Below are 57,671 nucleotides of genomic sequence, written 5' to 3' on the forward strand. Positions count from 1 at the left end.
TTAGGTTTAGCGTTTAGCGCGCAAGCACAAGACATTTCAAAAAACGCTTTAGGTTTGCGTTTGGGTGATAATGACGGATTTGGTGGAGAGATTTCTTATCAAAGAGGATTATCTAAGAAAAATCGTTTGGAGTTGGATTTAGGATGGAGAACCAGCAATCACGTTGACGCTATCAAATTAGCAGGTTTATACCAATGGGTTTGGAACATCGAAGGAGGTTTCAATTGGTACGCAGGTGTTGGTGGTGGTTTAACAAGCTGGAGCTATGACTACCAAGGATATGACGATAGCGGTGTAGGTCTTTTTGCTGCAGGTGATATCGGTATCGAGTATAACTTCGATGTGCCTATCCAATTATCATTAGACTTCAGACCTGAATTATATTTTGATTCTGACGATTTCAGAGAAGATAATTTCGGTCCGGATATCGCTTTAGGTATCAGATATAGATTCTAATAAGATTCTGAAATATAAAAAAAGCCTTCTAAATGAAGGCTTTTTTTATACTCTCTATTGCTTGCTTGTAAACTTCTTCGTATTTCGGAACAATTTTATCGATTTGAAATTGCTTCGCTGTTTCCAGTGCATTTATTTTGAATTCATTTAAAATCTTTTGATCTTTTAAAATTTTCAACGCATTAACAGCCATATCATCCACATCGCCAACATTACTCAAATATCCTGAAACTCCAGGTACATTTACTTCGGGTAAACCTCCGGTGTTACTTGAAATAACCGGTACACTGCAAGCCATTGCTTCCAAAGCTGCCAATCCAAAACTTTCTGTTTCCGAAGGCAGTAAAAATAAATCCGAATAACTTAAAATCTGATTGATTTCATTGCTGTTCCCAAAGAAAATCACTTTATCCTGAATCCCAAGTTTTTCACATAATTCTTCTGCAACCCTTTTCTCTGGACCATCACCAACCATCATCAATTTCGCCGGAATTTTTTCTTGAATTTTATAAAAAACCTTAACCACATCCGGTATGTTTTTTACTTTCCTGAAATTACTGATATGTGTAATGATACGTTCTTCGGGTTTAGCCATTACAGAACGCTTACAGGTTATATTAACTTTTTCCGATTCATCAATTTCAATAAAATTTGGAATAACTGCAATTTCATTCTTAATATCAAACAAACGGAGCGTATCATCTTTTAAGCTCTGTGAAACCGAAGTAACCACATCCGATTTATTAATACTAAAGGTAACAGCCGGTTTGTAAAAAGGATGATTACCAACCAAAGTGATGTCGGTACCATGTAAAGTAGTCACGATCGGGATTTTAATTCCTTCTTCTTTGAGCATTTGTTTTGCCATGTAACCGGCATATGCGTGAGGTATGGCATAATGCACATGAAGTAAATCAATTTTGTACAACTTCACCATGTCGACTAATTTACTGGACAATGCCAATTCATAAGGCTGGTAATGGAAAAGTGGATATTCCGGTACGTTTACTTCATGGTAATGGACATTAGGGTTCAACAATGCCAGACGTACGGGTTGGCGGTAAGTTATAAAATGGATTTCATGTCCACGGCGTGCAAGCTCTAAACCTAATTCAGTAGCGACAACACCACTTCCGCCAAATGTTGGATAACAAACTATTGCGATTTTCATGTTACGAATTTAATCAATAAATGAAAAATCGTATTTAATTTTTGGTTAAAATTAACTATTAATTGATGATGGAATCGTAAATAATCTGTTGGATTTTTTCCCTGATATTTTCTTTGGAAAGTTTGTTAACCGCATTACTGTCAGGGAAAGTACGGTTTGATAAAAACACGTATATAATTTCCTTATCCGGATCAGCCCAAGCAATACCGCCGGTAAATCCGGTATGTCCGAAACTTGATAGAGAAGTACAGCCACATGTTGGGCTTTCACCTTTTAATTGTGGCTTATCAAACCCCAAACCTCTACGGTTTCCATCCGGACAATAATAACAGGTATTAAAATCTTTAAATGTTTGTTCAGAGAAATATTGGATTCCGCCATAGTTTCCTTTCTGTAAAAACAACTGCATCATTTTGGCAATATCCATGGTGTTTGAAAACAAACCGGCATGACCGGCAACACCACCTTGCATTGCAGCTGCCATATCATGAACATATCCCTGGATCACATCATTTCTGTAATATGTATCTTTTTCTGTAGGCGGAATGACATCCATGTCCATTTTTTGCAGCGGATTATACATAGTGCTACTCATCCCCAGCTTAGAAAAGAAATTCTCTTCGGCAATTTTATCCAATGATTTATGATGATGCTGTTCCAAATATTCCTTTAACAGGATAAATGTAAAATCACTGTATTTGTATTCTTTTTTGGGTAACAGTTTGCTTTTCAAAATTTTGGTTACAATAGAATCTTTATAAGTATTCGTCAGAAATAAGTTTTCCGAAACCTGTGTTTCAAAACCTTTTGAAGAGGTACTTCTGTAAAACTTCTTCATCGGTTTTTTAGTTACCGAGTCAATGGTTGATTTATAAAAAGGTTCCCAAGCCTGTAGACGGGCATAGTGCGTCATCAAATCCTTAAAAACAATTGAATCTTTATCGGTTCCTTTCGCCTTCCCGATCATTTCCCCAAGTGTTGAGTTCAAATGGATTCTCTTACCATCATAATCCATCATAACATTAGGAAGTGTACCGATTATTTTGGAAAGCGATGCAATGTCGTAGATATCCGAATTTTTAACTTTAATATCTTTTGCATAAGTATGGTATCCGAAAGATTTCTGGTAAACGATTTTACCTTTGCGTGCAACCAAAACCTGAGCTCCGGGGGTTATTTTATCAGCAATTGCTTTATTGACAATTTGATCTATTTCTTTTAATTTATCCGAATTCAAACCAACCGTTTCAGGATTTGTAAAACCTAAAATATTGGTTTTAACCGTTGCCAATCCATGTCCGACTTTGTATTCATCATTAATTGAAACCGGTAACTTCCCTTTTGCTTCAAGTGCACCGAATAAAATTTCTGCAGAAACTTCCTGTGCCACTTCCCCATTTTGGTATGAAACCACAATACTTTCAATCTGCTGTATATTTTTCAACGGCATTAACACATAAGGCTTCGAGAATACATCCAGAATTACATTATTGTTTAAGGCAATTTTATCAATAAGCTCAATTTCCCTTGCTGTAAATTCATGCTTTTTCCACCAGGTTTTATCCGAAACATGATATCCGATAATTACTTTATCATATTCTTTCAACATCAGACTTAAAGTATCAATATTTTGATGTGAAACTTCAGTAATGTTGGCATACTTTCGTAAGGTCGTTAAGAACTTACTTCCTGAATCATCACCAATTTTAACATAAGCTAATTTATTTTTGGCCAAATTTTTAATTGGTAGAATCTCATTCTCATTTTTTACAACGGTAACAGCATTTTCATACAATCGGTAAAGCAGGCTGTTGCTGTAAGGTGTATTGATCTCGTTTGTAATATTAGCCACTTCAATTGGCTTATACTTATTCAATCCCGCTTTATACTTGTATTTTAAGATTTTTTTTACAGAGTGTTCGATACGTTCATCGGTAATCAAAGTATCTTTATAAGCCTGAGTAAATTTTTCAATGGCAGTGGGCACATCTTCTGCAAAAAGCATAATATCATTTCCCGCCTGAAAAGCTGCCAAATCAATTTCTCCCGGTTTTTTAAAATTACTAGCTCCCTTCATATTCAAAGCATCTGTAAAAATCAGTCCTTTGAATTTAAGTTGGTCTTTTAAAATATCATTCACAACATGATATGAAATTGACGTAGGGTAATTTTCGCGCGGTTCCAGACTTGGCACATTCAAATGCGCCACCATAACTGATGCCAGACCCAAATGGAACATTTTTTTATACGGATATAATTCAACTTCATTAATTCTTTCCTCTGTAAAATTAACCATCGGAAGTGTGTGATGTGAGTCGGTTTCAGTGTCACCGTGTCCCGGGAAGTGTTTCCCGGTTGCAAAAACGCCGTTATTCTGAATACCTTTCATCAAAGCAACAGCTCGTTTTGTCACTTCCTCTTTATTTTCACCAAAAGAGCGGTTACCGATAATAGGATTATTCGGGTTTGTATTGATATCCAGTACCGGAGCAAAATTAAACTGAAGTCCGAGACGTTTAGCTTCTTTAGCCATTTGTCCTCCCAATTCCTCAATTAATTTCATATCCTGAATGGCACCCAATGTCATATTCCAAGGATATTTATACGTTGAATCCAAACGCATACTTAATCCCCATTCGGCATCATTTCCAATAAATAAAGGCACTTTGGAAGAAGCCTGAAAACGGTTGGTCAATTTAGCCTGACGAACCGGCCCGCCCTGGAAGAAGATTAAACCACCGATTTTATAGTTCTTAACTAATTTTTCGATGTTATTAAAGTGTACGGTATCTTTATTGGAATAGGCAGCCACCATAAAAAGCTGACCTAATTTCTCTTCAAAAGAAAGAGAATTATAAATGCTGTCCACCCATTTTTTTTCTCCTGGTGTGTCTTCAAAAAGAGTAAACCCCTCCAACGAAGGATCTTTAAATTCTTCCGTTAAAGTATTTTCAGGTTTCGTTTCTGCAATTGTTTTAAAACTGCGTTTTTTATTTACTGCACAATTTGCAATAAACAAAGCAGTTGTAAAAATAAAAAGCAACCTGAAGCCGATATTTTTCATTACCATATATTAAAAGAAACGACTGTGCCAGCTATCTTCAGCGGCAATTTCCCAAGCGTCGTTAAATTCCTGGATTGTATTAACTAAATTATTGAAGACAATTGTTGAACCTGTAACAGCTTTATCTTTTGCCATTTTTTTGAACTCCAACAAAGTTTTATGGGCAATAAATTCACCATTTTTGAAGGTAACGTTCATTTTATCCAATAAATCAACCTGGTATTTAGCCTCAAGATTCTGGATAAACTGAACAGAACTGTCAATCGAGCAACCAGTGGCAGCCTGAACTTCCTGATTAACAGCAAAAATTATAAAACGGTTGTATTTGATTAAATAAGAAGCTTCCAGACTGGTTCCGTGGGCTGACCAATTTGTTATAAAATCCTTTATGGCAGGCTCAATTTCGGCAATTTCATCATCTGAAAATTTTCTATTGGACTGATAGATCCAGATTCGGGATTCTAAAGGTAAAGTATCAAAGTTTACTAACATATTTTCTAACTAAACTACAAAAATAGCCTTTTAGAATCACATAGTAGTAATCTTAGTTTTTTTTTAGCATAAAAAATAAGCCATTATGCGGGAGATATAATGGCTTATCTATTTACAAACAACTAAAAAACCTAGAATTTTTATTTCAAAATTAATCCCGGATTGCAATTACAATCCATTTTTTCATGATTGATACATCAATTCAGTTATCATTATACAATCTAATGGATTATCTTTAAAGAATATAAATACCACATATTACATTCAAAAGATAATTTCAATCACAATATCAAATTAATCATACCTAAAGTTACACACATACAAATTAAAAACCGTAAATACCCGATGAAAAACCGTAAAAATTGTTAAAAAACACTTAAATCGGCAAACAACCAATAACATCGACGAAAAATCGTACTAAAAACAAAAAAACCGGAATAAATTCCGGTTTTAAACTATTGTAATTCAAATTTTTACAAATCCTGTGCATTTGCGATCAGTTCAGCAACATCCAAAACCTTCACATCGTGTTCACGAAGTTTAGCTTTGGTACCGTCTGTTAACATTGTATTACAGAAAGGACATCCGGCAGCAATAATTTGTGCGTTAGTCTCTAATGCATCCTCGGTACGTTCCACATTGATATCTTTATCTCCTTCTTCCGGCTCTTTAAACATTTGGGCACCTCCGGCACCACAACATAAACCGTTTGCTTTTGAACGCTTCATTTCTACCAGCTCAGCATCTAATTTTTGAATTAAATCACGTGGTGCTTCATATACTTTATTAGCACGTCCTAAATAACAAGGATCATGGAATGTAATTTTCTTACCTTTAAACTGTCCTCCTTCAATGGTTAATCTTCCGGCATCCAGTAATTCCTTCAAATATTCTGTATGGTGTAATACTTCGTATTTCCCTCCCAGTTCCGGATACTCGTTCTTCAATGTATTAAAACAATGCGGGCAAGCCGTAACTATTTTCTTAGCTTCATATGCATTTAAAACTTCAATATTCATAAAAGCTTGCATTTGAAACAAAAATTCATTTCCTGCACGTTTTGCCGGATCACCGGTACATCCTTCTTCAGTTCCCAAAACAGCAAACTCAACATTGGCACGGTTTAAAATACGTACAAATGCTTTGGTTATCTTTTTGGCCCTGTCATCAAAACTTCCTGCACAACCAACCCAAAATAACACTTCCGGCTGTTTTCCCTGAGCTAACATTTCGGCCATTGTAGGCACAACTAAATTTTCTGACATACAAATATGTTTATTGTGGTTGGTTTAAATTATATCTTTTTCGTCATCAAAGACTTCGATAGTTACTTGTTTTTCAATCAAATCAGTGAATTTTCCTCTGTAACGGGTTGCTTTCACCAAATGATTATCAATCCAATGGTAATTTCCACCACGTGGTTTACCCATAATCATTCCGTGGTATTTGAAACCATGTTCTTTTAACCATGTTTCTGTATAATCACGGTGCGCTTCTGTTCTTGAAGTGAAGAAAAAGATAATATGTCCTTCGTCATACCATTTATTCAATGTTGCCAAAGCATCAGGATAAACTGCTGCAGTCAGCATTCTTTCCGGTTCTTCATTTGGAATATCATCACAGATAGTTCCGTCAATATCAATCAAATAATTCTTTATACCTTCCGGTAATATTGGACTAATTGCATGGCCATCCTCAGATGCAGCAACTAATTTTTTATCTAAATCCTGTGTGTTCATTATTGTTCGTCTTTCCAATTTAATCTGTCCATTTGGCTATACTGCCATGGCGCACTGTTATTTTCAATATTTGTCATCATTGCATTCAAAGACATTGGCGCAGCACTTTGCTCCATAACCAGGTAACGTCTCATATCCATAATGATCGATAACGGACTGATATTAACAGGGCATTCTTCCACACAAGCGTTACAAGAGGTACATGCCCAAAGTTCTTCCTGTGTAATATAATCGTTCAATAATGATTTTCCATCTGATACAAATACACCATTATTTTTATCCATGTTGTCCCCTACTTCGACCATACGGTCACGGGTATCCATCATGATTTTACGTGGTGATAATTTCTTTCCGGTTTGATTAGCCGGACAGGACGATGTACAACGTCCACATTCGGTACAAGTGTATGCATTCAATAATTGTACCCAGTTCAAATCCTGTACATCCGAAGCTCCGAATTTACTTGGAGCAGCATCTGCATCAGCCGGAGCAGCAGCAAAAGGATCTGCATTCGGATCCAACATTAATTTTACTTCATTCGTAACACTTTCCAGGTTATCAAATTTTCCAAGCGGATTTAAATCGGCAAAATAAGTATTTGGGAACGCCAAAATAATATGTAAGTGTTTCGAATAGTACAAATAATTAAGGAAAGCCATTACCATCATAAAGTGTCCCCACCATCCTATTCTTTCCAAAATCTGAAGGGTTCCTTCACTTAATGAACCAAATAAAGCCGGTCCTAAATGTTGGGAAACAGCAAAACTGAACGATCCCTGACCTTCAAAATGTGATTTACCCATTCCGTAAAGCACTTCATCGGTACCATTCATGGTAAAAATACAGCAAACCAAAATGATCTCCATGATTAGAATCAAGTTGGCATCTTTCATTGGCCATCCTAATAATTCCGACTTATTCAAACGAGGTAATTTCAATAAATTTCTTCGGGACAAAAAGGCAACTGTAGCAATTAAAGCCAGCAAAGACAATACTTCAATAAAACTGATTAAAAAAGTATAAAATCCTCCCAGAGCCGGTTTAAAAAAACGGTGTGTCCCAAATATTCCGTCAACCAAAATTTCCAGTAATTCAATTTGAGTAATCACAAACGCTGCATATAATGCAAAGTGAAGAACTGCCGGAACCGGGCGTGTAAACATCTTCTTTTGCCCAAGAGCCACTAAAGCCATGTTTTTCCATCTTTCCGAAGGATTATCAGAGCGGTTAACCGCTTTTCCCAATTTAATGTTTCGGATAATCTTTTTTACATTTTTAGCAAAAAATCCACCTCCTACGGATAGAATGACTAAAAATACGATACTGCTTAGATAACTCATGGTTGTTTATTGGTTTTGTATAATCTGTTATTTATTTGGCTGCTCTTCAGGAGCTTTGTATGGTTTTTCTTTTTTTCCGAAAAAGGAAACATTCACATATCGTGTTGGATGCAAACGGACATCCTGTAGTAATAATTCCAATTCTTTTGATGTTTTCGACAAATTATTATACAATCCGTCATCTTTCATCAATTTACCCATTGTTCCTTTACCTGATTGCATATCAGCCAACATCTTGTTAACGTTACCTAAAGTTGTTTCAAGATTATTAACCGTTTCAGATAATTTGGCTTTTTCAAGATCAGAGGTAATTTTAGCCATACTTCCCGATGCTTTTTCGGCATTCGACAATGTATTGCTAATCTTTTGATTATTGGCAGCCATCAAAGCATTTACCTGTGTAGCAGCTTTATTCATTTCTGCCAGCGTTTTACTCAATTGGGCAACACTTGTTTTGATATTATTCTTGGTTTGTTCATCTAAAACACTGTTCAAATTAACCATTAACTTATCGGCATCAGTAACCAATCCGTCGATTTTTTGTTGGGTTGGTGCTAATTTATTTCCCAAAGTTGCCGTCAAACCTTGTTTGATGTCAGCTTGAAGTCTGTCTCCCGAAACTGCCAAAGTCTTATCTTCAAAATTAGGCACGATTGCAATTTGTTTTCCTCCAATAAATCCAGGCTCATATATTTGTGCTACACTGGATTTAGAAATTGGAAAATCTTCCTCGTTAATCTGCATTTCAACAATCAGTTTCCCATTAGGATTTAAAGTTATCGAATTTACCTTTCCTATAATTTTACCGCTGATAGTCACAGGAGCTGCAGGTGCAAGTCCTTCCACATTATCATATTCAACAAATAGTTTTTTATGATTATTAAACAGATTGCTTCCTTTTAAGAAGCTGTATCCCCATATAAATAATAATAAAGACGCAATTACTAATATTGCGGTTTTAATTTCTCTCGTTAATTTCAAAATCGTCTTGTTTTTAGCAAAATTAATAATTTATAGCCAGAATTACTTATTCTTTACGGCTTCGTTCAACGAAATTTTAATTCCTCCTTTAAAAGGTACAATGAATGCCGAGTCATATCCTTTGGCTTTAGCTTCAGCCAAAAGTTTTTTAGAAACCTCATAATCATTGGTTTCTCCGTATAGGTATTTATAAAAATCACCTTCCAGCACCATTGAAATTTTATCCAATCCGTTGAAATTTTCAGACTTCAGTTCAATAAGACTTTTACTGGCTTTTATCTGAATTTTGAATACCGGTTTGTTTTTATCCAAAGCTGCCGATTTGTTTTCTACTGCTTTTATAGCATCCCTTGTAGTCTGGTTAACCGAAAGTGTTTCTTTTACCGGTTTGTTTTCGGTTACTTTTTTAATCGTATCCTTTTTAATTGGTTTTTCCGATTTCTGGATATCCAAAACAGGCACACTACCTCCGAAATGATCTGCCTTCAATCTGAAAATTGCATCCGCAATTGATTTTGCCACGTTCAGCTGACCTTCTTCTGAATTCAGGTATGCTCCTTCTTCTTTATTGGAAATGAAACCCATTTCAATCAAAACCCTTGGCATAAAAGCTTTATGCAATACCATAAAAGGAGCTTGTTTTACACCACGTACTTTTCTGTTTAATTTAATATCAAAATTATCCTGTACTTTATGTGCAAAATCAATACTTTGATCCATATACTCTTCCTGAGCCACTGTTGCGCTGATAATGGATTCCGGCGAATTAGGATTATATCCGGCATATTTTTGCTTATAGTTTTCCTCCAATGTAATTACGGCATTCTCTTTTTTAGCCACCTCCAAACTCGAAGCACTTTTCGAAAGTCCCATTACATAGGTTTCCGTACCATAAGCTTCCTGATTTTTATTGGCATTACAGTGAATCGACACAAATAAATTAGCATCGGCCCTGTTTGCAATATTGGCTCTTTCCACTAAGTCCACAAAAACATCGGACTTACGTGTGTAATTCACCTGTATTGAAGGATCCTGTTCCAATATCTTACCTACTTTAAGTACCACCCCCAAAGCAATATTTTTTTCTACATATCCATGATATACAGCTCCAAAATCATGATCTCCGTGCCCCGCATCAAGTGTTACCTTAAATTTAGTTGTTTGTGCAAAAGCCGATGAAACTAAAATCAACGATACTAACGATAGCGCCTTTTTAACTTTTGTCATTTTCATATTCATATCTTTTATATAGACCTAAAGGTTATAATTTTATTAAATGCTTAATTATTTTTAAAAATAGATGTAAGTTTGTCACTTCAAAAATTAAGCCATATTTTTACAAAAATAGCATTTATAGCTTTGCGTACAAACTTATTTCATATCGTTTTATTACCAATTTTATTAACTCTTTGCAGTTTAAAATCCCATTCGCAGGAATTGCCGAAAACAACTTCTTCGTTACCTATTGAAAAACAAAAAGATAGCCTGAATATCGGAATCAAAAACATCGCAAAAAGCCAAGATACCATCAAGAAAGATTCTGTAAGAAAAAAGAAACCTTTACTGGACGGAAAAATTAGATATAAAGCAAAGAAGTACGCTAAAATAAATCAAAAAAAGAAAGAGATCACGCTATTTGATGAAGCAGAAGTCTACTATAAAGACATTGAATTAAAATCCGGAATTATTGTCATTAACTACGAAAAGAATGAAGTTTATGCCGGAAAAATAAACGATTCGACCGGTGCACCCATCCAATATCCTTATTTTAAACAAGGACAAAATGTCGTTGAACCTGATTCTATCCGTTTTAATTTCAAAACCAAAAAGGCCTTAATCTGGAATTCAAGAACCGACCAGGGAGAGTTTAAAGTGAAAGGTGAAATTACAAAAAGAGAGAACGATTCAGTGTACTTCATCAAAAATGCCCGTTTTACTACTTCTAAAAATCTGGATGATCCTGAGTATTATTTTATATCCAACAAAATAAAATTTGTTCCGAAGAAAAAAGTGGTTGCTGGCGTAACCTTTTTAACTATTGCAGATGTTCCAACCCCAATTGGTGTTCCATTTGCGTTTTTCCCGATGACCGAAGAAAGTACTTCCGGAATCATAATTCCAACCTTCGGGCAAACCAATCAACAAGGCTATTTTTTACAAAACGGTGGTTATTATTTTGCGATCAGTAAAAAACTGGATTTAGCCTTATTGGGAGATTATTACACCAACGGTAGTTATGCTTTCAGAGCTGAAAGTAACTACGCTAAAAGATACCGTTACAGAGGAAATTTCAATTTTAGATTTGAAAACCAGATAACCGGGGAAAGAGGTTTACCTGGATATGTAAAAACAAATCTTTACAACCTTCAGTGGAGTCACTCTCCCGATGCAAAAGCAACACCTAATTCGAGGTTTTCTGCATCTGTCAATTTAGGTAGCCAGAAGTATTACCAAACTTCATTCAACCAAGTCAATAATGCGAATTTCCTGAATAACACATTAAGTTCTTCCGTTTCATATTCGAAAACTTTTAATGTGATACCACAGGTTAATGTATCATTGACAGCAACACATTCACAAAATACTAATACAGGTGTCATTAATATGACATTGCCAACATTTCAGGCGAATGTTGACCGTGTCTTTCCTTTTGCCGGTAAATCGCAATCAAAAAAGGGAATCATCAAAAACTTCAACTTCAACTATAGCGTGAGAGGTGAAAACAGAATTACAACTGTCGATTCATTGTTTTTCAAATCAGAAATGTTCAGAGATGCCAAAAACGGTTTACAGCACACTATTCCTTTAAGTACAAATTTTAAAGTTTTTAAATACATCAATGTATCTGCCAGTTCAAGTTACCTGGAAACCTGGTATACCAAAACAATTGAAAAAAAATTCAACACTACCGAAAACGAAGTTGAAGACATTGAAAAAAAGGGATTTGCAGCTTTTAGAACCTACAACTTCTCAACAAGTTTAGGTACAACAATTTACGGAACATTTAAATTTAATGAAAAAAGAAAATTACAAGCTATAAGACACACAATCAGTCCGAACATATCCTACAGTTATACACCTTCCTTTGACCGTTACTATGACAATTATATTGTTGACGCAGCAGGAAACATCAAACGCTATAATAAATTTGAAAACGGAATTTTCGGCGGACCGTCTAATAGTATGAGTAATGTAATTGGTATCTCGGTTAACAATACTTTTGAGGCTAAAGTAAGAGATAAAGATTCAACCAAAGTTGAACCTAAAAAAATATACTTACTCAAAAATTTAAATTTTGATGTGAATTATGATATAAATGCCGCTAAAAACAAATGGTCAGACCTTAATGTAAAAAGCGGAATCGATTTATTTGAAAATAAAATGAATATGAATTTTGGCGCTTCGTTTAATCCGTATGCCATCAATTCGAATGGTGACCTGACAGATATTTTCAATATTGACAACAATGGTAGTTTGTTTCGTATGACGAGAGCCTATTTCAATATGAATTACTCGCTGACCAACAGAAACCAGAAAGTAAAAGACAACAACTTTAACAACCAAGGCTTAAGGAATGGCGGACGTGCCGATAATTTATTTGGAACCACAACCGATTTCAGTGACCGCAGGGACAGTCAATTCGATGATGAAGAAAAAGAAGATAAATTTGATGGCTTTTACAATGCCAAATTGCCATGGGATTTACGTTTAGCCTATTCCCTGACTTATTCCAACGGTAAACGTGAAAATAAAATTACCCAGAGCTCATTAATGTTTTCCGGTGATATTGATATTACTCCGAAATGGAAAGCAGGCGTTTCATCGGGTTATGATTTTGTTCAAAAAGGAGTTACTTACACACAATTGCGATTTGAAAGAGATTTATTGAGCTGGCGTATGGATTTTAACTGGAATCCTTTCGGCGAAAGAGCTTCATGGTATTTCTTCATCGGAATCAGTTCTTCTGTATTAAGTGATATCAAATGGGATAAACGTAGCTTACCGGACAGAAGACTTAATTAATATACAAAACACAACTTAAAATTAAAATTCAATACTAATGAGCAAAAAAATAATCTTCACAGAAAAAGCACCAGCACCAATTGGCCCATATAATCAAGCTGTTTTAGCCAATAATACACTTTATATATCAGGACAAGTTGCTTTTGTACCCGGAACCGATAAATTGATATTAGATTCTATTGAAGAAGAAACAGAACAAGTAATGCAGAATTTAAAAGCCGTTTTAGAAGCTGCTGATATGACTTTTGAAAATGTAGTAAAATCGACAATCTTCATTATGAATATGGGTGATTTTGCAAGAATCAATGCTGTTTACGGAAAATATTTTGATGAATCAACTGCTCCGGCACGCGAAACAGTTCAGGTAGCTACATTGCCAAAAAATGTAAACATTGAAATTTCAATGATTGCAATTAAATAGTTTAAAAAAAACATCCTAAATAACCATTTTCGATTATTTAGGATGTTTAAAATTAAGAATTACTCAAAACAAGCAATTAGTATATTGGTTCGATTTCAAATCTGAACTCTACTCTACTGGCATCATGTCTACATACTAGGCTTATCTCTTCATTACCTGACAATTCACTCACCTTTTTAGACCAAAAGTTTTCTGCAAAAAGATCATCTGCACTGGTGCTGTCATACTCTCTGACATCCACGCGGATTGCAATTTTTGCATCAGGGTCATCTGCAGGAATATCAAAATCAACAGACCTATTTACATTCCATGATTCGCTTTGACTCAATTCAAGTGGGTTGTCTTCATTACCTACTGTAAACGTCCACGGTGCAGGGGTAATTTTCTGAATACTGTCCGGAAGTGCATCCCAATTTGCCAATCCCTTATTTTTCTTATCCACATCCAAAATTGATTTTCCATTTCCAAAAGCTCTTATCCTTGCCACAGCTTTAATTTCAGATGCATTTCCTGAATCATCATTCACTGCATTTCTGACGTTTTTCCAAATAACTCTATATCGTGTAGCTCTTGGTGAACATTCTCTTGAAGTATAGTTTGTTATAACTCTTGTCCCAACAATCGCCTGATCTAATGTCGCAAGTGTGTATCCAATTTTAACTTCATCATTTTTATCACTCAAGAGATCATCAACCCTTTTTTGGAATGTTTTAAATGAACTGGCATTTAATAGCGGAGCAACTTTTTCTGTCTTTCCACCGGCACATGCAATACTTACACTGGCTCTTTTCATTATTTCTTTTTGGTTCTCGTTCAAGTCTAATTCACCATTAACAAATCCGAATTTAGCATACATATTAACATCAATTCCGTGCTCTTCAAAAGAATAATCTGATTCGTATATTATATACAAAATACGGCCATAAGATACGCTGTCAACATACACCCAGTTTGGATCAACATCTTTGTCATCAATAGCCTGAGAGTTATTTGATTCGCTTTTCAGATGAAAAAAGTGATTAGGCTCATTCACATCGCTATCCACATGGATAGTGTAATAAATCTGATACACTTCGACTACATACTTATTGGATTTTTCATTGCTCTTATAAGTAAAATCATGACTTCCGCCAAAACCCAAATAATTACCGCTTCCGGATGTACGTACAAAAAGCTCTTGTTCGGAATTCATTTTGAATTTTGCGCCATTAGTTATTCCGCCTGCATGCACTCCTGAAGAACGAAGTTTATGAACAGCTTCTTCTATGTTGCTGGACGAAGGAGAATTAACCATTACCTTTGTCAAATTTGTCCCTTCGCTGGAAATAGTGAGTGCTTTTCTCGCAAAAGGAACTGTGTTGTACTGACCGTTAGCGATATTTTTAATATCATAAACACCTCCCACAAATATTTTATGGAACTGCGGGTTTAACAAAAGTCCATTAAAGTTTACATCTGCAGCTTTTACTTCCTTAACACTGCAAGTCCAGTTTCCTTGATTATCATCTTTTGAGGTTACTGATTGCGATGTTGGCAATTTTTCCAAATCTGCCCTTCTGCCAAAATCCAAATCAACTTTTCCGGATTTCAAATTATGTGTAGCACTATAAATTGAACTTTTTTTACCGATTTTAAAATTGAATTTTGCCGGTTTATGGGTCAGTCTTCTAATTCCAAGCCTGGTCATTATCCCAGGTTTCAGTTCAAATGAATTTTTCGGGTCGGTTTCACTTCCGGATTCATTTTTTTTAAGCTTTAGTTTAGGCTTATCCGTCTCTTTTATTGTTGCTGGTTTCTTAGCTACAACTTTTAATAATTTTCCCATAATCTTCTTTTTTTAGTTAATAATTAATTTGATTATGTTCAAAATTATTCCATATAACTAAATGATTATCAAGGGATTTAATGGTATTTCAATAAGTATTTTCCCTATTAAAAAAAAAGATTTAAGCGGCAATAAAAAAGGGTTGCCTAATTAAGACAACCCTTATATAAAAATAGTAAACTATTATTTTACTTCTTCAAACTCTACATCCTGAACGTTATCACCTTCATTTTGAGCTTGTGGCTCACCCTGAGGTTGTCCTTGAGCATCAGCTTGTGCTTTATACATTTCTTCAGAAGCATTTTTCCAAGCTTCATTGATTTTATCCAAAGCCGGTGTAATTGCAGAAATTTCTTTCGTTTCGTAAGCTGCTTTCAATTCGTTCAAAGCTGCTTCGATTGCTGATTTATTACCTTCTGATAATTTATCACCAAACTCATTCAATTGCTTTTCAGTTTGGAAAATCATTCCGTCAGCTTCATTTAATTTGTCTGCTTTCTCTTTAGCGATTTTATCCGCTTCAGCATTCAATTCAGCTTCTTTTTTCATTTTTTCGATTTCTTCCGGAGTCAATCCTGAAGAAGCTTCGATACGGATATCATGTGATTTACCGGTTCCTTTATCTACAGCAGTTACATGGATCAATCCGTTAGCATCGATATCAAAAATAACTTCGATTTGAGGAACTCCTCTTGGTGCTGGCGGAATTCCGTCTAAGTGGAAACGACCGATTGTTTTATTGTCACCTGCCATTGGACGCTCACCTTGTAATACGTGAATTTCCACTGATGGCTGGTTATCTACTGCTGTAGAGAAAACCTGTGATTTTTTTGTTGGGATAGTCGTGTTAGACTCGATTAATTTAGTCATTACACTTCCCATAGTTTCAATACCTAATGAAAGTGGTGTAACATCTAATAACAATACGTCTTTCACATCTCCTGTTAAAACTCCTCCTTGAATTGCAGCTCCAATTGCCACTACTTCATCAGGATTAACTCCTTTTGATGGTTTTTTACCAAAGAATTTTTCAACTTGCTCCTGGATTACAGGAATACGTGTAGAACCTCCAACAAGGATTACTTCATCAATTTCAGAAGTTGACAAACCTGCATCTTTTAATGCTTTTGCAACCGGTTCCATTGAACGTTTTACTAATGTATCTGCTAATTGCTCAAATTTAGCACGTGTTAACGTTTGTACCAAGTGTTTTGGTCCTGAAGCTGTAGCTGTAACGTATGGTAAATTGATTTCTGTTTGTGCAGAAGCCGATAACTCAATTTTAGCTTTTTCAGCAGCTTCTTTCAAACGTTGTAATGCCATTGGATCCTGGCGTAAATCAACACCTTCGGCAGCTTTAAAATCATCAGCTAACCAATCAATGATTACTTGGTCAAAATCGTCACCACCTAAGTGAGTATCACCGTTTGTTGACAATACTTCGAATACACCGTCACCTAATTCCAAGATTGAGATATCGAAAGTACCACCTCCTAAATCGTAAACTGCAATTTTCTTGTCATGTGCCGCTTTATCTAATCCGTAAGCCAATGCAGCTGCAGTAGGCTCGTTGATGATACGCATAACTTTTAAACCTGCAATTTCACCAGCTTCTTTAGTAGCCTGACGTTGCGCATCGTTAAAATATGCAGGAACAGTAATAACTGCTTCCGTTACGGCATGCCCAAGATAATCCTCAGCCGTTTTCTTCATTTTTTGAAGTGTCATTGCTGATAATTCCTGCGGCGTGTACAATCTTCCGTCGATATCAACACGTGGTGTATCGTTGTCACCTTTAACAACTTTGTAAGCCACTGTTGAAGCTTCTTTTGCGCTTTCTGTGTATTTGTTACCCATAAAACGTTTGATAGAAGCAATAGTTTTAGTAGGGTTAGTTACTGCCTGACGTTTAGCCGGGTCACCTACTTTAATTTCACCACCTTCAACAAATGCGATAACGGATGGTGTGGTTCTTTTTCCTTCTGCATTAGCGATTACTACAGGCTCTCCACCTTCCATAACCGAAACACAAGAGTTGGTCGTACCTAAATCGATTCCAATAATTTTGCTCATAATATAATTCTCCTTTATTTTAATTCTGTTTGATTGCTCCTCTATGAGTGAGCAGTGTTCTTCACACGGATTGCAAAAAAGCAAGGATTGTGCCAACTCTAAATTTTATCAAAATTGTCAGTTTATGACAAAAACAATATGACAAAATGACAACCTTCTGTTTTATCAATTAAATTTAACTTTGTAAAAACCAAAATTGTCATGAAAAAGATTTTACTCTTATTTATTTTCTTTTGCTTTTTATCTGTACACAGCCAACAAAATGAACTGGCAATTCAAAAATTATTATCCGAAGAAATAAAAGGTCTTATCGGGGATGAACACGGTGTTCATTATATGTACAGAAATAAAATGGTTCCAGAAGAAAAAGTAAAACAAGAACTAGAGCATATCAAAAGTATTAGCCTTTTGGATTTAAAAAAATATAAAGTTGATACCATACAAAAAGGTAACCATATTGTAAAAATCATTAAAGCTATAGGTAAAAACACTAATGTAGAAAAGTTAATCGAAATAAAATCAGTTTATACCACTTTCAATAATAAATCGCAATTTTATAATTTTAACTATTACATTGTTTCAAAAAGTAAACCAAGCCACATTAGTCTTTCATTTAATGAAAATGGTATCTATTCTTATACAGTAAACGGAAAAGAAATTTCAACATCCAGAGAAATGATAATTGTCTATGACGATAATATATCAGAAATAGATACATCCGAAAAGAAAATGATTTACAGCGAAGCAAACAAAACTCATGATGTGTTTTTATCTGAAATCGAAGCCCTGACCCAACAATACTTTCGGTGATAAATAAAAAAAGCTGCCTAAAAAGACAGCCTTTAAATTCAAAGAAAAAATTACAATTTACTGTAAGTTGAAGTATTCCTCATCTGACATTTGACCAGATTGGATTCTTCTCAATTCATCCATGTGTAACATGATATATTCGTGTGTTTCTTCAGAAATATCAGCTGGTTTAGACAATCTGTAAGTTCCGTTCAATACACCTGTATAGTAGTAGAAGAAATTGTAATCAAACTGCGTTGCTGATAATTTAGCATTTGCAGGATCAGCCAATAAGAATCCTAAACGAACAGCTGAACGACGCTGAGGAGGTGTTCCGTGGTGACCTGAACTTGTAGTTTGGTAATCCCCGATAGCATACGCAAACTCATAACCAGTTGCAATAGAAGCGAAAGTAGATTTTCCGTATCCTCTTCTTAAATAGTAACCTGCCATACCGTCTGCTTCAAGTTCATTAGGTCTTGCAGTACTTTCAGTTCTTGAAGGCAATCCGTAAGCATACTGTAACTGGTGTCCGTACTCATGTGCAAGGATCATAACGTTAATAAGGTTTGAAGCATCTTTTGATTTAGCATCTCTAAAAATACCTTCACCATAATAAATTTTTCCGGTACTGTACGAAATAGCATTGTAAGTCGAGCTCCAGTTAGTCCCGTTTTGAACGAAACGGAAAGTTGGTGCTGCAACTGAGCTTCCTCTCCAGAATGTTTTAATAGCTGTGTTCTGGTTAGTCATCAAAGTCACATCAGAAGATGTACCTGCTCCTGCAGAAAGCGTTGTAGACAAAACTGCAGAAGATGGCCAATACGCATCAACATAGCTACATTCGTTTTCAATTCCTTTTGGTTGGTCAATAATTGTTGGTGTTAAAGATTGCTCATCCTGAGCTGCGTCATCTTTAGTACACGCAAAAAAAGTGGTTAGTGCAGCTGCACTGAAAAACAATAAAGTTTTTTGGTTGGTTTTCATAATTATTTGGTTTTTAATTCATTGGAAGCAAATATATAAACTCAAGCCAATAAATTTTAACAAAATTTAACTTACCAAAGCCAAAAAATCACAAAAGTGTATTTTGTCGATAATTTCAAACATTTCATCGATTAAAATTTTCAACAAAAAACATTTTTTAACAAAAAAATAATGAAAAAATAAAATTATAACATCTATTTTAAAATATTCTCATTTTTCCTCTTAAACAATACACTTTCATTGAAAACCACAATTGAAAGTAATATAAGAGAGTATGCAATCATTTGAGAAGTATTGATTTCTTCCTTGAAATAATAAATTGCCAAGATGAAATTTATTAACGGATTCGTATACATTAAAATTCCTACTGTTGAAGAATTCATCCCTTTTAAGGCATATAAATTAAGGAAGAGTGGAATTATAGTGAATAAAATAACAATCAAGGTCATGAGAATATAAAACAATGAAGCTGTTGGCGTAACTCCTTTGTATGTTGGAAAAAACGGCAATAAAACAGAAGAAGCGATAACCATTTGAACAGTAAGAACAACAAAACGGTCAAACTGATTATTCTTACGCTGACTGATAAGGTACAATGCAAAAGTTGAAGCAATAATAAGACTGTAAGCCAGATCTTCTATATGGCCATACGACAAAATACCGCAACTCACGATACACAATAGTACCGAAAACCATTGCCACTTACTTAAGGTTTCCTTTAGTATAAAAAATGCCAGAATAGTTGTTATGATAGGACAAATTAAATATGCAAATGAAGCCGATTGCAGGCTGACATGATTCACCGCGTACATAAACAGAAACCAATTGAATGTCAACAAGAATCCTCCTAAAACGGTTAAAACAAGTGTTTTTCGTTTTTCTTTTGCTTCAAAAGATTTAAAAACCTGAAAGTCTTTTTTTAATTTATCTCTTCTGAAAAACAAATTGATGATCAACAATAATGTTGTAGCATAAAAAACCCTGTAAAACAAAATATCCAGTGAAGGATAATCATGAAGTGGTTTTAGGGCAAGACTAAAAAAACCCCAGATAAAAAAAGCAGTTAAGGCTGAGAAAAAATATTTATTAAGTTGCATTTTAAGGTAATTGATTTGAATATAAAGCAGGAAATTCTATTATCGTTTCATTAAGGTCGCCGTTTTTATCATAGGCAGTCCAAGGCGCATTCGAGAAAAAATACAGTTTGCTTCCTGAAATGGTTCCCAAGGCTGGTTCGTTAAATTCGGGGCGGTTATGATCAAGAATTACCGAATCTGAAATTTCGTTTTTATCATTTAACGAATATTTCATAATCCGGATTGGTTTCACACCATTATGAATGGCTATCAATGATTTTTTATAACATAATAATCCATCAATGCCTTTAACAGTACTATTTTCTGGAAATTTAAGCCAATGACGCTGTTGCGGATTTTTTACATTAATCTTCAAAATTCCTTTTAAATAATCGGCAATAAATAATTCTGATCCGTCATCATTAAAGGTCAGTCCCTGCAAATTATAAGCTTCCTTCTTTAAATCAATCCAGATATTCAATTTATCATTTGCTATTTTAAAAATAACTGCTTCACCACTGTCTGAAACATAAACGTTCCCTTTATTATCAACAACTAAATCGCCTAAAACATGATTCCCATCCAATGGGAACCTCTTAAGTAATTTTCGTGTTTTAATATCGATTTTAAGAATTTCGGATTTTCCTTCCAAAGACTTTGCAAATCCTTTCATTTCTGGCATTACTGATGAAGTAACCCAAAGTATTTTTTCTTTTTCATCAGCCTTTAATGCCATAACTGAATACAACCCTGAATCAGTAAACCAATCGGAACACTTGCCGGAGGATTTTTCAAAACTGACAATTTTTCTGTTTCTGACACTTGCCACCAGCCATAGTTTTGTTTTTTGAAGATATAACAAACCTTCCGGATGCAAATCTTTTTCAGACAAGACTGTTTCCTTAACCGAAGTCATTACCGGATTTCCTAAAGTTGATTTCAAATCGATTAATGATTGGTATTGGTCTGTATTTTTGATATTAGTCAAATCGTTTTCCGCTTCAAAAGACACCGTATTGTTCATCAACAGGCATTTTTTCAAGCCCAAAACAGCCTCGTCTGTTTTACCGTTAAGTGCAAATGCACAGGCAAGATTATAGGAATAGGTTGGATGTGAAGGACGGAGACTGTCCAATTGCCTTGAATACTGCAAAAAATCTGCATAATTTTTATCCTGATAAGCCAAAACACTTTTGTTGTATAATTCTTTGAGCGATTGCGAAAATCCGGTCAGACCGAAAAGAAAAAACACCGGAAGAAAATAAAATTGCTTCATTTGGATGAAAATAAAAATCGGAATAAAAGTACTCAATTCCTTTACTCCGATTTATATAATTAATATTTCTTTAAGATTTAATGTGCCGTATCAACTTCAATTTCATCTACATCTATATTTTGCTTTTTCAGGATATTTTTGGCTAAAATTGCAAACAAAATTAAATACGCAAAACAAAATACATCCACAATATACGATTGGTGAATACCAATAATATCAGACAATTTACCCTGAATTGGCGGTATAATTCCTCCTCCCAAAATCATCATAATCAAAAATGCCGAACCTTGTGATGTATATTTTCCCAATCCAAGAATCGACAAATTAAAAATTGCAGGCCACATGATACTACAAGCTAATCCTCCGGCTAAAAACGCATAGATAGCTACGGTTCCTGATGCCATCAACCCAATTATCATAGCACCTAATCCAAATAATCCGAAAATCATCAATGTTCTTGCCGGTTTATCTTTACTGATAAAAGTAGCGACAATTTGTAAAGTAACACATACAACATACCAATACAATGGCTTCATATCTTTCCCCGAAATAATATTAACACCCAAAACAACCAAAAATGCGACTATTGGAACAATAATCAATGCCAGCGTTTTTTTTGTTCCTTTTAAATTAAAAACACTGATAGCACCAGCCCAACGTCCAATCATCAAACTTCCCCAATACATTGATACATAAGGCGCAATATCTGAAGACTGTAAACTTCCGAATTCTTTCAATTTCAATAATTCCCCCAAGTTACTTCCAATAGCAACCTCTACTCCTACATATGTAAAAATAGCCAGCATACCCAATACTAATTGCGGATATTGCATGGCTCCCCAACCTTCTGAATTCTTTTTTGCTGAAGAATACGAAAATAAAATTCCTCCAATCACAACTAACAATGCAACACTTAACCAGATAGCTCTTTTTTTATCCAGTTCTTTTTTTACTTCAACATCATTATTAAGACTCTCCTGAATTGACTTGATTTTATTATCATACTCTTTTAACGTTGTTTCTAATGCTTCTTTAGTTACTTCTGTATGAGGTAAACTGGTTAAAAGTTCTTCTCTTTGCTTTTCTATAAGTTCGATTTCATGATTCTTTAATGGCTTATAACTATTAAAAATTGGTGTGAAACAAGCTGCCAGCAAAATAGTCATTACAACCAAAGTCCTTAATGCTTTATTTGCTTTCTCCATTGGTTCATCAGAAATTCCAGATGGTACTTTTTTTGAAAAATAAAACATTGCAGCAGAACCAATGAACAATAGCCCAACACATACGTAAAGGAATATTACCTTTCCTAATTCCAAATGTTTAATTTGATTATCAGATACCGAAGCTGTAGTTCCAAATAATGCTAAAGCAACTATAATTGGCCCAATTGTGGTTCCGAATGAATTGATTCCCCCTCCAAGATTTACACGACTGGCTCCTGTCTTTGGGTCTCCAAGTAAAATTGCAAAAGGGTTTGCTGCAGTTTGCTGTAAAGAAAAACCTAAGGCAACAATAAATAATCCGAGAAGCATTCCTGCATATACATTAGCTTCCACAGCAATAATCATTGCACCTGCACCCAAAGCAGAAAATAAAAGTCCGGACACAATACTTTTTTTATAGCCCCAACTTCCAACTATATCCTTCCCTGATCCATTACCAAAAGCAAAAAGTAAAAGTGCCCCAATATAATATGCCGTATAGAATGCAAAATCAATTAACTGGGACTGAAACTGATCCAATGAAAAATAATGTTTACAAAAAGGAATGAAAATACTGTTTCCTGCAGCAATAAATCCCCAAAAAAAGAAGACTGTGATTAGTGTATAAAGCGCAGGAAAATTAGTTTTTTGCGTTTCGGAAGTCATATAAGTTGGTATTTAGTTTTTGATTAGTAGCCAAATATAAGTAATTTGTTTAAATTCTCTTAAAATCACAACCAAAGCTTTCATTAGAATTTAAAAGTAGTATTTTTGTTAAAAAATAGATTCTGATGAAATACGTTTGGGCTTTATTCGTAAGTGTTTTATTGCTAAGTGGTTGTGATGACGGAGATATAATTGTTGAAAATTTTAACTTCGGAAGTCAATCTGTACAGAAATGTTCCGACTCCAATACGCTTTATAAAACAAATGATAAAGAGGCTCTGATTTTTGTGACACCTGAAGAAAAATTTTCCAATGAAACACAAACCCAAACTTATGTTGTTGATACCGAAACAAGTATCACTTACCGTAAATATTCAGAAGATGTAATTACTTCAAGTATTTGTGGGACTCCAACACAAACCATAACTGAAGAATGGAGCTGTCTTGCTGGCGGTACTGTTGAAATAAAGTCAACTCCAATTTACGATACAAATGACCCAACTAAAATAATTGCATACAATCATGCCATTACTTTCAAAAACGTGGTCTTCCAGGCTCCTGACAAGCAAGTAGTTTTTGAAAATTATGTTTTCGGGAATTACAGAACGGATGTAATTGATCTGGCTTTTGATTTCAATCCAACCGGAACAGTTAAAAGTTGTACAACTAAAAATCTGATTTTCAAATATAATTCGACAAAAGCTTTGTTGCTTGATGTAGATAAAACCCAATTATTCGTAAATACTGTAACTGCTCCGGGAAGTCCAAGAACTGCTTTAATTAACGGTACAAACTTCAAAGTGGTTTACAGAGTATACAGTGGCAATTTAAATGACGACTTCTTCTGTTCATCCATAACACCGTCAAATCCAACATTGACAGAGGAATGGACAGCAAATGAAGGGGAAAATAATGTATCGGGAATAATCCGTGTAGTTACAGAAGATGTTGGAGGCAACACTTTTAAACACACTATATCTTTATATAAGACAACATTCAAGAAAGGCGTAAAGTATTACAGTCCCAATCCTGATGGTGACTATGTGTTTGGTGTATACTACACTACATCATAAATTTTTCTTCTGGATAAAATAAACTTCGGTGGCACCTAAACCGTATTTCTGGTAATTAGCATCCTGAAACGTCAGGTTATCATATCTTCCCAGAAGGAAATCAAGTTCAGCTTTTAAAATACCTTCTCCCACACCGTGGATAAAAACGACTTTGGGAATCCGGTTTTTCATGGCAAATTCAAGTTGGCGTCTGGCTGTATCCATTTGCAGTGTCAAAATATCATAGTTACTCATTCCTCTTTTATTAGGCACAAGCTTTTCAATATGCAAATCAATTTCAAGTACAAACTCGTCTTTTTTTGATTTCTTTTCTTTTACAAAACTTCTTGGTTTTGGAATCTCTTTTTCCTTCTTTACGGAAGAAAAATTAGTCGTGGCAATATTATTCATCAATTCCCCTGAAGCTGCAATTAAAATCAATTCCCCCTGATGGAAAGTCAATTCAAATCCTTCATCGGTTTCAATGGTTACATCCTTTTCTTTAACCTTAACAACAATTCCGTTGATGTTATCATCCAGAACCGAAACTTTATCTCCTTTTATAAACATTATTCTTTCTCATCTTGGTTTTTACTCGGCACTTTTCTGCTCAAACGCATCATTCCATAGAACAACAATATAAATCCCATGATTTGAACCCAGGTATTGGGAACAGCCAGGCTTTGCTGCCAGATTAAAACTCCAATAACAAGCGCAACCAATATAATAATGACAACTTTTCTCATGATCAATAATTTCCCCAAAAATACAATTTAACCGCAAAGGTTTTTTATTTCACCTTATATTTTGTAAAATTGACCAAAATTTGAAAAATGAATATTGAAGAATACATGATTCCATGCATCAGCAAAGCATTATTTGGTGTCGATTGCTTAGGTTGTGGTTTACAACGTTCTTTATTTCTTCTTCTGCAGGGTAAGTTTTCCGAAGCTTTCCACATGTATCCTCCTATTTATACCGTTTTAATTTTTTTTACGGTATTGGGATTACGCTTTTTTGACAAATCAAGAAACTACAACAGACTTGCCGTAGTCTTACTCTTTCTGAATCTTGTAATAATGGTAATTTCTTATATCTATAAACATTATTAAAAAAACCCGGCATTAACCGGGTTTTTAATTTTTATCTTTTCAAGATTCAATTTACTTTTCAAATGATTTTAAAGTTGAAATGATAATGGAAATACAATCATTCAACTGCTCATCATTCATCACTAATGGCGGTGCAAAACGGATGATATTACCATGCGTGGGTTTTGCCAGCAAACCATTTTCAGCTAATTTCATACAAATATTCCAAGCTGTGTCACTTTCTTCCGTATCATTAATAACAATAGCATTCAACAATCCTTTACCACGAACCAAAGTCGCAATGGATGAAGTTTCAATATACTTCCCTATTTCACTTCTGAAGATCTTTCCTAAACGTTCTGCATTTTCTGCCAAATTCTCATCAGTAACTACATTTAAAGCTGCAATTGCCACAGCTGCCGCAACAGGATTACCTCCAAAAGTAGAACCATGCTGGCCCGGTTTGATTACATTCATAACCGGATCGTTTGCCAAAACTGCCGAAACCGGATAAGCACCACCTGACAATGCTTTTCCTAAAATTAAAATATCCGGTTGTACATTTTCGTGTTGTACTGCCAATAATTTTCCCGTACGGGCAATTCCTGTCTGAACTTCGTCGGCTATAAAAAGTACGTTATGTTTTTCACACAATGCTTTTGCTTTTGCCAAATAGCCTTCAGATGGAACATAAACTCCCGCTTCACCTTGAATTGGCTCCACAAGGAAACCGGCAATATTAGGAGATGACGTAATTACTTTTTCAAGAGCTTCTAAATCATCATAAGCTATTTTGATGAATCCTGCTGTGTATGGACCGAAGTTTTTACGTGCGTTTTCATCATTGGAGAACGAAATAATTGTAGTTGTTCTTCCGTGGAAATTATTTTCACAAACAATGATTTGTGCTTCGTTTTCATTAATTCCTTTTTTCTCGTACGCCCATTTTCTACATAGTTTCAAAGCTGTTTCAACTGCTTCGGCACCGGTATTCATCGGTAATACTTTATCAAAACCAAAATAATTGGTTACAAATTGTTCGTATACTCCTAATTTGTCATTGTAAAAAGCTCTGGAAGTCAGTGTTAATGTTTGAGCCTGTTCCATCATTGCTCCTACAATTTTAGGATGACAATGTCCTTGGTTTACTGCCGAATAAGCCGACAGGAAATCGTAATATTTTTTTCCTTCTACATCCCACACGTAAACACCTTCCCCTTTGTTTAATACCACCGGCAACGGATGGTAATTGTGTGCTCCGTGTTTGTCTTCTAATGCAATGGCTTCTGCTGAACTTAATTTTTCTAAAACTGCCATGATAATAATTTGTTATTGATTGGTAAAATCGCAATTCCTTCTTTATGGAGAGAAATCATCCGCTTATGCCACAAATTTATAAATTAAACTTCAACAAAATCATTTATTGAGTTTTGATTTAATTTCCTCTAAAAGTTTTATCTGGGATTCCTGAAGTTTTATGAGCTCTTGATGCTGATGCTCTAAAATATGATCGAGTTTTTCCTGCAATAGTCTGATTTCCTGTTCTGCTTTCAGATTCACATAAAAATCTTTCTTGGCTCTATCCCGGTCTTTTTCTTCCTGACGGTTCTGACTCATCATTATTATCGGTGCCTGAAGGGCTGCAATACATGACAATATAAGATTCAGTAAAATAAAAGGATACGGATCAAATCCTTTATTGTCCAAAAAATAAATATTGGTAAAAATCCATAAACCCAGAAATACCATAAAGGAAATAATGAATGTCCAACTGCCACCGAAACTTGCAACTTTATCAGCTACACGTTCTCCGAAAGTTCTCTTACTTGCATTATCATCAACCTCAACCAACTTTTCAAGTTCTTTATCAGTCATATTACAGATATTTAACATTCCTCCAGTCCAAAAATACAAATTCCATACCCTAAATACCAAATTATCAACACTTAATCCGTTCAAAATGAATTCTCATAACATCTTATTGTTACGAAATTTAACCCACTACTGTTTTCATCCTTACAATAAAATTACTTTTCCGGTAATTGTTAACCTTTTCTTACACTTTTAAAAATATTACGATTAGGATTTGGTAACAATGGGATTCTAAGTTTGCATCGCAATCAAAACTTAAATTCAAATGAAAATTTCAACAATTTTGACAGGTACAGCCTTATTGGGTGCTTTTATTGCCTGTAACTCTGACGATGACAATGAATCAAACTCGGTAAAACTAAAAAACCACTCGATCACTTCTGTTTTACTAAATGCTAAACCTGAATTCAGTTCAATCAAACTATTCTCTCTATTTTCCAGTGAGGATACTTTTGCAGAAACTCCTGGTTATGTTTTCGGAGGATCGGCCGATGGCTCTGGCTTATTCAAAAATTCAGACGGTACATTCTCTTTCCTTGTGAACAATGAAGACAATTATGCCGTTTCCAAAATCAAATTGGACAAAACATTCAAACCGGTAGCGGGTGAATATGTTTTGAATTCGAATGGAGCCGGTACAAGATTGTGCTCTGCTTCTTTGGCTACTCCTGAAATTCACGGATTCGGACCTTTGTTCTTAACGGCCGGGGAAAGCGACAGTGAATCACAGGTACACGGCATCAATCCTTACGATACTAAAGCTAATAATTCGACCCCAAGACCCATTTTAGGTTTTGGAAGATGGTGTGCAGAAAATGCAGTTCCTTTATCAAAGAATGCATTTGCAGGACAAACTATAGTTCTTTTGGGAGATGATGATTCAGGAACTTACGGAGGCCAATTGGTACTTTACAAATCAAATTCAGGAGATTTAAATAACGGTAAAGTGTATGTCATCAAAAGAACTGATAACGTGACAAATGAAAGAACGATGACTGAAAATGGAACTTATGCCGTAGAATTTGTTGAAATTACCAATGCAAAAACCAACACCGGTTTACAAAACAACCAGGCTGCGCAAGCTGCCAATGCAATCGCTTTCGGACGTGTTGAAGATATCGACTACAACAAAACAACCGGAAAGGAAAGAGAAGTTTATTTTAACGTAACAGGTCAAAACAATACGGGTGCTAACGCTGATAATTCACGTTCAAAATACGGTCGTGTTTACAAATTGGTTTTAGATGCGAATAATCCTTTGGCAGGTCAGTTAACATTGGTTTTAGATGGCGATGACAGAGCCGGAAAAGCTAAACAGTTCCAAAATGTGGACAACATCTGTGTGACCAAAAACTATGTTTACCTTCAGGAAGATTCCAACGGTTACGGTGATGAAACACACGATGCTTACATCTACCAGTACAATATTGCAACCAAAGAATTAAAAGTGGTATTCGAACTGGATCACAAACGCACGGAAGCCGGTGATAAATTCCTAAGCGCTTCTTCTGCAAAAGGATCTTGGGAATATGGTGCATTAATTGATGTTTCGGAAACTATCGGAATTCCTGACACATTCATGCTTTCAATCCAACCGCATACCTGGAAAAAAGATGCTTTCAAAGGTGTTGACGGTGGTTCTCTCCGTCCAAATGAAAATCAGGGAAGCCAAATCGTTATCATCAAAGGTTTACCAAGATAATTACATCAAACTAAATAACTCTAAATTAGGAATGTATCTTTTTACATTCCTAATTTTCCAATTTATAAAACTCATGAAAAAAGTTTTGCTTCTTCTTTCACTGCTAATATGCTTTTCGTGCCAGAATACAACTTATAAAAGTCTGGCACCAATCGAAAAAACACATCAATTCCTGATTATAAATTATACGGATTGGGCAAAAAAAACAACCGAATTAAATACCTTGATCGATAAAAGCTTTGAAAAGGAAAAAGCCCAAAAACTTTTCAGGGAAACTCGGTTAGCCTATAAAAAAATCGAATCTTTTGTAACATTTTACCTCCCGGAAACTGTCGTAAAAATTAATGGCGCGGCTATCGATAAAAATGATGTTCAGGAAACCGGCAGAAAAGTGGAAGAAGCAACCGGTTTTCAAAAAGTTGAAGAATTGTTATTCTCAGGAACAACCGATTTGGAAGCTTTAAAGAAAGAAATGTCAATCCTTAACGGTTATGTACAAAGTTGTAAATCCCAACTTATAAATCTTCAATTATCTGATTCCAATATTTTTGAATCCCAGAAACTGGAAATGATCCGTTTAATGAGTTTGGGTATTTCAGGTTTTGATTCTCCTATAGCCTTACATTCATTACCGGAAGCTAAAGCATCAATTCAAAGTATCGGAACGGTTATATCCAATTTCAAAGAAGATGCCGCTTTAACCCGAATTATTAACAAAACGGTACTATTCGTAGATACAAACTCCGATTTCAATTCATTTAACAGAGGCGACTTTATTACACAATTCTGCATTCCTATTTCCAAAAGGATTCACGAAATACAAAAGGAACTCAATATCAAAAATAACCCTTATTCAGGCGCCATCAATTTTGACAGTGCAACCATATTTGAAGAAACTGCATTCAATGCCAACTTTTTTTCTCCTTCATACAACAGAAATCCGTCCAATGAACAAATTGATTTGGGAGAAAAATTATTCTCTGATTCAATCCTTAGTGGTGACAATTCGGTTTCATGTATCAGCTGTCACATTCCTTCAGAAGCTTATGCCGATCACAAAACCAAAGCGGTGCAAAATGGCCAGCTTTCCCGTAATACTCCAACTCTTTTAAATTCGGGTTTCCAAAATACTTTGTTTTTAGACGGACGTGTAAGTTATCTGGAAGATCAGGCCAAAGCCGTAATAAACAACAAAGATGAAATGCACGGAAGTTTTTCGGAAGCGCTTCAAAAAGTAAAAAATAATGATGCTTATCAAGTCCAATTCAAAAAGGTATTTCCAAAGGAAAAAAAAATAACCGAACAGAATTTATTAAAATCATTAGCTTCTTATATCCGTTCTTTATCCAAACTAAACTCAAAATTTGATGACTATTTAAGGGGAAAAGTTAAACTAACCGAAAATGAAAAAATTGGCTTCAATGTTTTTATGGGGAAGGGAAAATGTGCCACTTGTCACTTCTTTCCTCTTTTTAACGGAAGTGTGCCTCCCATGTTCACCGAAACAGAAAGCGAAGTATTAGGTATTCCATCTAAAAAAAACCTGCAAAATGCAAAAGTTGACGACGATTTAGGTGAATATCTCATCGCAAAAGCACCCTTAAAAAAATATGCATTCAAAACACCTACCGTACGGAACAGTGCCATAACATTCCCTTATATGCACAATGGTGTTTATTCTTCTTTGAACGAAGTAATCGATTTTTATAACCGTGGAGGCGGTTCAGGTATTGGAATTCATCTTGAAAACCAAACACTGCCAACAGATGAATTAAATCTATCCAAAACTGAAATAAATAACCTCATCGTATTTCTCAAAACGCTGAATAACAAATACTAATTATTATTTACATCACAATATTTCCCGGATTTGAATAAGTTTAAATACATTTAATTCCGGGTTTTTTGTTTTCGTTATTTGCAGTATGTTTAAAATTATTTATTTTTACACAGTCTAAATAAAAATAAAATTTGAAAACACTTGTCCTACTTGATTCTCCAAATCTTTTCAGAATCGGTTTAAAAACATACCTGCAAAAACTTCTCATTAAAGTAAAAATCATTGAAGTCGAAACCTGGCAACAATTAGATCAGAAGCTAAAAAAATATACTCCTGACTTTATATTTATTTCACCCGAAAATCTTAATAAGGAGGAACTCGAAAAAATAATAATCTTAAAAAAATCGCAAACGAACTTAAAAATAATAATCATGAGTCGGGTTTTGGACTCAGAAGGATTATCAGCGCCAACTTTCCTATCCTATCAGGATATCGATGCAGTTATCTCAAAAAATGTATCCGAAAATGTCATCTTCGAAATGATGAAAACCATCGGAAATGATAAGAAATATTATTGCATGGATTTTTTACAGCAAAATATCATCAGACATAAAACCAAAAATCTATCTTCAAGAGAAATTGAAATTTTAAAACAAATTGCTCTGGGACAGGATTCAAATGAAATTGCTTCAAAACTCTATATCAGTATCCATACATTCCGAACTCACCGGAAAAATATCATGAAAAAAACAGGAATTCACTCTACTTCAGAACTAATTCTTTTTGCCATCAAAGAAAAAATCGTCTGAATCCTCAAAATAATTATGTTTTTTCCTCATCTCTTGTACCTCATTAAGGGTATAATATTTTAACCTTTTTACTGTATTGCCTTCCTATATTTTTGGGCATAGCTTTGCCATTTCTTATTCTTTAGAATTAATCTAAATAAAAATAACAATGGATACAACAGAGCAAATTAAACCAAAGCTTCTTTCGGAAAATCAGGTAAAAGCATACAACTTACACTTGTTTTCAAATGAAGAAAAAGCAATTGCCAATTACAAAAAAAGCATGAAAAAGGCTGTAAAAGCTATTGCAAAAAACTTACAGGACAGAGACACTCCATTCACAGGAGCATCAATGGAACTTCTTAAAAAAAGGGTCAATCACATCGATTTTAAAAATGATGAAGCAAAATCATTGGAGTATGTAATTGAAGAATTGAAAGATTTATACCTAAACGATTGCATTCATTTTCACCATCCGAAATACATCGCTCACTTAAACTGCCCAATCTTAACTCCGACATTAGTTGCAGAAGCTTTTATTTCTTCTTTAAATTCTTCAATGGATACCTGGGATCAAAGTGCCGGAGGAACATTCATTGAATTAAAATTAATCGATTGGACGCTGGATCTTTTGGGATATCCAAAAAACGGTGACGGAATTTTTACGAGCGGCGGAACCCAATCAAACATGATGGGATTATTATTGGCTCGTGACCATTACATCAAAACCAATTATAACATTGACCCTAAAATGGATGGTCTTCCGCAGGAAGCATCAAAATTCAAAATATTATGTTCTGAAGTGAGTCATTTCAGCTTAAAAAAGAATCTAAGTTTATTGGGACTTGGGCAAAATGCTGTGGTTGCTGTAGCGGTTGATAAAAATTTCAAAATGAGTATAACCGACTTAAAAGCAAAAATTTCCCAACTAAAAGAACAGGGAAATATTCCAATTGCCATTGTGGGAACAGCCGGAACTACTGACTTTGGTTCTATAGATCCGTTAACCGATATTGCCCAAACCGCCAAAGAAAATAAAATGTGGTTTCATGTGGATGCAGCCTATGGTGGCGGATTACTAATCAGCGAACTGCACAAAGAAAAACTGAAAGGAATCGAATTATCAGATTCGACAACAATCGATTATCATAAAACATTCTACCAACCGGTAAGTTCAAGCGGTTTCTTCATGCGTGATAAATCATTTGTCGATTATATCAAATACCACGCTGATTATTTAAATTCAAAAGAGCAGGAAGAGGAAGGAATTCCGAATATGGTCAAAAAATCAATCCAGACTACCCGTCGTTTTGATGCTTTAAAACTTTGGTTTACTTTAAGAATCATCGGAGTAAGAGGACTAAGTTCGTACTTGGAAACGGCTATCGAAAATGCAAAATTCACCGCAGAATTCTTACGAAACAGAAAAGATTTTGAGATCATCCACAATCCTGAAATCAGTGCTGTTGTATTCCGTTATACTCCGTATACAGGTGGTGATGCATCTTATTGTAATCTTAACAGCTACATCAGAAAAGCAATTTTCAACGAAGGAAAAGCAATTATTACAAGTACAAAAGTGAATGATGAAGTTTTCTTAAAATTTACATTGCTAAACCCGCTTACAACAACTCAGGACATCGAAGAAGTGTTGGAATTAATCATCCAGCACGGACAGGAATATTCATTAAAAAACTAATTACAAATTATCATGCAAAATAAAGTATACGACTTTATCGCCGTAGGTGTTGGACCATTTAATTTAGGTTTAGCCTGCCTTACAGAACCTTTAAAAGACGTAAACGGACTCTTTTTTGACAAAAGTGAACAATTCAACTGGCATCCGGGAATGTTACTACAGGATACCACTTTACAAATCCCTTTTCTGGCCGATTTAGTTACGCTGGCTGACCCAACAAGTAAATTCAGTTTCCTCAACTATATCAAAGAAAAAGGCAAAATGTATTCGTTCTATATCCGTGAGAATTTTTTATTACTCCGTAATGAATACAATCAATATTGCCAATGGGCCATCAGTAAATTACCGAATGTATTCTTCAATACTGAAGTTACCAACATTGAATATGATGAAGCAAACGGAATTTATTTGGTTACCACTTTTGATACACAGGATAAAAGTGAAATTGTCTACGCGACAAGAAAATTAGTTTTCGGTACCGGAACAACTCCGTTTATTCCTAAATCATGTCAAAACCTGAAAGGAAAGGCCATTCATTCTTCGCAATATTTAAAGCACAAAGCACAATTACAGGCAAAAAAAACGGTTACGGTTTTGGGGAGCGGACAAAGTGCTGCCGAAATATTCTTCGATTTATTACAGGAGATTGACGTCTATGGATACCAGTTAAACTGGATCACACGCTCTCCCCGATTCTTCCCGATGGATTACAGTAAACTGACACTGGAAATGACTTCCCCGGAATATGTGGATTACTTCTATAATTTACCGGCCGGTAAAAGGGATTCATTATTAGCGAAACAAAAACATTTGTATAAAGGAATCAATAAAGAATTGATTGAAAGCATTTTCGATACGATTTATACTAAAAAAGTTATTTCGGAAATTGATGTGAATCTAAGAACAAATTCGGCATGTATCGCAACAGAATTCAAAGAAGATAATCAAACTTTTGAAGTCGAATTGCATCAAGTGGAAGAAGACCAAAAATACCGTCACACCACCGAAGCGCTAGTTCTTGCTACAGGCTATGGTTATGATATGCCTAAATTCATCGAAGGCATTGCCGACAGAATCCAATGGGATGACAAAGGCCGTTTTGATGCACACAGAAACTATTCCATCGACCACAATGCTAATGAAATTTTTGTACAGAATGCCGAATTGCACACGCATGGCTTTGTAACGCCTGATTTGGGTATGGCCTGTTATCGAAATTCATATATCATCAAAGAAATCACCGGAATTGAACATTATCCAATCGAAAAACGAATTGCTTTCCAGCAGTTTGGTGTATCCGAAGAAGAAAAAATCAATTCAAATGCTTTCGAATTAATTTCATAACAAAACTATGGAAGCAATTCAAAAACAAAAAAACACCAGGGTACGGGCAGTCGATTTTGCCCGTGGACTGAGTGTACTGCTGATGATCTTAATACACACCATGCTCATCTACGGAAGTATCCATACACAAACTAAAACAGTTGCCGGTACTATCGCGCTGTGGTTGGGCCGTGGTACACCCATGTTTTTGGTAACCATGGGAATTTCTTTTGTATTGTCCAGAAGACAAACGTTTACGGCAGTTTGTAAAAGAGCGGTTTACATTTTGGGTGTTGGTTACGGAATGAATCTTTTAAAATTCCTGATTCCTGAATATCTTTTCAGTGGATTGCCTGAAGCATTCGTAAAAGCATACGGATTGACATCACAAACACTTGAATCAGCTGCGTTCTTTTTATTATTGGGTGATATTTTACAACTGGCAGGATTAACGCTTTTCATCATGGCTGTAATCAATCACTACAGTAAAAATAAATATGTGCCGTTGATGATCGCATTGGCAATTGTGGCCGTCTCAAAAGAATTAAGCGGATTCCGTTTTAACATCACAGGTATCGATTACCTATGTGATTTATTATTCAGTAATCAGTTCAATGTCTATTTCCCTGTTTTCCCATGGAGCGCGTTTATCCTTATCGGAATGTTTTTAGGCAGATGGTTCAAGGAAATGAATGAAAACCAAAATGTTTTCTTCAAAAAAATGGCCATACTTGGAATCGGTTTTCTGGCAGTTGGCGGCATATTTAATTTCATTGATCCCGAATACCATTTTGGGGATTATTACCATTTAGGCCCGGGCGGATGTATTTTATTAATCGGTGTCAATTTGCTTTTCCTCTGGATAACAAATTTCTTCGTTTCCTTTATTGAAGATTCTAGTACAATATTCCGTTTCTTATCCTTCTGCAGTAAAAATGTGACATCGATGTATGTCATTCAGTGGACACTGATTAACTGGGGAATGTATCTATTCGGTTTTTGGAGACACGACGCCCTGACGGTAATGCTTTTAGTTCCGGTAATGATCATCCTGACTGTATTGGTACAAAAGGCGTGGCTTATTATTAAGAAAAAAGCAAAACCATCCCAGATTATAGCTTCAGCTTAATCCGGATAACATAAAAAATAAGAATATGAACAAAGGTTCAATAGGAAAATACGATACACGATATACGGTTTATTCTTATTCTATTCCGGAACTTGGACTGATAGAATTCCGTCCCCTCCAGCTCGATGCCGACAGTGTAATCATCCACGATTGGGTCAACCGTGAGTATGCCAAATATTGGGGATTGTTAGGAAAAAGTCTGGAAGAAGTTAAAAAAGAATATGAAGGTATCATCCAGCATTCGGATGTGTTTATCGGATTGGTAAACGGAACTGTTTCTTTTATGCTGGAACGTTACGATCCAAAAAAAGACATCATCGGTAAATACTATGAAGTCAGGGATTATGATTGCGGCATTCACATAATTGTCGCTCCGGCCGATACGCCCCGGAAAAACTTTACCTGGCATATCTTTTCAAGCATCATGAAGTTTATCTTCAATGACCTGACGGTAAAAAGAATATTGGTTGAACCGGACATCCGAAACCAGAAAATGTTTGACATCTGCCACCGTGTGGGTTTTGTGGATGACAAAACAATCGAACTTCCACATAAAACAGCAAAACTGGCCTTCTGCACACGGGAGCAGTTTATCAAAAAAGTAGATTTATTTAATTTAAATGACACAATCATGCAATATAGCGAACAAATAGAATCTCCTGAAAAGGCAATTCAACATATAGAAGCCAGCGTTTGGAACAAAGCCAACCAACTTCTGGTCAAAAAAGCCATTTGTGAATTTTCACACGAACTTATCATCACCCCGAAAATTGAAAATGAAAACGGCAAATGGAATGATTATGTACTGATAGCAGAAGACAATACAATCGAATACCGTTTTAAAGCACAATTGCTTTCTTTAAATCATTTGGCTATCGAAGAAAATTCAATTGTTAAAACCAAAGGCGGTGCAATAGCAACAATCGATGCGGTGGATTTCATCATGGAATTCAAAAAAAGTATCGGTATTTCTGAAGATGCATTACCTTCTTATGTCGAAGAAATCATCAGTACACTTTACGGAAGTGCTTACAAACTGGTTAAAAACAATCCTCCGGCACGTGCTTTGGCAAAAGCCGATTTCCAGACTATTGAACAGGCCATGACAGAAGGACATCCGGGGTTTGTGGCTAATAATGGCCGTATTGGCTTCAATAGTATGGATTACAAAGCATTTACGCCCGAAACCGGTAATCCGTTCCAGATTATCTGGTTAGCCGGTCACCGTGACCGTACGGTTTATGCCGGAACACAAAAACTGGATTATGATACACTGATCAATCAGGAATTGGATGCCAAAACAATGGAATTATTCAATCAGGTTATCATCAGTAAAGGTGCAAAACCGGAAGATTATTATTTCATTCCGGTACATCCTTGGCAATGGTTCAACAAGCTGGCCAATTTATTTTCTCCTGAAATCGCAAAAGGAAAATTAATCTGCTTGGGATATGGCTCCGATTTATACCAAGCGCAGCAATCAATCCGTACGCTATTCAATGTAAGCCATCCGCATAAATTATATACTAAAACTTCACTGTCTATCCTGAACATGGGATTCATGCGCGGACTTCCGGTGTATTATCTCGGAACGGCTCCTGAAATGGCCGAATGGCTGGAAGATATTCTGGGGAATGATCCTTATTTACAGGATGTGAATTTCGGAATGTTGGGTGAAGTGGCATCGGTAAGCTATGTCAATCCATATTTTGCTGATTTCGGAAAACACAATCCATACAATAAAATGATTGCTTCGCTTTGGCGTGAAAGCCCGGTTGCATTTTTGAAAAACGGACAACAGCTGATGACCATGGCAGCTTTTCTTCACATCGATGCCGAAGGAAATGCTTTATTGCCTGAAATCATCAAAGCCTCTCCACTTTCAACCGATGAATGGTTATATGAGTATTTTAAAGTGTATTTAACTCCGTTATTACATTGTTTCTATCAATATGATTTGGTATTCATGCCACACGGTGAAAATTTAATTATCGGTTTGGAAAACCATGTTCCCGTTCGCTCGTTCTTAAAAGATATTACCGAAGAAGCTGTTATCCTGAATCCGGAAGTGGAAATACCTAAGAATATCGACCGTATGTATGCTGAAGTTCCGGAAGATGTAAAACTGCTTTCTATTTTTATTGATGTCTTCGACGGATTCTTCCGTTTCATGTCGGCCGTTTTAGTAACAGATGCCGGATACGACGAAAAACGATTCTGGGAATTGGTTGCCTTATCAATCTCCGATTACCAGAAAGCGCATCCGCATTTAGCCGAAAAATTTGAACGCTATGATTTATTCGCTCCTGATTTTGAACTGTCATGTTTAAACCGTTTACAGCTGAATAATAATAAAACGATGATTGACCTGGATGATCCTGTGGCATTGTTACAATTCCAGGGACGATTGACAAATCCGGTTGCTCCTTACAAACCCGTAACCATTTCAACAGAAAGTATATGATTAGCGAATTGAAAACAGATACTGCACCGGTTGTTTTTGTAAAAAGCGTTCCGGGATTGGGTGTCTTTGAATTGCGTCCAATGGATTTGGATATTGATATTCCTGAAATTCATCAATGGGTAAATCAATCCTATGCTGTTTACTGGGGAATGAATGGTTTCAGTGTTGATGAAGTCCGTTCTGCTTATGAAAAAATCCTGCAACACACAAAGGTTTACATGGGATTTCATAACGGCCAACTTTCTTTTCTTATGGAAAGCTATGACCCTGAAAAAGATTTAATTGGTGATTACTATACCGTCGAACCGGGTGACCGTGGTATGCATATTTTGGTTGCACCGCCTACTACTCCGCTGAAAGGCTTCACCTGGACGGTATTCACCTTAATTCTGGATTTTATTTTCAGTGATGCATCGGTGAAACGGATTGTAGTGGAACCGGATGCCCGCAACCATAAAATCCATGTACTAAACAGAAAGGCCGGTTTTGTGTTCCAACAGTATGTTGATTTGCCACATAAAAAAGCGAATCTGGAATTTTGCACCCGTACCGGTTATTATAATGCCTTACAAGTTATTGAATCATGAAAACTGCCTATACACCTTCTCCAACAGCGAGTTTACAACATATCAAACCTGAATATTGGGAAAAAGCCAACCGCATTTTACTGCGGAAGGCTTTATCCGAATTCGCGCACGAACTTTTAATTCATCCGGAACAGAATATCAACAAGACTTCATATTCTCTTGTAACTCCGGCAGAAAATGTGGTTTATCATTTTTCGGCCAAATTACAGGCAATGAATCATTGGAGTATTCCTGTTGAAAGCATCAGTAAAAAAGATTTGGAAGGAAAAAATATTCCTCTGAACCTATTTGATTTTATTGTTGAATTTAAAGATCAGTTAGGCATTAATGAAATCCTTTTGCCTACCTATTTAGAAGAAATAAACAGTACACTTTATGCTACTGCTTACAAATTAGCCAATTCTAAATTTACTTCAGAGGATTTGGTCTCCGCCGATTACCAAGCCATTGAACATGCCATGACCGAAGGGCATCCCTGTTTTCTAGCGAATAGCGGTAAAAACGGTTTCAATACATTAGACTTCGAAAACTATTCTCCTGAAGCAGATGCTCCAATTCAGCTAATATGGTTGGGCGGACATAAAAGCCGTGCTACATTCAGTGCCATCGAATCAATCAGTTATGAAAAATTAATCGGACAGGAATTGGATGTTGAAACGTTCCGTAATTTTCAGGAACAAATCCTTGAAAAAGGAATGAATGTGGAAGATTACTTCATGTTTCCGGTGCATCCGTGGCAATGGTTCAATAAACTGAGTCTGATTTTTGCCGATGATATTGCAAATGGTTATTTAATTCCGTTAGGCTACGGTAAAGACATTTACTCGGCGCAGCAATCCATCCGGACGTTCTTTAATTTGAGTAAACCGAAGAATTTCTATGCTAAAACAGCGCTGTCGGTCATCAATATGGGATTCATGCGCGGTTTATCGCCTTATTATATGGAAAGCACACCAAGTATCACAAAATGGGTCGCCGATGCTGTTGAAAATGATTCTTATCTTCAATCGAAAGGTTTCAGCTTATTGGGAGAAGTAGCTACTTTGGGTTACCGGAACTTACTTTTCGAACCTTTGGGACGCGCCATTCCGCACAATAAAATGTTGGCCACTTTATGGCGTGAAAGCCCGATATCCAAACTAAAAGACAGTGAAAAATGTATGACCATGGCGGCTCTTCTGCATGTGGATGCAAACGGGGAACCTTTGGTGAAAAAACTGATTGAAGCCTCAGGTCAAAATCCAATCAACTGGATAACAAGTTACCTGAATGCCTACCTTGCACCATTGCTTCATTGTTTTTATGCACACGAAATGGTCTTCATGCCGCACGGTGAAAACCTGATTCTGGTTCTGGAAAATCATTCGGTGAAGTATGTTTTCATGAAAGATATCACCGAAGAGGTAATGGTATTCAACCCGAAAGCTCCTTTATGTGAGAAATCAAATCGAATCCATATCGAAATGCCTGAAAAACTGAAACCACTTTGTATTCAAAACGACGTGTTCCAACATTTCTTCCGTTTTCTTTCTTCTATTTTAGATGAACACCATGTTCTAAGTGAAGATTTATTCTGGGAAGCTGTTTCTGATTGTATTGCAACGTATCAAAATGAACACCCGGAGTATCAGGAGTTATATGAGCGTTACGATTTATTCACCGAAACATTCGATTCGTGCTGTCTGAACCGCCTGCAGCTGAAAAACAACAAACAAATGCTGGATTTAGCATCACCGACAGACAGTTTACAGTTTGTGGGCCAATTGAAAAATCCGGTTCAGAAGATTGAAACCTTAGTTTAAACTTCGTTATACATTTCCAAAAGCTTTGTAACGGTATTCCAGTTGCGCATGGTTGCCGTTACATTGAGCTTTTTCTCAATATACTTCTGGTCAAAACGGGTCTTCCCTGCTCCAACGGCATATTTCACGTAAATTCTGCTTTTATCGATAACCGCTTCATCGGGTTTTACCTGACTCATCTTCAGGTCGTGGATACTGCTTTCGTTTAATTCCTTCGAGATAAAGGTAAAGTACAGTTTCTTGGTATCTGCCTCTTTTTCTTTCAGGTACGGATTGTTATTCAGACAGGCTTCCAGATCCTCTTTGGTAATCACAATAATCGGAACATCATATCCCCATTCTTTAAAAATCTCCTGTTTTATTTTAAAACCAACAGTAGCTCCGTGTTCTTCTTCACTGTCTACAAAAACATTTCCGGATTGGATATAAGTTCGTACATTCTGAAAACCCATCCGGTCCAATAAGGTTTTCAAATCGTCCATTTTAATCATATTGTGCCCGGAAACATTGATTCCGCGTAGTAATGCTAAGTGTGTTTTCATTTCTTTAATTCATTACGCATATCATCCATATACTTTAACAAAACTGAATCCGCAGTTTGTATATGTGACATGGTTTCTTTTGCCCATTCTTCGAACTTGACATAATCTTTTTTGACAAAATATCCTTCCATTATATAATAAGAAGCATCGTCTAAGTGCTTGACATCTGTTATTTTTTTCATGTTGGAAAAAGCAACTGTTGCATTCTCTAATTGTCCTTCTTTGGCTAAAGCAAAAATAAGTTCTTTATATAGTAATGGATCTTTTTTTTCTTCAGAAATTTCAACATGAAGTAAATTTATTACTTTCTTAAAATCTCCATTGGCGTTAAAAGCATAAACCAATTCGTATAGTAAACTTTTGGCATTCGGATTAATTTTCTGTGCTTTTTCCAAAAGGGGTATCGCCATAAAACTGGCCCCAATATGATTGTAAGTCGATGCTCTTAAAACCAGATCTTCGGCTTCGTCTGCTACAACAATAGATTTCATAAAAGCGGGTTTTCCGGTTATTCCCAGTTCCTTGAATTTTCCTTCCGGGATAACCGCACAAACAGCATCAAAATCCTGGATTCTGGATACTATTTTACTTATATTTCCTTTAGGAAGTGGTATAACTTTACCCTCTTTGGCAATCTTGAACTTTTTTTCGGAATGAAAACTGAAACCGGCGTCTCTGTCAATGTAAACATATCCCATCGCATAAACCGAATCCTTTCCTTCTAAAGGATAAACAACCCATTTATTTTCACACTCGTAAACCTTTTTATTAAACTCCAGTTTACTTTGCTGTGCGCTTGCAAATGTTACAACAAACAGTAACAATATCGTTTTAACAATAAATTTCATGGTATAAATTTTCAACGAATATACTTATTTCACGACTCATATGGATATATTTTTTAAAACTTCATAAACAACAAACCATAAACCATAAACAACAAACAGCAAACCATAACATCTAATTACTATCTTTGCGCCATGGGAAGAAAACAAACAAAAAAAGTCGTATTCGAAAACGTAAAAGTCCTTGATGCAGGTGCAAAAGGCGTATCGGTGGCAAAAGCCCCTGAAGGTCAGGTAATATTTATTCCGAATGTAGTTCCGGGTGATGTAGTCGATGTACAGACATTCAAAAAACGTAAATCGTATTTTGAAGGAAAGGCAATTAAATTCCATAGTCTTTCAGAACACCGTGTAGATCCGGTTTGTGAACATTTCGGGGTTTGTGGCGGATGCAAATGGCAAAACATGAAATACAGCCAGCAATTGCATTACAAACATCAGGAAGTATTCAACAACCTGAAACGCATCGGTAAAGTGGAATTACCTGAATTCGAACCGATCCTGGGTTCCGAAAAACAATTTTTCTACAGAAATAAAATGGAGTTCGGTTTCTCTTCATCACGTTGGATGACACAGGAAGAAGTAGACAGTGGCGCCGAACTGGACAATAAAAATGCAGTAGGTTTCCACATTCCTAAAATGTGGGACAAAATCCTGGACATCCAAAAATGCCACTTACAGGGAGATCCTTCAAACGCCATCCGTAACGAAATAAGAAGTTTTGCAAACGAAAACGGTTTGTCATTCTTCAATCCGAGAAATCACGAAGGTTTATTGAGAACCTTAATGATCCGTACGGCATCAACCGGAGAATTAATGGTGTTGATACAGTTTTACGACAATAATAAAAAGGAAATTGAATTGGTAATGAACTTTTTGGCGGAACGTTTCCCTGAAATCACTTCATTGCAATATGTAATCAACCAGAAAGCAAACGATACTTTATACGATCAGGACATCATCCTTTTCAAGGGAAGAGATTATATCCTGGAAGAAATGGAAGGTTTGAAATTCAGTATCAATGCAAAATCATTCTACCAGACGAATTCGGAACAAGCATACGAATTATACGCCATCACACGTGAATTTGCAGGTTTGTCTGGAAATGAGTTAGTATACGATTTATATACCGGTACCGGAACTATCGCGCAGTTCGTTTCGAAAAAAGCGAAAAAAGTAATTGGTGTGGAAGCCGTACCGGAAGCCATCGCAGATGCTAAAGAAAATGCAAAACGCAATAACATTACTAATTGTGAGTTCTTTGTGGGTGACATGAAGAATGTATTCAACGATGAGTTCATCGCGACCCACGGTCATCCGGATGTGATCATTACTGATCCGCCACGTGACGGTATGCACGCTGATGTAGTGAAACAAATCTTAAGCATTGCACCTGAAAAAGTGGTGTATGTAAGCTGTAACTCGGCTACACAGGCACGTGACCTTGCTTTAATGGACGAAATGTATAAAGTAACCCGTGTACGTCCGGTGGATATGTTCCCGCAAACGCACCATGTGGAAAATGTTGTACTTTTAGAGAAAAAATAAATTTAAATGTTGCCTGAGGCTCTCGAAGGCAATATTTATTTAGAGAAAAAAATTAAGTAAATAGTGAAAAGTGATTAGTAATAAGTATCCAAAACTAATCACTCTTTACTGATTACTAATTACTGAAAATAATATGAAAAAGTTTTTATTGATTCTGGTTTTTGCAACAACCACAATTTCATTATGGAATTGTGAAAAAGACGATATCTGCGAAGAAGGAACTCCTACCACTCCACGCATGATCATCGAATTTTATGACAATAGCAATCCGACTGTTCTTAAAAGTGTAACCGATTTAAAAGTTCAGGCACAAGGTGAACCGAACGGAATTGTTTTTGACGAAACCGAAACCGGTGATGCCAAATACCGTTTCACAGGTAAAAAACTGGAACTGCCTTTAAAAACGACTGCCGATCTGGTAAAATACACACTTACCCTTAATGACGGTAACGCAAATCCAAATGCAATCAATAGTGATATTATCGACATTACTTATACGCGTGATGATATTTATGTTTCAAGAGCCTGCGGATATAAAACCGTTTTTCAGTTAAATGACCCGAACGGGATGGTATTAACCACAGACGCCAACAATTGGATCAAGGAAATTTCAGTACTAACCAACTCCATCACTACCGAAAATGAAGTTCATGTTAAAATATTCTTTTAGTCTTCTATTTTTACTGGCATCGCTTGTTAATCACGCACAGGATTCCCAGGCAAAAGATTCAGTAGCTAAAACCGAAAGATACGGATTGCGTGTGGGTGCCGATATTTCAAAACTGGCAAGAAGCCTTTATGATAAAAATTATAAAGGACTGGAATTAGTGGGTGATTTCCGTTTAACAAAGAAAATGTATATCGCTGCCGAAATCGGTAACGAAAACAAAACTACCGATGACGACCGTTTAAATTTCACTACTAAAGGAACCTATTTAAAAGTGGGGCCTGAATGGAATTTCTACGAAAACTGGCTTGATATGGAAAACGTAATCCATCTGGGATTCCGCTATGGGGTAAGTTCGTTCAGCCAGGAACTGAACAGTTATAAAATCTACGATCCTTCTGATTACTTCCCTCAGGCTCCGGAAGTTACTCCGGGAACAAAATTCAACGGCTTGTCTGCACATTGGGCAGAAGTGGTTGCAGGCATGAAAGCCGAATTGTTCAACAACTTCTACGCCGGATTCAGTTTCCGCATGAACTATTTAGCTTCTGAAAAAAAACCGGACAACTTCGCCAATCTGTACATTCCGGGATATAACCGCACGTACGATGGTAAATTCGGTGTGGGATGGAATTATACCCTTAGCTATTTTATTCCGATATACAAAAAAGCGAAAACAAAACCGAAAGAGAAAGCCTCAAAAGAAAAAGAGTCTAAAAAGTAATGCTCTTCGAAATAAAAGGAAAGACAAAATGTGTTGCAAAGCATATTTTGTCTTTTTTTATGCAATAACCACAACACAATATTGGCTAAAAACGGCTGATTATTAATTAAAAATCAGTTTTTAGCCACATCCTCCCCTTCTTCTTAAAAAAATAGCAGAAAAAAGTTATTTTTTTAACAAAATAAACAATAATAGAGCTACATAAGAAACATACTATTTTATTTGTTAATTTTAATATACTCCAATTTAAAGTTTTTATAACTTATTAAATATCAATATTGTAATTCCTGCATTATTGAAAAATCAGTGATTTTCACCAAAATTGTCCTGTACTATAAATTACCGGATGTTTCACTAAAATCATCCCGGTCAGAACACCTAATCAGAAACATAAAATTGCTTATGAATCTGATGCCACACATGAATCTGAACTGAATATATTTTTTAAACCAACTAAAAACTAAAAACATGACAGCACTTTCAATTTTTGAAAACTTCGATCTTTTAAAGATATTGGGATATGGCTTATCCGGATTATCATTACTTCTGATGACTTTATCATACCGACTTTTACACACCTTAATCAGTTTGCCCAATCCAAACAAAAATGTACTCAGCCTGGTCAGAGTCTATTTGTTTATTAATCTGATTGTGGTAGTGATTGTAGGAGTCTTCAGTATTCCGCTGGCCGCAAAGAATACGGATCTGAACAAGCAGGTAACCCAATTGGACGAGGAAAACAAGGAAATAAAAACCACATCCAGCCAAATTATTAAAGTCAATGAAATCCAAAACAACCTGACCGCGGCCGACAGCAGTAAGACTAATGCCGATAAAGCTAAAAGCCTGGAAGCAGCAAAAAAAGCAGCCTTGGAATACAAAGAATTAATGGATAAAACCGGCTCAAAAGAAGATGTCAAAAGGGCCGATAACATATACACCAAATTAGTTTCAATCAAACCGGAACTGTTTACCCGCAAAGACACCTCCGGAAATCAATCAAAATTATACCATACTGCCGTCAAAAACTTAAATACAGAAAGAGGCAATCTAACCGTCAAAATAAGAGGACAGGTAACTGAAAACAGCAAGTAACCGTAGTAAATCAATATGACTTACTACTGAAAGACAGATCAATTCAATCCTTTGGATTAATAACAGAATAACAAACTTAAAAAACAAACCTTATGGCAGATATTAATTTTACTTCTGACCATCTCAGAAAATTACTCCGCGTAAATTCATACCCGTACTCCGAAACCAAACTGATGGTTTTCGGTATCCGGGGCGCAAAAGCAATCAGTAACAACCATGATGCTTTCGGCTTTTCCCACACCATTCAGGCGAGTAACCTTAACTATGTCAATCCAAATTGCATCATCGGCATCTGGAATCCTGTTGCTAATAAAATAGTGGTGTTCACGGGAAGCACGGTTCCGAATCTGAACTATATCAAAAAGCACAAAGAAGGAACCGCAAAGGCAAATGCCATGCAATCGGGCTTTTACAGTTTCTATGAAAAAGGATATCATAACCCAAATCCAAACAGTGCACATCAGGCGCTAAGGCTGGCTACCAATATCATGCTCAGACGCAGTAACAACGATTTGGTGTATACGAATGAGGATCCGGTTGAAGTGGGAAATCCTAACGACAATATCCATGCGGGGTATTGTAATGATGCTACGGGAAATTATAGCAGCGCAGGTTGTCAGGTAATTGTGGGCCAACCTAAAAACAAAGCCCGGAATTTCCAGGAAAACACCGGAAACTGGAAAACTTTTTTCAATATCATTTACAAAGACACACCGTCCCAATCACATTTCGATTACTGCTTATTCCGGTTTACCGATATCGAAGCGGTGGCAAACAACACATCAGGTGTGATGGATGCGCGGCTACGGTTCGGTTCCAAAGGGAATTCGGTTTTGGAACTGCAGCAAAAACTAAAAGATAAAGGCTATTACCACACAACGCTGGACGGCGAATACGGAAGAAATACGCTTTTTGCTGTACTGGCATTTCAGAAAGATACCTTTGGTGCCGATGAAGCTGACGGTGTCGTGGGAAAAAATACGGCTACACAGTTAGGTTTTACACTACCTTTCATATAATAATGATGGAATAATTAAGATCTAGTGAAAAATGACTTAGGTCAAGTGCAGAATGGCTTGGGTCGAGTGCAGATTAGCTTAGGTCGAGTGTAAAATGGCTTAGGTCGAGTGCAGAATGGCTTAGGTCAAGTGCAGAATGGCTTGGGTCAAGTGTAAAATGGCTCGGAAGGTCCGAAGAATGACTTGGAAGAACCGAAGAATGACTTGGAAGGCGTGAGGTAAGCCTCGGAAGGTCCGAAGGTTGGCTTGGAACAAATAAAATAAGCCACAACTAAGGTGGCTTTATTTTTTTATAAGTAATAATAAAAGAAAAATCTTTTACTTAATCTCCTTAACTCCTTTGGTAAAAATCCATTTCATGAATAGCTTTTCTCCTTCCCTTGTTTTTACGGTTTGGAATTTAGGTGCCAAAATAGTTCCCACCACAAAAGCAGTCAACGGAATCCACCAACCTTCTAAATTGGTATAAGCAGCAACTGCATAACGAGCAGCAAAAAAGAATACGGCAAAACCGGCGAAATTATAAATGAAAGCTTTTGTTTGTTTACTCATGACTTTTACTTTTTGAACGTCACTTCGGGTGATTTTTTAAAATCTTCATTAAAATAACCCGAACTGATGTGTATTATCTCCTATTAGAGTTTAATTCTTCTTATTTAGTTTTTGGAATTTCAAATTTTATTCTTCTGATTTGGAATTTGAATCCTGAAACTTGGTTCGTTTACTACCAGCGTACATTTCATACTTCACCAAACGCGCTTCCAATTTACCGTTGAACAATTTAATCTTACGGGAAGGTTTCAAACCTACATACTTCAACGCTTCAAGATTAGCGGTAATAAACCAAGCATTGGTATTCGGGTAACTTTGCTTTAAAGTATCTCCTATCTCTCTGTAAAATCTTTCCAGATGGATATCCAAACGCTCACCATACGGCGGGTTGAATACCATGTGCAACGGACCTTGATTTTCTTTTTCGGTATCAAAGAAGTTACGTTCACTAATCTTCACATATTCATCCAGATTTGCATTGCGGATGTTGTCTTTGGCTTTCATCACGGCACTCGGCGCTTTATCATATCCGGTAATCGTATAATGAAACTCTTTAACTTTCTTCATCAGTGAATCCATGATCTGGTCAAACAAATCATTGTCCCAGTCGTTCCACTTTTCAAAGGCAAACTCTTTACGGTTGATATTCGGCGGAATGTTGCACGCAATCATCGCTGCTTCAGCCAGAATGGTTCCGGAACCACACATCGGATCAATAAAATCACAACTTCCGTCCCAACCGGATAACAACAACATACCAGCTGCTAATACTTCATTAATAGGTGCAATGTTCGTAGCGGTCTTATAACCTCTCTGGTGTAATGAATTACCCGAAGAATCCAACGAAACCGAACACTGGTCACGGTCAATATGTACATTGATCTTTACATCAGGATAGTCTTTATCAATACTTGGACGGGAACCAAACTTATCCTTAAATTGATCCACAATGGCATCTTTACACTTCTGAGCAACAAACTGGGAATGCTTGAAATTATCGGAATGTACCGTTGTATCAATCACAAATGTCTGGTTCGAATTCATGTATTTCGACCAGTCAATTCCCTGTATTCCTTTGTATAAACTAGCTTCATTAAAAGCCCTGAAATTATAAATCGGCTTCAAAATCTTCAAAGCAGTGCGCAATCCTAAATTGGCTTTGTACATAAAGCCTTTGTCTCCCACAAAACTAACCATACGGGTACCAATCTCTACGTTTTGGGCGCCCATCTGGTGCAATTCTTTTGCTAATATTTCTTCAAAGCCAAATAAAGTCTTGGCTATCATCTTAAAGTTTTCCATAAACGCTGCCTTTCCTGCTAATAATTACCTAATTCCAATTTCAAATTGAAACAGGTTCGCAAAATTACTGTAAATTTGCATGTAAATACGAATAAATGTCAGAAAACAATTCTTCACAAGCAACCAACTGGTTCGAAACCTGGTTCGACTCGCCTTATTACCATATCTTATACAAAGACCGTGACGATACCGAAGCGCAATTGTTCATGGATAACCTGACACATTACCTGAACTTACCGGAAGAAGCTAAAATATTGGATCTGGCCTGTGGCAAAGGACGCCATGCTATTTACCTGAACCAATTGGGTTATGATGTAACCGGTGTCGATTTAGCCGAAAACAGTATCAAGGAAGCTTCAAAAGCCAGTAATGATACCTTACGTTTCAGGGTACATGACATGCGCGTACAAACGGAAGAAAAATACGATGCGGTTTTTAACCTGTTTACCAGCTTCGGATATTTTGAAAATGAAGAAGACAATTTCAAAACATTATTGGCCATCAAAAACAGCTTAACCGAATATGGTTTTGCAGTAATCGATTTCATGAATGCCAATTATGTTATCGATAATTTGGTTCCGGAAGAAGTGAAAAACGTTGATGGCATCGATTTCCATATCAAGCGTTATGTCGCAGACGGCCACATCCACAAAGAAATCAATTTTGAAACTCAAGGTCAAAAGTTCCATTTCACCGAAAAAGTAAGAGCCTTAACATTACAGGATTTCGAGCAAATGATGGAAAAAGCCGATATTTATCTGTTGGATATTTTCGGGGATTACAAACTCCGCAAGTTCTACAAAAACGATTCGGAAAGACTGATCATGATTTTTAAATAACAAATTGATAATTGATAATTGATAATTGATAATTGATAATTAACAACTTATAATTCATAATTCATAATTCATAATTCATAATTCATTTTATGATCTATATAATTCCTTTTTTATCAGTAGTATTCGGGTATCTGATTGCTACTTTTTTCCAACCCAAAAGCAAAAAGAAGTTAAAGCTGTTATTGGCTTTCAGCGGATCGTTCCTTTTGGCTTTAACCGTTTCACATTTATTACCGGAAATATATGACGACCATATGAGACGGGGTAGAATTGCTCCCAGTGCTTTCATTATGATCGGAATTTTGTTCCAGATCATACTCGAATATTTCTCACAAGGCGCCGAACACGGTCACGTACACGGCCACGACAAAATGAACCACATCCCTTGGGCATTGTTCATCAGTTTGTGTTTACATGCCTTACTGGAAGGAATGCCGGTAAGTCAGCACCACCATCTGGCTTGGGGAATTTCGGTACACCACTTCCCTATCGCCATCATTTTGACTACATTCTTAGTGCAATCCCATTTAAATAAAATCTCACGTTTAATCTTTATGATGGCTTTTGCCTTGATGACACCGCTGGGAACTTTCATTTCAACCGATTCAAATTTCTTATTGCAATTCCAAACCGAAATCACGGCTTTTGTCATTGGTATCTTATTCCACATCTCATCGACCATCATCTTTGAAAGCAGCGAAGGACACAAATTCAACATAGCTAAACTAACAGCTATTGTTTTAGGAATTGTGTTAGCGTATTTTATGTAATTTTATGAGATATCTATATATAATACTATTAGGCATGCTTTGTCTTTGCTTTGACTCATGCGTAATTGCAACGCATAAAACTATTGATCACAGCATAGCCTTCAATAAAAACTCAACATTTGCATTGGCTGAAGACCAAGACGATAAAATTGGGACAGTTAGAACATTAAAGACTTTATTAATAAATTCAGGGTTAAATTATGCATCTCTTCAAAATGCCCAAAATGCTGTAAAGAATAGAACTCCTCTCAAAGAAAGTGACATCAATAAAGACATTGAAAAAGCATTTAACATTAAAGATATCAATTCAATTTATTCAATTGCATTGAGTTACCATTATTTTAAAAACCTGGAAGGCTATTCATATAAATATTTTTACTATACTATTTATGATTTAAACTCTGGAAAAAAAATACTTTGGGGGAGCATAAATCATTCTGGCATGGATGATAATTATTTAACTATTTTAAAAGCACTGACTAAAAAAATAAAAAGTAAAATACCTTCGGATAAATAAATTTTTCCTTCATAAATTAGCTAATCACTTTATCAATTTTAAAATGGCATTTACAAGAACTACCGAGCAATCTTCAAAATATGAGCATTTAGAACAAATGCCACTTCATGATTTACTGACGAACATCAACAACGAAGATAAAACCGTTCCGTTAGCTGTTGAAAAAGCCTTACCACAAATTGAAACACTGGTGACAAAAGTGGTGGAACAGATGAAAAAAGGCGGCCGTTTATTTTACATCGGTGCCGGAACTTCAGGACGTTTAGGAATTGTTGATGCTTCCGAATGTCCACCCACTTTCGGTGTGCCTTTCGATTTAGTCATCGGAATCATCGCCGGTGGTGATACTGCCATCCGTAAAGCTGTTGAATTCGCTGAAGATGACAAAGAACAGGCCTGGAAAGACCTTCAGGAATGGAGCATCAATGAAAATGATGTTGTCATCGGTATTGCTGCTTCCGGAACAACTCCGTATGTAATTGGCGGATTGGAAAAATGCAACGAAAACAATATTGCAACAGGCTGCATTACCTGTAACGAGGGAAGCCCGCTTTCCCAAACTGCAAAATTTTCTATCGAAGTGGTTGTTGGCCCTGAATTCGTAACCGGTAGCAGCCGCATGAAAGCAGGAACGGCACAAAAACTGGTCTTAAACATGATTTCAACGGCAACCATGATCCAATTGGGACGCGTAAAAGGCAACAAAATGGTCGATATGCAACTCAGTAACGTGAAACTGATTGACCGTGGCGTACGCATGATCATGGGGGAAATTCCGGTAACCTACGAAGAAGCCGAAAAACTCCTGAAAGAACATGGAAGCGTGAGAAAAGCGGTTGAGAGTTATAAATTATGAGTTATAAATTATGAGTTATGAGTTATGAGTTATGAGTTATAACCTTTTAGATATTAATTATAACCTTTTAGATACTAATTATAACCTTTTAGATACTAATTATAACCTTTTAGATATTAATTATAACCTTTTAGATATTAATTATAACCTTTTAGATATTAATTATAACCTTTTAGATACTAATTATAATCTTTTAGATATTAATTATAACCTTTTAGATACTAATTATAATCTTTTAGATATTAATTATAACCTTTTAGATACTAATTATAACCTTTTAGATATTAATTATAAGTGATTAGTATTAACAAAATATCTTTTAATCTTTTAATCTGACAATCGGATAATCTAATAATCTAAAAAAAAATGTCCACTAATAAAGAAATACTATACAAAGGCATAAAACTATTAGGATATGCACTACCGTTACTATTCATTGGTCCTTCTGTTATTCATATGTCGTTTAAAAACCAGAATCATTGGTTATACATTCCGGTGTTAGGTTTGGGTATTATTTTGTGTTTACTGTCAATATTTCTTATATTTAAAGGAATTAAAACCATAATGAGAAGTCTTTTTGATGGAAACCAATAGTATATTCTTAGAAAGTGCCAAACGTTTGTTTTTATATTACAAAACACTGGCAGAAAAAGCAATCGGACAGTTAGAAGAGGATCAACTTTTCTTTGCTGCCAATGAAGATACCAATTCAATAGCCATAATCGTTCAGCATTTAGCCGGAAACATGTTATCCCGCTGGACCGATTTCCTCACCACCGACGGGGAAAAAGATTGGCGCAACCGCGACGGTGAATTTGAAGAAAATTACAAAACCAAGTCCGAATTAATGGCTTTCTGGGCCAAAGGCTGGGATTGCCTTTTTGATGCAGTCAATTCGCTGCAACCGGCACAACTTTCGGAAATTGTATACATCAGAAAAGAAGGCCACACCGTGATGGATGCCATTAACAGACAACTGGCGCATTATCCGTATCACGTGGGACAGATAGTTTTTTATGCCAAAATGCTTAAAAAATCAGAATGGGAAAGTTTATCAATCCCAAAAAACAAATCAAACGATTACAATGCCGATAAATTTTCCAAAGAAAAAAGCATACGGAATTTCACGGATGATGAATTGAATAAATTGAAATAAAAATATGTATGGTTTTTATCATTATACCGGAGGATTCCTATGGTGGATTTTCATTAAATTTTGCCGTACAAAACTTGTTGATGAACAGGCAGAATCTAACAAACTGAGAAATTCTTTATTTATATTTTTTATCAACTTAACGATAGCATTGTCTATTGTTTATATTTTAAACACTTAAAAACCCATAGCCCTGATAGTAGTGGAAATCCTTTTTCTCGTCAGTTCGAGTATTCGCGTTAGCGAATGTATCGAGAACAAGGGAAAAAGATTGAAACGTATAGCAGGATTTAGCTCCAAAAAAAAATGAACAAAATAATAGTATTACTTTCTTTAACATTAGTGTCTTGCTACGAACAGCAAAGCAACTGCAAGGATTTCAAAAGCGGCAAATTTGAATTTGTCCAGGAAATAGACGGAAAAAAAATGACTTCGGTTTTTGAACGCAACGATTCACTTCAAATCGAAACTTTTGACGGTAAAACCGATACGGCCAGTGTCCGTTGGGTAAACGACTGTGAATATATCTTACAAAAACTGCATCCGAGAAATATGCAGGAAAAAAAAGCCATCAACATTAAAATACTGACAACCAATAAGAACCAGTATAATTTTGAATATTCATTCGTTGGCGAAGCAAAAAAACAAAAAGGTACTGTAACAAAAATCGAATAATAGCGTATAAATAGGAAATTTGTAACTTTTTTAACCCAAAATTCATAACTCCAAATGGAAATATTAATGAACCCTGATGCATGGATTGCATTATTGACCTTAACTTTTTTAGAAATCATTTTAGGTATCGATAACATCGTATTCCTTTCTATTGTATCCGGAAAATTAAGAGCCGAAGACCAGCCAAAAGCAAGAAGAATCGGACTTTTACTGGCAATGGCATTCAGAATCATACTTTTATTCGGTATTACATGGGTAATGAGTTTGCAAAATTCATTCTTTGATTTCGACTGGGGATTTGTATCAGGAGGAATTTCAGGACAGAGTTTAATTGTATTTGGAGGTGGTTTGTTCTTGCTTTACAAATCGGTTTCTGAAATCCACCACAAATTAGAAGGTGAAGAAGAAGCAACATCAGGAAAAGCAAGTAATTCATTACCGTCTGCTATCATCCAGATCGCTTTATTGAACATCGTATTCTCGTTTGACAGTATCTTAACGGCTGTTGGATTAGTGAGTTCGGCTGAACCGCCAACAGGTTTTGGTCCTGCAGGAGCTTTGGAAATCATGGTGGGTGCAATCATCATTTCAATTATAATCATGTTGATTTTTGCCGGTCCGGTTTCTAAATTCGTTAACGAGCATCCTACAATCCAAATCTTAGGTTTATCATTCCTTATTTTAATTGGTGTAATGTTATTGGCTGAAGGATCGCACTTAGCTGATTTGAAATTCTTTGGTGGTACTGAAGTACACAGCATCCCGAAAGGTTATTTGTATTTTGCAATTTTCTTCTCATTATTCGTGGAATTCCTGAACTTAAGAATGAAGAAAAAAGGTACTCCGGTACAATTGCACAACAACAAAATTGTTGATGAGAAATTAACAGATGACGATTTAACCAATTAATTAGTATGAAAGCAGCCTGGCTAAAAATATTCGTTCTGTGTTGTACATTCAGTACTTACGCTCAAGAGGAACCAAAAATAGAGTTAAACAAAGAAAGCTTCATGAAAAAATTGTCTGATGAAGCCTGTAAATGTATTGATTCTGTTGATGTTGACAATGTTATCAAAGATTCTATTTCTTCAGGAATAAATCGTTGCATTGACAAACAGGTAATGGCATATCAGCTGCTTACACAACTTATTAACACGAATGCTTTAGGAACTAAAGACGAAAAAAAAGACGTCAATATTGTCATAAACACTAACCCTGATTCTGACGATTATAAAAAGCATTATTATGAAATGGAAAGTTATCTGATGGAAAACTGTGAGGCAATTAAACGAAAAATTGCTACTAACGATGTTTACCGTGAAAAATCTGTTTCAAATGACCCGGAAGCTTTAAAATATTATAATCTGGCTTTAAAAGAAGATAAAAACGGAAATCTCCAAAAAGCAGTTGAATATTATAAAAAAGCAATTGTTTTTGACCCTGAATTTGTTTTTGCGTATGACAATCTTGGTATTACTTACCGTAAGCTGAAGGAATATGACAAAGCAATAGATGCTTATGAAAAGTCATTAAAAATAGATCCAAACGGTCTTACACCATTACAAAACATAGCTATCGTTTACCAGCATAAAAAGGAATATAAAAAAGCCATAAAGGCGTATGAACGTTTAGCGAAACTTGATGCAAAAAATCCGGAAGTGTTTTATGGTATAGGTCAAGTTTACGCAATCATCAGTGATTTTGAAAAATCCCTCGATAATTTATGTCAGGCATACAACATATACATCGATCAAAATTCTCCTTACAGAAGTGACGCTGAAAAATTGATTCAGATTGTTTATAATGAGATGAAAAAAGAAGGAAAAGAAAAAGCTTTCAAACAAATACTTGAAAAACATAAAATCCGAATGGAATAAAAAAAGCCCTGAAATTTCAGGGCTTTTTTATTTAATAATTCAATGTCAATCCGATTCCCAATCCCATATCACTTTCATAATGCGATGATAGTGCAGAATACCGGTTAACAATGTATTTCAAACCTGCCATATATTCTTTATCGGTATTAACCATAAAAGCCATCCGCAATCTTTTAGACAATGGGATATCTTCGCGCATCAGTTGGAAACGGAGATTTCCATCGGTGTAAACTTCTCCCTGTAAAGTAACTAACATAGGCAGAACATAACTGGCTCCTGCACTCAGCACCGCTCTTTTGTTTTTAGTATTGGACTGCCCGAAGATATTCTTTTCAACTGCATCATGTCCCATTTTCCGGTAGCGCCAGTCAAAACCTATAAAAGGCATAAACCATTGCATCTTCCCGATGTATCTTCCGATATGGGTTTCGGTTTCATACCCATGCATGTCATTATATCCCAGACGCCACTCGGTGCTTATACTCCAACGTGTATTTTGCAACATAAACATACCGTCGTTTCCATTGGTTGCAAAATCATTCTCGGCCATGAAATGAAACTCACGGTCATCAGCTTTCAGCATCCGAAAAGCCTTTTCAGGATTGGGCAATTCCGGATTTGGTTTTTGGTTTTCATAGGAAAAGATTCGTCCCATACCGCTCATCATATGGTATAAAATGTGGCAATGGAAAAACCAATCCCCTTCTTCATTGGCTAAAAATTCAATCGTATCAGTTTCCATCGGCATGATATCAACAACATTTTTAAGTGGTGCATAATCTCCCTGACCATTGATCAAACGGAAATCATGCCCGTGCAAATGCATCGGATGGCGCATCATCGATCCGTTATAAAGTGTAATGCGTAATACTTCTCCTTTTTTGACCAAGATTTTATCCGTTTCCGAAATCACTTTGTTATCCAGACTCCAAACATAACGGCTCATATTACCGGTAAGTTCAAACCGTAATTCTTTAACCGGTGCATTGGAAGGCAAAACTGTTTTAGTGGGCGACTTCAGCATCGCATAATTAAGTGTTACGATATCAGATAATTTATTCGCATTGTACTGATGTTCTGAATGCTCATTCTCCTGATTCAGTTTTTCTTTTTTACTTCCGGTGATTTCAGGATACATGACCACATTCATATCCATTTGGTTCAGGCTCATGTTCATCCCCATATCATTCAGTTCGCCGTTCATTTTCATCATATCATTCATCATTTTCATTCCTTCAAAATACTTTAATTTAGGAAGTGGTGATACTAATTGCTTTATACCGTTTCCTAAAAAAAGTGATGCCGATTGTGTTCTGTCTTCAGGCGTAGCCAAAAACTCATAAGCTGTTACATTTGCGGGAATTTCAACCACAACATCATACGTTTCAGATACAGCGATAAGCAAACGGCTGACTTCTACCGGTTCGACATCGTTTCCGTCATTGGCCACGACAGTAATTTTTCCTCCTGCATATGTCAGCCAGAAGTTACTGGATGCACCACCGTTTGATATCCGTAACCGTACCTTCTCACCATCTTTAATATTCTGAATTTGATTTTCGGATTTACCGTTTACAAAGAATTTTTCATAGTACACATCGCTCACATCCATCGCCAGCATCCGTTTCCATTCATTTGTGATTTTTGTTTTAAAATGCCCTTCACGGATTGCTTCCACATAACTTTGTGTGCTACCTTTTTTAATGGCAAACCAATCGGAGGCATTATGCAGCATTCTATGTACATTTTCGGGATCAATATTCGTCCATTCACTTAAAATGATGGGATAGGTTGGCAAATCATCAATTCCTTTTCGG

The 57,671-nt window shown here is 36.0% G+C and carries 52 protein-coding genes (2 of these 52 cut by a window edge); 29 read left to right on the plus strand and 23 right to left on the minus strand.

What is annotated here, in order from left to right:
- A protein-coding gene (locus NAT51_RS03220; RefSeq protein WP_250595096.1) for a porin family protein crosses the window boundary here: on the plus strand, window positions 1–456 show its 3' portion. 33 nt of this gene lie to the left of the window's left edge; the window shows 456 of its 489 coding nt (coding positions 34–489); its start codon lies off the left edge, out of view; the stop codon is at window positions 454–456.
- A 28-nt stretch (window positions 457–484) separates the two neighbouring features.
- Here the strand turns inward: NAT51_RS03220 and bshA are convergent, their stop codons facing one another.
- From bshA to NAT51_RS03260, 8 genes are all read right to left on the minus strand, one after another.
- The gene (gene bshA / locus NAT51_RS03225) at window positions 485–1,627 is read right to left on the minus strand and encodes an N-acetyl-alpha-D-glucosaminyl L-malate synthase BshA (RefSeq protein WP_250595108.1); all 1,143 of its coding nucleotides are present in this window, start codon (window positions 1,625–1,627) and stop codon (window positions 485–487) included.
- Window positions 1,628–1,685: 58 nt separating this feature from the next.
- A complete protein-coding gene (locus NAT51_RS03230) occupies window positions 1,686–4,691 on the minus strand; it encodes a glycoside hydrolase family 3 N-terminal domain-containing protein (RefSeq protein ID WP_250595110.1) in 3,006 nt (1,001 codons plus the stop codon).
- A gap of 9 nt (window positions 4,692–4,700) precedes the next feature.
- Window positions 4,701–5,183 carry an ABC transporter ATPase gene (locus tag NAT51_RS03235; RefSeq protein ID WP_250595112.1) on the minus strand — a complete coding sequence of 161 codons (483 nt, stop codon included), beginning with the start codon at window positions 5,181–5,183 and terminating at the stop codon, window positions 4,701–4,703.
- A 473-nt stretch (window positions 5,184–5,656) separates the two neighbouring features.
- On the minus strand, window positions 5,657–6,448 hold the full coding sequence (locus NAT51_RS03240; protein ID WP_250595114.1) for a (Fe-S)-binding protein: 792 nt from the start codon (window positions 6,446–6,448) through the stop codon (window positions 5,657–5,659).
- 24 nt (window positions 6,449–6,472) lie between these two features.
- The gene (locus tag NAT51_RS03245; RefSeq protein ID WP_250595116.1) at window positions 6,473–6,922 is read right to left on the minus strand and encodes an LNS2 domain-containing protein; all 450 of its coding nucleotides are present in this window, start codon (window positions 6,920–6,922) and stop codon (window positions 6,473–6,475) included.
- Window positions 6,922–8,262, minus strand: coding sequence for a (Fe-S)-binding protein (locus tag NAT51_RS03250; protein ID WP_250595118.1), 1,341 nt, complete (start codon window positions 8,260–8,262; stop codon window positions 6,922–6,924). Before NAT51_RS03250 ends, NAT51_RS03245 begins: the two co-directional genes overlap by 1 nt.
- 27 nt (window positions 8,263–8,289) lie before the next feature.
- Complete coding sequence (locus NAT51_RS03255; RefSeq protein ID WP_250595132.1) at window positions 8,290–9,243, minus strand: MlaD family protein; 954 nt, start codon at window positions 9,241–9,243, stop codon at window positions 8,290–8,292.
- 42 nt (window positions 9,244–9,285) lie between these two features.
- Window positions 9,286–10,482: an N-acetylmuramoyl-L-alanine amidase family protein gene (locus NAT51_RS03260; protein WP_449536213.1), complete on the minus strand. Its 1,197-nt coding sequence runs from the start codon at window positions 10,480–10,482 to the stop codon at window positions 9,286–9,288.
- Between the two features lie 69 nt (window positions 10,483–10,551).
- Between NAT51_RS03260 and NAT51_RS03265 the strand changes: the two genes are divergently transcribed.
- Together NAT51_RS03265 and NAT51_RS03270 are read left to right on the plus strand one after the other, a co-directional pair.
- Complete coding sequence (locus NAT51_RS03265) at window positions 10,552–13,266, plus strand: putative LPS assembly protein LptD (RefSeq protein ID WP_250595136.1); 2,715 nt, start codon at window positions 10,552–10,554, stop codon at window positions 13,264–13,266.
- 37 nt (window positions 13,267–13,303) lie between these two features.
- A complete protein-coding gene (locus NAT51_RS03270; RefSeq protein ID WP_250595138.1) occupies window positions 13,304–13,687 on the plus strand; it encodes a RidA family protein in 384 nt (127 codons plus the stop codon).
- A gap of 76 nt (window positions 13,688–13,763) precedes the next feature.
- Here the strand turns inward: NAT51_RS03270 and NAT51_RS03275 are convergent, their stop codons facing one another.
- Both NAT51_RS03275 and dnaK read right to left on the minus strand, forming a co-directional pair.
- Window positions 13,764–15,512: a thiol-activated cytolysin family protein gene (locus NAT51_RS03275; RefSeq protein ID WP_250595140.1), complete on the minus strand. Its 1,749-nt coding sequence runs from the start codon at window positions 15,510–15,512 to the stop codon at window positions 13,764–13,766.
- Between the two features lie 183 nt (window positions 15,513–15,695).
- Window positions 15,696–17,585, minus strand: coding sequence for a molecular chaperone DnaK (gene dnaK / locus NAT51_RS03280; protein ID WP_250595142.1), 1,890 nt, complete (start codon window positions 17,583–17,585; stop codon window positions 15,696–15,698).
- 201 nt (window positions 17,586–17,786) lie between these two features.
- Between dnaK and NAT51_RS03285 the strand changes: the two genes are divergently transcribed.
- Window positions 17,787–18,395 carry a hypothetical protein gene (locus NAT51_RS03285; RefSeq protein ID WP_250595144.1) on the plus strand — a complete coding sequence of 203 codons (609 nt, stop codon included), beginning with the start codon at window positions 17,787–17,789 and terminating at the stop codon, window positions 18,393–18,395.
- Window positions 18,396–18,452: 57 nt separating this feature from the next.
- On the opposite strand, the gene NAT51_RS03290 is transcribed toward NAT51_RS03285, so the two are convergent.
- From NAT51_RS03290 to NAT51_RS03305, 4 genes are all read right to left on the minus strand, one after another.
- Complete coding sequence (locus tag NAT51_RS03290) at window positions 18,453–19,361, minus strand: neutral zinc metallopeptidase (RefSeq protein WP_250595146.1); 909 nt, start codon at window positions 19,359–19,361, stop codon at window positions 18,453–18,455.
- 194 nt (window positions 19,362–19,555) lie between these two features.
- Window positions 19,556–20,458: an EamA family transporter gene (locus NAT51_RS03295; RefSeq protein WP_250595154.1), complete on the minus strand. Its 903-nt coding sequence runs from the start codon at window positions 20,456–20,458 to the stop codon at window positions 19,556–19,558.
- Window position 20,459: 1 nt separating this feature from the next.
- On the minus strand, window positions 20,460–21,713 hold the full coding sequence (locus tag NAT51_RS03300; RefSeq protein ID WP_250595156.1) for a TPR end-of-group domain-containing protein: 1,254 nt from the start codon (window positions 21,711–21,713) through the stop codon (window positions 20,460–20,462).
- Between the two features lie 77 nt (window positions 21,714–21,790).
- Complete coding sequence (locus NAT51_RS03305) at window positions 21,791–23,584, minus strand: MFS transporter (RefSeq protein WP_250595158.1); 1,794 nt, start codon at window positions 23,582–23,584, stop codon at window positions 21,791–21,793.
- 125 nt (window positions 23,585–23,709) lie between these two features.
- Here NAT51_RS03305 and NAT51_RS03310 point away from each other — a divergent pair, with 125 nt between their 5' ends.
- The gene (locus NAT51_RS03310; RefSeq protein WP_250595166.1) at window positions 23,710–24,657 is read left to right on the plus strand and encodes a hypothetical protein; all 948 of its coding nucleotides are present in this window, start codon (window positions 23,710–23,712) and stop codon (window positions 24,655–24,657) included.
- On the opposite strand, the gene NAT51_RS03315 is transcribed toward NAT51_RS03310, so the two are convergent.
- Both NAT51_RS03315 and NAT51_RS03320 read right to left on the minus strand, forming a co-directional pair.
- Window positions 24,652–25,206, minus strand: coding sequence for a Smr/MutS family protein (locus NAT51_RS03315; protein WP_250595168.1), 555 nt, complete (start codon window positions 25,204–25,206; stop codon window positions 24,652–24,654). The two genes, NAT51_RS03310 and NAT51_RS03315, sit on opposite strands and share 6 nt — an antisense overlap.
- The gene (locus NAT51_RS03320; protein ID WP_250595169.1) at window positions 25,206–25,382 is read right to left on the minus strand and encodes a hypothetical protein; all 177 of its coding nucleotides are present in this window, start codon (window positions 25,380–25,382) and stop codon (window positions 25,206–25,208) included. The genes NAT51_RS03315 and NAT51_RS03320 overlap by 1 nt, the downstream gene beginning before the upstream one ends.
- A gap of 87 nt (window positions 25,383–25,469) precedes the next feature.
- On the opposite strand from NAT51_RS03320, the gene NAT51_RS03325 reads away from it, so the two are divergent.
- Window positions 25,470–25,748: a DUF2752 domain-containing protein gene (locus NAT51_RS03325; RefSeq protein WP_250595171.1), complete on the plus strand. Its 279-nt coding sequence runs from the start codon at window positions 25,470–25,472 to the stop codon at window positions 25,746–25,748.
- A 51-nt stretch (window positions 25,749–25,799) separates the two neighbouring features.
- Here the strand turns inward: NAT51_RS03325 and rocD are convergent, their stop codons facing one another.
- Both rocD and NAT51_RS03335 read right to left on the minus strand, forming a co-directional pair.
- Window positions 25,800–27,044: an ornithine--oxo-acid transaminase gene (gene rocD / locus NAT51_RS03330; RefSeq protein WP_250595173.1), complete on the minus strand. Its 1,245-nt coding sequence runs from the start codon at window positions 27,042–27,044 to the stop codon at window positions 25,800–25,802.
- 99 nt (window positions 27,045–27,143) lie between these two features.
- Entirely contained in the window at window positions 27,144–27,602 is a 459-nt protein-coding gene (locus tag NAT51_RS03335; RefSeq protein ID WP_317245478.1) for a DUF1003 domain-containing protein, read from the minus strand.
- A 262-nt stretch (window positions 27,603–27,864) separates the two neighbouring features.
- Here NAT51_RS03335 and NAT51_RS03340 point away from each other — a divergent pair, with 262 nt between their 5' ends.
- The 9 genes from NAT51_RS03340 (at window position 27,865) to NAT51_RS03380 (ending at window position 40,873) form a co-directional block, all read left to right on the plus strand.
- The gene (locus NAT51_RS03340) at window positions 27,865–29,301 is read left to right on the plus strand and encodes a PhoX family protein (protein WP_250595175.1); all 1,437 of its coding nucleotides are present in this window, start codon (window positions 27,865–27,867) and stop codon (window positions 29,299–29,301) included.
- 73 nt (window positions 29,302–29,374) lie between these two features.
- Entirely contained in the window at window positions 29,375–31,141 is a 1,767-nt protein-coding gene (locus NAT51_RS03345) for a cytochrome c peroxidase (RefSeq protein ID WP_250595177.1), read from the plus strand.
- A gap of 131 nt (window positions 31,142–31,272) precedes the next feature.
- Complete coding sequence (locus NAT51_RS03350; protein WP_250595179.1) at window positions 31,273–31,890, plus strand: response regulator transcription factor; 618 nt, start codon at window positions 31,273–31,275, stop codon at window positions 31,888–31,890.
- Window positions 31,891–32,038: 148 nt separating this feature from the next.
- On the plus strand, window positions 32,039–33,568 hold the full coding sequence (locus NAT51_RS03355; protein WP_250595181.1) for a pyridoxal phosphate-dependent decarboxylase family protein: 1,530 nt from the start codon (window positions 32,039–32,041) through the stop codon (window positions 33,566–33,568).
- Between the two features lie 12 nt (window positions 33,569–33,580).
- The gene (locus NAT51_RS03360) at window positions 33,581–34,912 is read left to right on the plus strand and encodes a lysine N(6)-hydroxylase/L-ornithine N(5)-oxygenase family protein (RefSeq protein ID WP_250595183.1); all 1,332 of its coding nucleotides are present in this window, start codon (window positions 33,581–33,583) and stop codon (window positions 34,910–34,912) included.
- A gap of 7 nt (window positions 34,913–34,919) precedes the next feature.
- Window positions 34,920–36,020, plus strand: a complete 1,101-nt coding sequence (locus tag NAT51_RS03365) for a heparan-alpha-glucosaminide N-acetyltransferase domain-containing protein (RefSeq protein WP_250595185.1) — start codon at window positions 34,920–34,922, stop codon at window positions 36,018–36,020.
- Window positions 36,021–36,045: 25 nt separating this feature from the next.
- Window positions 36,046–38,484, plus strand: a complete 2,439-nt coding sequence (locus NAT51_RS03370; RefSeq protein WP_250595187.1) for a GNAT family N-acetyltransferase — start codon at window positions 36,046–36,048, stop codon at window positions 38,482–38,484.
- Window positions 38,481–39,071, plus strand: coding sequence for a GNAT family N-acetyltransferase (locus NAT51_RS03375; protein ID WP_250595189.1), 591 nt, complete (start codon window positions 38,481–38,483; stop codon window positions 39,069–39,071). Before NAT51_RS03370 ends, NAT51_RS03375 begins: the two co-directional genes overlap by 4 nt.
- On the plus strand, window positions 39,068–40,873 hold the full coding sequence (locus tag NAT51_RS03380; protein WP_250595191.1) for an IucA/IucC family protein: 1,806 nt from the start codon (window positions 39,068–39,070) through the stop codon (window positions 40,871–40,873). Before NAT51_RS03375 ends, NAT51_RS03380 begins: the two co-directional genes overlap by 4 nt.
- Here the strand turns inward: NAT51_RS03380 and NAT51_RS03385 are convergent.
- Both NAT51_RS03385 and NAT51_RS03390 read right to left on the minus strand, forming a co-directional pair.
- Window positions 40,870–41,415 carry a DUF1697 domain-containing protein gene (locus NAT51_RS03385; protein ID WP_250595193.1) on the minus strand — a complete coding sequence of 182 codons (546 nt, stop codon included), beginning with the start codon at window positions 41,413–41,415 and terminating at the stop codon, window positions 40,870–40,872. The genes NAT51_RS03380 and NAT51_RS03385 overlap by 4 nt on opposite strands.
- Window positions 41,412–42,263 (minus strand): tetratricopeptide repeat protein, encoded by an 852-nt coding sequence (locus NAT51_RS03390; RefSeq protein WP_250595195.1) that lies wholly within the window; start codon window positions 42,261–42,263, stop codon window positions 41,412–41,414. Before NAT51_RS03390 ends, NAT51_RS03385 begins: the two co-directional genes overlap by 4 nt.
- Window positions 42,264–42,395: 132 nt before the next feature.
- Between NAT51_RS03390 and rlmD the strand changes: the two genes are divergently transcribed.
- From rlmD to NAT51_RS03415, 5 genes are all read left to right on the plus strand, one after another.
- Entirely contained in the window at window positions 42,396–43,808 is a 1,413-nt protein-coding gene (gene rlmD / locus NAT51_RS03395) for a 23S rRNA (uracil(1939)-C(5))-methyltransferase RlmD (protein WP_250595197.1), read from the plus strand.
- A gap of 133 nt (window positions 43,809–43,941) precedes the next feature.
- Complete coding sequence (locus tag NAT51_RS03400; RefSeq protein ID WP_250595205.1) at window positions 43,942–44,478, plus strand: DUF6452 family protein; 537 nt, start codon at window positions 43,942–43,944, stop codon at window positions 44,476–44,478.
- Complete coding sequence (locus tag NAT51_RS03405) at window positions 44,459–45,199, plus strand: DUF6048 family protein (RefSeq protein ID WP_250595207.1); 741 nt, start codon at window positions 44,459–44,461, stop codon at window positions 45,197–45,199. The genes NAT51_RS03400 and NAT51_RS03405 overlap by 20 nt, the downstream gene beginning before the upstream one ends.
- A 468-nt stretch (window positions 45,200–45,667) precedes the next feature.
- Complete coding sequence (locus NAT51_RS03410; protein ID WP_250595209.1) at window positions 45,668–46,294, plus strand: hypothetical protein; 627 nt, start codon at window positions 45,668–45,670, stop codon at window positions 46,292–46,294.
- A gap of 92 nt (window positions 46,295–46,386) precedes the next feature.
- Window positions 46,387–47,313 (plus strand): peptidoglycan-binding domain-containing protein, encoded by a 927-nt coding sequence (locus NAT51_RS03415; protein ID WP_250595211.1) that lies wholly within the window; start codon window positions 46,387–46,389, stop codon window positions 47,311–47,313.
- Window positions 47,314–47,631: 318 nt separating this feature from the next.
- On the opposite strand, the gene NAT51_RS03420 is transcribed toward NAT51_RS03415, so the two are convergent.
- Together NAT51_RS03420 and NAT51_RS03425 are read right to left on the minus strand one after the other, a co-directional pair.
- Window positions 47,632–47,865 (minus strand): hypothetical protein, encoded by a 234-nt coding sequence (locus NAT51_RS03420; protein ID WP_250595213.1) that lies wholly within the window; start codon window positions 47,863–47,865, stop codon window positions 47,632–47,634.
- Window positions 47,866–47,991: 126 nt separating this feature from the next.
- On the minus strand, window positions 47,992–49,167 hold the full coding sequence (locus NAT51_RS03425) for a THUMP domain-containing class I SAM-dependent RNA methyltransferase (RefSeq protein WP_250595222.1): 1,176 nt from the start codon (window positions 49,165–49,167) through the stop codon (window positions 47,992–47,994).
- A gap of 95 nt (window positions 49,168–49,262) precedes the next feature.
- Between NAT51_RS03425 and NAT51_RS03430 the strand changes: the two genes are divergently transcribed.
- The 9 genes from NAT51_RS03430 to NAT51_RS03470 all read left to right on the plus strand — a co-directional run bounded on the left by NAT51_RS03430 (window position 49,263) and on the right by NAT51_RS03470 (window position 55,854).
- Window positions 49,263–50,006 carry a class I SAM-dependent methyltransferase gene (locus tag NAT51_RS03430; protein ID WP_250595224.1) on the plus strand — a complete coding sequence of 248 codons (744 nt, stop codon included), beginning with the start codon at window positions 49,263–49,265 and terminating at the stop codon, window positions 50,004–50,006.
- A gap of 89 nt (window positions 50,007–50,095) precedes the next feature.
- Complete coding sequence (locus tag NAT51_RS03435; protein WP_250595226.1) at window positions 50,096–50,776, plus strand: ZIP family metal transporter; 681 nt, start codon at window positions 50,096–50,098, stop codon at window positions 50,774–50,776.
- Window positions 50,777–50,780: 4 nt separating this feature from the next.
- Window positions 50,781–51,293 carry a hypothetical protein gene (locus tag NAT51_RS03440; protein WP_250595228.1) on the plus strand — a complete coding sequence of 171 codons (513 nt, stop codon included), beginning with the start codon at window positions 50,781–50,783 and terminating at the stop codon, window positions 51,291–51,293.
- A 43-nt stretch (window positions 51,294–51,336) separates the two neighbouring features.
- Complete coding sequence (gene murQ / locus NAT51_RS03445; RefSeq protein WP_250595243.1) at window positions 51,337–52,149, plus strand: N-acetylmuramic acid 6-phosphate etherase; 813 nt, start codon at window positions 51,337–51,339, stop codon at window positions 52,147–52,149.
- Between the two features lie 366 nt (window positions 52,150–52,515).
- Window positions 52,516–52,743: a DUF6095 family protein gene (locus NAT51_RS03450; protein ID WP_250595245.1), complete on the plus strand. Its 228-nt coding sequence runs from the start codon at window positions 52,516–52,518 to the stop codon at window positions 52,741–52,743.
- Window positions 52,730–53,305 carry a DUF1572 family protein gene (locus tag NAT51_RS03455; RefSeq protein ID WP_250595247.1) on the plus strand — a complete coding sequence of 192 codons (576 nt, stop codon included), beginning with the start codon at window positions 52,730–52,732 and terminating at the stop codon, window positions 53,303–53,305. Before NAT51_RS03450 ends, NAT51_RS03455 begins: the two co-directional genes overlap by 14 nt.
- Before the next feature lie 303 nt (window positions 53,306–53,608).
- On the plus strand, window positions 53,609–53,977 hold the full coding sequence (locus tag NAT51_RS03460) for a DNA topoisomerase IV (RefSeq protein ID WP_250595249.1): 369 nt from the start codon (window positions 53,609–53,611) through the stop codon (window positions 53,975–53,977).
- A gap of 54 nt (window positions 53,978–54,031) precedes the next feature.
- A complete protein-coding gene (locus tag NAT51_RS03465) occupies window positions 54,032–54,886 on the plus strand; it encodes a TerC family protein (protein WP_250595251.1) in 855 nt (284 codons plus the stop codon).
- Window positions 54,887–54,987: 101 nt separating this feature from the next.
- Entirely contained in the window at window positions 54,988–55,854 is an 867-nt protein-coding gene (locus NAT51_RS03470; protein ID WP_250595253.1) for a tetratricopeptide repeat protein, read from the plus strand.
- 31 nt (window positions 55,855–55,885) lie between these two features.
- On the opposite strand, the gene NAT51_RS03475 is transcribed toward NAT51_RS03470, so the two are convergent.
- Window positions 55,886–57,671, minus strand: the 3' portion of a protein-coding gene (locus NAT51_RS03475) for a multicopper oxidase family protein (protein ID WP_250595255.1). It continues 434 nt past the right edge of the window; 1,786 of the gene's 2,220 nt are visible here — the last part of the coding sequence; the start codon falls outside the window, past its right edge — the gene reads right to left on this strand; its stop codon occupies window positions 55,886–55,888.

Source organism: Flavobacterium amniphilum (assembly GCF_023634845.1).
GTDB lineage: Bacteria > Bacteroidota > Bacteroidia > Flavobacteriales > Flavobacteriaceae > Flavobacterium > Flavobacterium amniphilum.

What these genes read in the sequence shown, in the direction of transcription:
- bshA (WP_250595108.1), bottom strand. Translation starts at nt 1,627, where the DNA reads ATGAAAATCGCAATAGTTTGTTATCCAACATTTGGCGGAAGTGGTGTT.
- NAT51_RS03230 (WP_250595110.1), bottom strand. Translation starts at nt 4,691, where the DNA reads ATGAAAAATATCGGCTTCAGGTTGCTTTTTATTTTTACAACTGCTTTG.
- NAT51_RS03235 (WP_250595112.1), bottom strand. Translation starts at nt 5,183, where the DNA reads ATGTTAGTAAACTTTGATACTTTACCTTTAGAATCCCGAATCTGGATC.
- NAT51_RS03240 (WP_250595114.1), bottom strand. Translation starts at nt 6,448, where the DNA reads ATGTCAGAAAATTTAGTTGTGCCTACAATGGCCGAAATGTTAGCTCAG.
- NAT51_RS03245 (WP_250595116.1), bottom strand. Translation starts at nt 6,922, where the DNA reads ATGAACACACAGGATTTAGATAAAAAATTAGTTGCTGCATCTGAGGAT.
- NAT51_RS03250 (WP_250595118.1), bottom strand. Translation starts at nt 8,262, where the DNA reads ATGAGTTATCTAAGCAGTATCGTATTTTTAGTCATTCTATCCGTAGGA.
- NAT51_RS03260 (WP_449536213.1), bottom strand. Translation starts at nt 10,482, where the DNA reads ATGAATATGAAAATGACAAAAGTTAAAAAGGCGCTATCGTTAGTATCG.
- NAT51_RS03270 (WP_250595138.1), top strand. Translation starts at nt 13,304, where the DNA reads ATGAGCAAAAAAATAATCTTCACAGAAAAAGCACCAGCACCAATTGGC.
- NAT51_RS03275 (WP_250595140.1), bottom strand. Translation starts at nt 15,512, where the DNA reads ATGGGAAAATTATTAAAAGTTGTAGCTAAGAAACCAGCAACAATAAAA.
- dnaK (WP_250595142.1), bottom strand. Translation starts at nt 17,585, where the DNA reads ATGAGCAAAATTATTGGAATCGATTTAGGTACGACCAACTCTTGTGTT.
- NAT51_RS03285 (WP_250595144.1), top strand. Translation starts at nt 17,787, where the DNA reads ATGAAAAAGATTTTACTCTTATTTATTTTCTTTTGCTTTTTATCTGTA.
- NAT51_RS03290 (WP_250595146.1), bottom strand. Translation starts at nt 19,361, where the DNA reads ATGAAAACCAACCAAAAAACTTTATTGTTTTTCAGTGCAGCTGCACTA.
- NAT51_RS03295 (WP_250595154.1), bottom strand. Translation starts at nt 20,458, where the DNA reads ATGCAACTTAATAAATATTTTTTCTCAGCCTTAACTGCTTTTTTTATC.
- NAT51_RS03300 (WP_250595156.1), bottom strand. Translation starts at nt 21,713, where the DNA reads ATGAAGCAATTTTATTTTCTTCCGGTGTTTTTTCTTTTCGGTCTGACC.
- NAT51_RS03305 (WP_250595158.1), bottom strand. Translation starts at nt 23,584, where the DNA reads ATGACTTCCGAAACGCAAAAAACTAATTTTCCTGCGCTTTATACACTA.
- NAT51_RS03310 (WP_250595166.1), top strand. Translation starts at nt 23,710, where the DNA reads ATGAAATACGTTTGGGCTTTATTCGTAAGTGTTTTATTGCTAAGTGGT.
- NAT51_RS03315 (WP_250595168.1), bottom strand. Translation starts at nt 25,206, where the DNA reads ATGTTTATAAAAGGAGATAAAGTTTCGGTTCTGGATGATAACATCAAC.
- NAT51_RS03320 (WP_250595169.1), bottom strand. Translation starts at nt 25,382, where the DNA reads ATGAGAAAAGTTGTCATTATTATATTGGTTGCGCTTGTTATTGGAGTT.
- NAT51_RS03325 (WP_250595171.1), top strand. Translation starts at nt 25,470, where the DNA reads ATGAATATTGAAGAATACATGATTCCATGCATCAGCAAAGCATTATTT.
- rocD (WP_250595173.1), bottom strand. Translation starts at nt 27,044, where the DNA reads ATGGCAGTTTTAGAAAAATTAAGTTCAGCAGAAGCCATTGCATTAGAA.
- NAT51_RS03335 (WP_317245478.1), bottom strand. Translation starts at nt 27,602, where the DNA reads ATGACTGATAAAGAACTTGAAAAGTTGGTTGAGGTTGATGATAATGCA.
- NAT51_RS03340 (WP_250595175.1), top strand. Translation starts at nt 27,865, where the DNA reads ATGAAAATTTCAACAATTTTGACAGGTACAGCCTTATTGGGTGCTTTT.
- NAT51_RS03345 (WP_250595177.1), top strand. Translation starts at nt 29,375, where the DNA reads ATGAAAAAAGTTTTGCTTCTTCTTTCACTGCTAATATGCTTTTCGTGC.
- NAT51_RS03355 (WP_250595181.1), top strand. Translation starts at nt 32,039, where the DNA reads ATGGATACAACAGAGCAAATTAAACCAAAGCTTCTTTCGGAAAATCAG.
- NAT51_RS03360 (WP_250595183.1), top strand. Translation starts at nt 33,581, where the DNA reads ATGCAAAATAAAGTATACGACTTTATCGCCGTAGGTGTTGGACCATTT.
- NAT51_RS03365 (WP_250595185.1), top strand. Translation starts at nt 34,920, where the DNA reads ATGGAAGCAATTCAAAAACAAAAAAACACCAGGGTACGGGCAGTCGAT.
- NAT51_RS03370 (WP_250595187.1), top strand. Translation starts at nt 36,046, where the DNA reads ATGAACAAAGGTTCAATAGGAAAATACGATACACGATATACGGTTTAT.
- NAT51_RS03375 (WP_250595189.1), top strand. Translation starts at nt 38,481, where the DNA reads ATGATTAGCGAATTGAAAACAGATACTGCACCGGTTGTTTTTGTAAAA.
- NAT51_RS03380 (WP_250595191.1), top strand. Translation starts at nt 39,068, where the DNA reads ATGAAAACTGCCTATACACCTTCTCCAACAGCGAGTTTACAACATATC.
- NAT51_RS03385 (WP_250595193.1), bottom strand. Translation starts at nt 41,415, where the DNA reads ATGAAAACACACTTAGCATTACTACGCGGAATCAATGTTTCCGGGCAC.
- NAT51_RS03390 (WP_250595195.1), bottom strand. Translation starts at nt 42,263, where the DNA reads ATGAAATTTATTGTTAAAACGATATTGTTACTGTTTGTTGTAACATTT.
- rlmD (WP_250595197.1), top strand. Translation starts at nt 42,396, where the DNA reads ATGGGAAGAAAACAAACAAAAAAAGTCGTATTCGAAAACGTAAAAGTC.
- NAT51_RS03400 (WP_250595205.1), top strand. Translation starts at nt 43,942, where the DNA reads ATGAAAAAGTTTTTATTGATTCTGGTTTTTGCAACAACCACAATTTCA.
- NAT51_RS03405 (WP_250595207.1), top strand. Translation starts at nt 44,459, where the DNA reads ATGTTAAAATATTCTTTTAGTCTTCTATTTTTACTGGCATCGCTTGTT.
- NAT51_RS03410 (WP_250595209.1), top strand. Translation starts at nt 45,668, where the DNA reads ATGACAGCACTTTCAATTTTTGAAAACTTCGATCTTTTAAAGATATTG.
- NAT51_RS03415 (WP_250595211.1), top strand. Translation starts at nt 46,387, where the DNA reads ATGGCAGATATTAATTTTACTTCTGACCATCTCAGAAAATTACTCCGC.
- NAT51_RS03420 (WP_250595213.1), bottom strand. Translation starts at nt 47,865, where the DNA reads ATGAGTAAACAAACAAAAGCTTTCATTTATAATTTCGCCGGTTTTGCC.
- NAT51_RS03425 (WP_250595222.1), bottom strand. Translation starts at nt 49,167, where the DNA reads ATGGAAAACTTTAAGATGATAGCCAAGACTTTATTTGGCTTTGAAGAA.
- NAT51_RS03430 (WP_250595224.1), top strand. Translation starts at nt 49,263, where the DNA reads ATGTCAGAAAACAATTCTTCACAAGCAACCAACTGGTTCGAAACCTGG.
- NAT51_RS03435 (WP_250595226.1), top strand. Translation starts at nt 50,096, where the DNA reads ATGATCTATATAATTCCTTTTTTATCAGTAGTATTCGGGTATCTGATT.
- NAT51_RS03440 (WP_250595228.1), top strand. Translation starts at nt 50,781, where the DNA reads ATGAGATATCTATATATAATACTATTAGGCATGCTTTGTCTTTGCTTT.
- murQ (WP_250595243.1), top strand. Translation starts at nt 51,337, where the DNA reads ATGGCATTTACAAGAACTACCGAGCAATCTTCAAAATATGAGCATTTA.
- NAT51_RS03450 (WP_250595245.1), top strand. Translation starts at nt 52,516, where the DNA reads ATGTCCACTAATAAAGAAATACTATACAAAGGCATAAAACTATTAGGA.
- NAT51_RS03455 (WP_250595247.1), top strand. Translation starts at nt 52,730, where the DNA reads ATGGAAACCAATAGTATATTCTTAGAAAGTGCCAAACGTTTGTTTTTA.
- NAT51_RS03460 (WP_250595249.1), top strand. Translation starts at nt 53,609, where the DNA reads ATGAACAAAATAATAGTATTACTTTCTTTAACATTAGTGTCTTGCTAC.
- NAT51_RS03465 (WP_250595251.1), top strand. Translation starts at nt 54,032, where the DNA reads ATGGAAATATTAATGAACCCTGATGCATGGATTGCATTATTGACCTTA.
- NAT51_RS03470 (WP_250595253.1), top strand. Translation starts at nt 54,988, where the DNA reads ATGAAAAAATTGTCTGATGAAGCCTGTAAATGTATTGATTCTGTTGAT.